Source organism: Variovorax sp. dw_308 (assembly GCF_019207085.1).
GTDB lineage: Bacteria > Pseudomonadota > Gammaproteobacteria > Burkholderiales > Burkholderiaceae_C > Variovorax.
Genome location: NZ_JAATOM010000015.1, coordinates 1 through 57,671, shown reverse-complemented (window position 1 = coordinate 57,671; position 57,671 = coordinate 1). Strand labels below are relative to the sequence as shown.

At 67.0% G+C, this 57,671-nt stretch carries 49 protein-coding genes (1 of these 49 running past the window's edge); 28 read left to right on the top strand and 21 right to left on the bottom strand.

The features are described 5' to 3' along the window. Positions 1–1,590 carry the 5' portion of a serine/threonine-protein kinase gene (locus HCU76_RS24595; protein ID WP_213958581.1) on the bottom strand. The gene continues 636 nt to the left of window position 1, outside the view, so only the first 1,590 of its 2,226 coding nucleotides appear in the window; its start codon is at positions 1,588–1,590; its stop codon lies off the left edge, out of view. A 230-nt stretch (positions 1,591–1,820) separates the two neighbouring features. Here HCU76_RS24595 and HCU76_RS24590 point away from each other — a divergent pair, with 230 nt between their 5' ends. After that, positions 1,821–2,690 (top strand): hypothetical protein, encoded by an 870-nt coding sequence (locus tag HCU76_RS24590; RefSeq protein WP_256354415.1) that lies wholly within the window; start codon positions 1,821–1,823, stop codon positions 2,688–2,690. Positions 2,691–2,991: 301 nt separating this feature from the next. Here the strand turns inward: HCU76_RS24590 and HCU76_RS24585 are convergent, their stop codons facing one another. Next, on the bottom strand, positions 2,992–3,192 hold the full coding sequence (locus tag HCU76_RS24585; RefSeq protein ID WP_218510873.1) for a hypothetical protein: 201 nt from the start codon (positions 3,190–3,192) through the stop codon (positions 2,992–2,994). A 131-nt stretch (positions 3,193–3,323) separates the two neighbouring features. On the opposite strand from HCU76_RS24585, the gene HCU76_RS24580 reads away from it, so the two are divergent. The 6 genes from HCU76_RS24580 (at position 3,324) to HCU76_RS24555 (ending at position 9,885) form a co-directional block, all read left to right on the top strand. Next, positions 3,324–4,091: a hypothetical protein gene (locus HCU76_RS24580; RefSeq protein WP_256354414.1), complete on the top strand. Its 768-nt coding sequence runs from the start codon at positions 3,324–3,326 to the stop codon at positions 4,089–4,091. Between the two features lie 143 nt (positions 4,092–4,234). Further along, positions 4,235–6,313: an ATP-dependent helicase gene (locus HCU76_RS24575; protein ID WP_218510872.1), complete on the top strand. Its 2,079-nt coding sequence runs from the start codon at positions 4,235–4,237 to the stop codon at positions 6,311–6,313. Next, positions 6,310–6,801 (top strand): hypothetical protein, encoded by a 492-nt coding sequence (locus HCU76_RS24570; RefSeq protein ID WP_218510871.1) that lies wholly within the window; start codon positions 6,310–6,312, stop codon positions 6,799–6,801. The genes HCU76_RS24575 and HCU76_RS24570 overlap by 4 nt, the downstream gene beginning before the upstream one ends. Then, positions 6,798–7,952, top strand: coding sequence for a phospholipase A (locus tag HCU76_RS24565; protein ID WP_213958584.1), 1,155 nt, complete (start codon positions 6,798–6,800; stop codon positions 7,950–7,952). The genes HCU76_RS24570 and HCU76_RS24565 overlap by 4 nt, the downstream gene beginning before the upstream one ends. Positions 7,953–8,084: 132 nt before the next feature. Continuing rightward, positions 8,085–8,354, top strand: coding sequence for a DUF4242 domain-containing protein (locus HCU76_RS24560; protein WP_213958585.1), 270 nt, complete (start codon positions 8,085–8,087; stop codon positions 8,352–8,354). Positions 8,355–8,481: 127 nt separating this feature from the next. Further along, positions 8,482–9,885: an FAD-binding oxidoreductase gene (locus HCU76_RS24555; RefSeq protein ID WP_218510870.1), complete on the top strand. Its 1,404-nt coding sequence runs from the start codon at positions 8,482–8,484 to the stop codon at positions 9,883–9,885. On the opposite strand, the gene HCU76_RS24550 is transcribed toward HCU76_RS24555, so the two are convergent. Then, complete coding sequence (locus HCU76_RS24550) at positions 9,875–13,423, bottom strand: AAA family ATPase (RefSeq protein ID WP_218510869.1); 3,549 nt, start codon at positions 13,421–13,423, stop codon at positions 9,875–9,877. The genes HCU76_RS24555 and HCU76_RS24550 overlap by 11 nt on opposite strands. A gap of 136 nt (positions 13,424–13,559) precedes the next feature. Here HCU76_RS24550 and HCU76_RS24545 point away from each other — a divergent pair, with 136 nt between their 5' ends. Next, positions 13,560–14,282 carry a Crp/Fnr family transcriptional regulator gene (locus tag HCU76_RS24545; RefSeq protein ID WP_213958588.1) on the top strand — a complete coding sequence of 241 codons (723 nt, stop codon included), beginning with the start codon at positions 13,560–13,562 and terminating at the stop codon, positions 14,280–14,282. A gap of 6 nt (positions 14,283–14,288) precedes the next feature. On the opposite strand, the gene HCU76_RS24540 is transcribed toward HCU76_RS24545, so the two are convergent. Continuing rightward, entirely contained in the window at positions 14,289–14,942 is a 654-nt protein-coding gene (locus HCU76_RS24540; RefSeq protein WP_218510868.1) for a redoxin domain-containing protein, read from the bottom strand. Between the two features lie 33 nt (positions 14,943–14,975). Further along, the gene (locus HCU76_RS24535; RefSeq protein WP_218510867.1) at positions 14,976–18,317 is read right to left on the bottom strand and encodes an adenylate/guanylate cyclase domain-containing protein; all 3,342 of its coding nucleotides are present in this window, start codon (positions 18,315–18,317) and stop codon (positions 14,976–14,978) included. Between the two features lie 126 nt (positions 18,318–18,443). On the opposite strand from HCU76_RS24535, the gene HCU76_RS24530 reads away from it, so the two are divergent. The 3 genes from HCU76_RS24530 to HCU76_RS24520 are packed head-to-tail and all read left to right on the top strand — an operon-like array spanning position 18,444 to position 25,792. Further along, positions 18,444–22,556, top strand: coding sequence for an AAA family ATPase (locus HCU76_RS24530; protein WP_218510866.1), 4,113 nt, complete (start codon positions 18,444–18,446; stop codon positions 22,554–22,556). After that, entirely contained in the window at positions 22,553–24,826 is a 2,274-nt protein-coding gene (locus HCU76_RS24525) for an FAD-dependent oxidoreductase (protein ID WP_218510865.1), read from the top strand. The genes HCU76_RS24530 and HCU76_RS24525 overlap by 4 nt, the downstream gene beginning before the upstream one ends. Positions 24,827–24,832: 6 nt before the next feature. Next, complete coding sequence (locus tag HCU76_RS24520; protein ID WP_218510864.1) at positions 24,833–25,792, top strand: acetoacetate decarboxylase family protein; 960 nt, start codon at positions 24,833–24,835, stop codon at positions 25,790–25,792. A gap of 66 nt (positions 25,793–25,858) precedes the next feature. On the opposite strand, the gene HCU76_RS24515 is transcribed toward HCU76_RS24520, so the two are convergent. Then, positions 25,859–27,880 carry an FAD-dependent oxidoreductase gene (locus tag HCU76_RS24515; RefSeq protein ID WP_218510863.1) on the bottom strand — a complete coding sequence of 674 codons (2,022 nt, stop codon included), beginning with the start codon at positions 27,878–27,880 and terminating at the stop codon, positions 25,859–25,861. 79 nt (positions 27,881–27,959) lie between these two features. Further along, a complete protein-coding gene (locus tag HCU76_RS24510; protein WP_213958595.1) occupies positions 27,960–28,604 on the bottom strand; it encodes a Crp/Fnr family transcriptional regulator in 645 nt (214 codons plus the stop codon). Between the two features lie 211 nt (positions 28,605–28,815). Here HCU76_RS24510 and HCU76_RS24505 point away from each other — a divergent pair, with 211 nt between their 5' ends. Further along, a complete protein-coding gene (locus tag HCU76_RS24505; RefSeq protein ID WP_218510862.1) occupies positions 28,816–30,411 on the top strand; it encodes a phosphatidylserine/phosphatidylglycerophosphate/cardiolipin synthase family protein in 1,596 nt (531 codons plus the stop codon). 354 nt (positions 30,412–30,765) lie between these two features. Here the strand turns inward: HCU76_RS24505 and paaZ are convergent, their stop codons facing one another. The 13 genes from paaZ to HCU76_RS24440 form a co-directional block, all read right to left on the bottom strand. Next, positions 30,766–32,811: a phenylacetic acid degradation bifunctional protein PaaZ gene (paaZ, locus tag HCU76_RS24500; protein ID WP_218510861.1), complete on the bottom strand. Its 2,046-nt coding sequence runs from the start codon at positions 32,809–32,811 to the stop codon at positions 30,766–30,768. Next, entirely contained in the window at positions 32,808–33,602 is a 795-nt protein-coding gene (locus tag HCU76_RS24495; protein ID WP_218510860.1) for an ABC transporter ATP-binding protein, read from the bottom strand. The genes paaZ and HCU76_RS24495 overlap by 4 nt, the downstream gene beginning before the upstream one ends. Further along, positions 33,599–35,458, bottom strand: a complete 1,860-nt coding sequence (locus tag HCU76_RS24490) for an ATP-binding cassette domain-containing protein (RefSeq protein ID WP_218510859.1) — start codon at positions 35,456–35,458, stop codon at positions 33,599–33,601. The genes HCU76_RS24495 and HCU76_RS24490 overlap by 4 nt, the downstream gene beginning before the upstream one ends. Positions 35,459–35,639: 181 nt before the next feature. Beyond that, the gene (locus HCU76_RS24485) at positions 35,640–36,668 is read right to left on the bottom strand and encodes a branched-chain amino acid ABC transporter permease (RefSeq protein WP_213958600.1); all 1,029 of its coding nucleotides are present in this window, start codon (positions 36,666–36,668) and stop codon (positions 35,640–35,642) included. Between the two features lie 193 nt (positions 36,669–36,861). Next, positions 36,862–38,007 (bottom strand): ABC transporter substrate-binding protein, encoded by a 1,146-nt coding sequence (locus HCU76_RS24480; protein ID WP_213958601.1) that lies wholly within the window; start codon positions 38,005–38,007, stop codon positions 36,862–36,864. 125 nt (positions 38,008–38,132) lie between these two features. Beyond that, positions 38,133–39,218 (bottom strand): 1,2-phenylacetyl-CoA epoxidase subunit PaaE, encoded by a 1,086-nt coding sequence (paaE, locus tag HCU76_RS24475; RefSeq protein WP_218510858.1) that lies wholly within the window; start codon positions 39,216–39,218, stop codon positions 38,133–38,135. A gap of 11 nt (positions 39,219–39,229) precedes the next feature. Beyond that, positions 39,230–39,766 (bottom strand): 1,2-phenylacetyl-CoA epoxidase subunit PaaD, encoded by a 537-nt coding sequence (paaD, locus tag HCU76_RS24470; RefSeq protein ID WP_371319896.1) that lies wholly within the window; start codon positions 39,764–39,766, stop codon positions 39,230–39,232. Continuing rightward, positions 39,763–40,536, bottom strand: a complete 774-nt coding sequence (gene paaC / locus HCU76_RS24465; RefSeq protein ID WP_218510857.1) for a 1,2-phenylacetyl-CoA epoxidase subunit PaaC — start codon at positions 40,534–40,536, stop codon at positions 39,763–39,765. The genes paaD and paaC overlap by 4 nt, the downstream gene beginning before the upstream one ends. A gap of 12 nt (positions 40,537–40,548) precedes the next feature. Next, the gene (gene paaB / locus HCU76_RS24460; protein WP_213958604.1) at positions 40,549–40,839 is read right to left on the bottom strand and encodes a 1,2-phenylacetyl-CoA epoxidase subunit PaaB; all 291 of its coding nucleotides are present in this window, start codon (positions 40,837–40,839) and stop codon (positions 40,549–40,551) included. Continuing rightward, entirely contained in the window at positions 40,836–41,846 is a 1,011-nt protein-coding gene (paaA, locus tag HCU76_RS24455) for a 1,2-phenylacetyl-CoA epoxidase subunit PaaA (RefSeq protein WP_218510856.1), read from the bottom strand. The genes paaB and paaA overlap by 4 nt, the downstream gene beginning before the upstream one ends. Before the next feature lie 16 nt (positions 41,847–41,862). Further along, on the bottom strand, positions 41,863–43,176 hold the full coding sequence (gene paaK, locus HCU76_RS24450) for a phenylacetate--CoA ligase PaaK (RefSeq protein ID WP_218510855.1): 1,314 nt from the start codon (positions 43,174–43,176) through the stop codon (positions 41,863–41,865). 68 nt (positions 43,177–43,244) lie between these two features. After that, positions 43,245–43,688, bottom strand: a complete 444-nt coding sequence (gene paaI, locus HCU76_RS24445) for a hydroxyphenylacetyl-CoA thioesterase PaaI (protein ID WP_213958607.1) — start codon at positions 43,686–43,688, stop codon at positions 43,245–43,247. A gap of 25 nt (positions 43,689–43,713) precedes the next feature. Then, positions 43,714–44,496, bottom strand: coding sequence for an enoyl-CoA hydratase-related protein (locus tag HCU76_RS24440; RefSeq protein ID WP_213958608.1), 783 nt, complete (start codon positions 44,494–44,496; stop codon positions 43,714–43,716). A 121-nt stretch (positions 44,497–44,617) separates the two neighbouring features. Between HCU76_RS24440 and HCU76_RS24435 the strand changes: the two genes are divergently transcribed. Together HCU76_RS24435 and HCU76_RS24430 are read left to right on the top strand one after the other, a co-directional pair. Then, a complete protein-coding gene (locus tag HCU76_RS24435) occupies positions 44,618–45,226 on the top strand; it encodes a phenylacetic acid degradation protein PaaY (RefSeq protein ID WP_213958609.1) in 609 nt (202 codons plus the stop codon). A gap of 17 nt (positions 45,227–45,243) precedes the next feature. Further along, positions 45,244–45,891, top strand: coding sequence for a TetR/AcrR family transcriptional regulator (locus HCU76_RS24430; protein WP_218510854.1), 648 nt, complete (start codon positions 45,244–45,246; stop codon positions 45,889–45,891). A gap of 86 nt (positions 45,892–45,977) precedes the next feature. Here the strand turns inward: HCU76_RS24430 and HCU76_RS36785 are convergent, their stop codons facing one another. Next, entirely contained in the window at positions 45,978–46,106 is a 129-nt protein-coding gene (locus HCU76_RS36785) for a hypothetical protein (protein ID WP_256354412.1), read from the bottom strand. Between the two features lie 253 nt (positions 46,107–46,359). On the opposite strand from HCU76_RS36785, the gene HCU76_RS24425 reads away from it, so the two are divergent. The 14 genes from HCU76_RS24425 to HCU76_RS24360 all read left to right on the top strand — a co-directional run. Further along, the gene (locus HCU76_RS24425; protein ID WP_218510853.1) at positions 46,360–47,616 is read left to right on the top strand and encodes an integrase arm-type DNA-binding domain-containing protein; all 1,257 of its coding nucleotides are present in this window, start codon (positions 46,360–46,362) and stop codon (positions 47,614–47,616) included. 64 nt (positions 47,617–47,680) lie between these two features. Next, positions 47,681–48,331 (top strand): hypothetical protein, encoded by a 651-nt coding sequence (locus tag HCU76_RS24420; protein WP_218510852.1) that lies wholly within the window; start codon positions 47,681–47,683, stop codon positions 48,329–48,331. 308 nt (positions 48,332–48,639) lie between these two features. Then, positions 48,640–48,843, top strand: coding sequence for an AlpA family transcriptional regulator (locus HCU76_RS24415; protein WP_218510851.1), 204 nt, complete (start codon positions 48,640–48,642; stop codon positions 48,841–48,843). A gap of 13 nt (positions 48,844–48,856) precedes the next feature. Continuing rightward, a complete protein-coding gene (locus tag HCU76_RS24410) occupies positions 48,857–49,087 on the top strand; it encodes a hypothetical protein (RefSeq protein WP_218510850.1) in 231 nt (76 codons plus the stop codon). Further along, positions 49,084–49,914 carry a toprim domain-containing protein gene (locus tag HCU76_RS24405; RefSeq protein ID WP_218510849.1) on the top strand — a complete coding sequence of 277 codons (831 nt, stop codon included), beginning with the start codon at positions 49,084–49,086 and terminating at the stop codon, positions 49,912–49,914. Before HCU76_RS24410 ends, HCU76_RS24405 begins: the two co-directional genes overlap by 4 nt. After that, entirely contained in the window at positions 49,911–51,476 is a 1,566-nt protein-coding gene (locus HCU76_RS24400; protein WP_371319895.1) for a DUF3987 domain-containing protein, read from the top strand. The genes HCU76_RS24405 and HCU76_RS24400 overlap by 4 nt, the downstream gene beginning before the upstream one ends. Then, positions 51,473–51,892, top strand: a complete 420-nt coding sequence (locus tag HCU76_RS24395; protein ID WP_218510848.1) for a hypothetical protein — start codon at positions 51,473–51,475, stop codon at positions 51,890–51,892. The genes HCU76_RS24400 and HCU76_RS24395 overlap by 4 nt, the downstream gene beginning before the upstream one ends. Further along, on the top strand, positions 51,889–52,161 hold the full coding sequence (locus tag HCU76_RS24390; RefSeq protein ID WP_218510847.1) for a hypothetical protein: 273 nt from the start codon (positions 51,889–51,891) through the stop codon (positions 52,159–52,161). Before HCU76_RS24395 ends, HCU76_RS24390 begins: the two co-directional genes overlap by 4 nt. Then, positions 52,158–52,532, top strand: a complete 375-nt coding sequence (locus HCU76_RS24385; RefSeq protein WP_218510846.1) for an HNH endonuclease signature motif containing protein — start codon at positions 52,158–52,160, stop codon at positions 52,530–52,532. Before HCU76_RS24390 ends, HCU76_RS24385 begins: the two co-directional genes overlap by 4 nt. Before the next feature lie 235 nt (positions 52,533–52,767). Next, positions 52,768–53,421: a hypothetical protein gene (locus HCU76_RS24380; protein WP_218510845.1), complete on the top strand. Its 654-nt coding sequence runs from the start codon at positions 52,768–52,770 to the stop codon at positions 53,419–53,421. Positions 53,422–53,475: 54 nt separating this feature from the next. Beyond that, complete coding sequence (locus tag HCU76_RS24375; RefSeq protein ID WP_218510844.1) at positions 53,476–53,760, top strand: hypothetical protein; 285 nt, start codon at positions 53,476–53,478, stop codon at positions 53,758–53,760. Positions 53,761–54,001: 241 nt separating this feature from the next. Beyond that, positions 54,002–54,685 (top strand): hypothetical protein, encoded by a 684-nt coding sequence (locus tag HCU76_RS24370; protein WP_218510843.1) that lies wholly within the window; start codon positions 54,002–54,004, stop codon positions 54,683–54,685. A 285-nt stretch (positions 54,686–54,970) separates the two neighbouring features. After that, positions 54,971–55,243, top strand: coding sequence for a hypothetical protein (locus HCU76_RS24365; protein WP_218510842.1), 273 nt, complete (start codon positions 54,971–54,973; stop codon positions 55,241–55,243). A gap of 48 nt (positions 55,244–55,291) precedes the next feature. Further along, positions 55,292–57,671, top strand: a 2,380-nt coding sequence (locus HCU76_RS24360) for a phage tail length tape measure family protein (protein ID WP_218510841.1), incomplete at its 3' end; no start/stop codon positions are given.

Genomic DNA, 57,671 nt, shown 5'->3' with positions numbered 1-57,671 from the left:
GCCCAGCAGCACGTACAACGGCGTCCTCCAGCGGCGCGGCTTCTCGCGTGCCCAGCTCGGCAGCGCTTCGGCGGCGGCGCCAGTGTCCACGGCGACGATGGCGCCGACAGGCGCTGCCGCGGGCGGCGGCTCGGTTGGAGGCGCCGCACCGGCTTCCACTTCGAACTCCGATTCCGACTTGGACTCCACAGCCGAAGCCCCGATCGGGGTCGATGTCGATGTCGAGGCCCGGTACGGCTTCGACGCCGGGACCGATGCCGATGCCGATGCCGACACCGATGCCGCGGACTCCCTTGCGATCGTCGGCGCGGCGGCGTGTGCCAGGGCGGGCGCTGGCGCCGGCTTCACAACGCCAGCGCCGAGGAGCGGCGTCACTTGCAATGGCAATGGCGCATCCGCGAACTCGAAGGTCGGCGTGAACTCCGCGTCCAGCAGTGCTGGGTCCACCGGCGATTCCAGGGATTGCGGTACTGCCAAGTCGAAGGCCGGCTCCCTCCGTCCATCCTGCGACAGCGCCATCTGGAAGCGGGCCTCGCGCGGCGCGTCCACAGCCCCCGGGCCGGCCGCCTCGCCATCCAGCCGGGCCAGGAACCCGGCCACATTCTTGGGCCGGTCGGCCGGTCGAACGGCAAGCGCGCCGTCGATGGCGGCAAGCAGTGCAGGACTGAACCGGCCCCTGGCCACCTCGGAGAGCGGCTTCAGGCGATCGTCCTTGAGGCGGTCTACCGAGGGCTGCGGCGGCTTGCCGGTCACGGCGGCATAGGCCACGGCGGCCAATGCATACAGGTCGGTCCAGGGACCCTGCTTCAGCGATGGGTCTTCCGCGTACTGCTCGATGGGGGAGAAGCCCGGCTTGACCACCGCGCTCAGGTCGTTGGTGAGGTTGCCGATCACGCGTCGCGCAGCGCCGAAATCGAGCAGCATGGGGCCGTCATCGGTCAGCAGGATGTTGTCGGGCGCCACGTCGCGGTGAAAGCAGTTGACCGCGTGCATCGCGGCCAGCCCGTCGAGCAACGGGCGCAGCAGTCGCCGCAGTTCGTCTTCGTCAGGCGAACGGCCCAGCGCCGCCAACTCGTCCGCCAGCGTCGGTCCCTGGCAGTAGGGCATGGCCATGTAGGCCGTCCCGTTGGCTTCCCAGAAGCGCAGGACCTTGACCAGCGACGGATGGTTGAAGCGCGCGAGCAATCGTGCTTCGTTGATGAAGCTGCGCAGGCCCGCGCCGAACGCCTCGCGGCTGCGATGCGACCGGGGCGTGACATAGGGCGACAGCGGCGCGCGGACGCCCAGGCTCGCCGGCAGGTATTCCTTGATGGCGATGTGCCGCTCGAGCAGGTTGTCGAAGGCGAGGTAGACGATGCCGAAGCCGCCGCGCCCGATCACGTCGATGATTTCGTAGCCGGCGAGCCGCGTGCCCTCGCGCAGCGCGGCATCATCGGCCGGCGCCTCGGCGGGGGCGCCGGCACCCGCTGTGCCATCGACCCCATCGACGCCACCGGCAAGCTCGCCGACGCCCGCCCGGCCGAGATCCTCGTCCCTGGCCAGCGTGTCGATGGGCACGGTGTGCTGATGCATCAGGTTCGGCGTCTTCATGACCCCGCCCGTCGATGACGCTTGCGCACCCTGCTCTTCCGAGCGAACTTCCGCCGCTTGCATGTAGCTCCCTGTTGATCGAGGGCACTCTAGCAGTGAGCGCTAACCAAAGTACTCGCTGTTTGTCACGCTTGGACGCTGAATCTGATGCAGGGACCCGCCGTTCGGCCGATGCGTGAACTTTGTCTGTCCTACAGACGCCGGCCTTGCAGAAGAAGAAGATGCGACCCATGCCTGCTCAATTCCGCCGGATGGTCTTGCTGTTGTGCCTTGCGTTGCTGCCGTGGGCGACCCATGCGCAGGATGCGGCCTCCCTGCAGCGCAAGCACGGTTCGATTGGCGCGCAACTCGCCAACAACCCGTTCAAACGCCCGCTGGCGCTGGAGTCGTCGGAAAGCTCGAGCCGCCTCGCCGGTGACATCTACGCGGTGATCGATCATCCGTTCGCCGAGGTGAGCCAGACCCTGCAATTGCCATCTACATGGTGCGACGTGCTGATGCTGCACCTGAACACCAAGTACTGCGCCGTTGCCAAGGCGGGCGCCGACACGTCGTTGTCGGTCGCGCTGGGGCGCAAGTTCGACCAGCCGCTGGCCGATGCGCAGCGCGTGAAGTTCGTGTGGCAGCCGGTGGTGTCCAGCGACGACTACCTGAACGTCGGCCTGGCGGCGGCCGAGGGTCCGCTGTCGACGCGGGACTACAAGATCGTGCTCGAGTCCGTGCCGCTCGATGGCGGCAAGAGCTTCATCCACCTGTCGTATTCGTATGCCTACGGCACCGCTGCTCGACTGGCGATGCAGGCTTACCTGAGCACCATCGGCAGCGACAAGGCGGGCTTCACCGTCACCGGAAAGGACGACAAGGGCGCGCCCAAGTACATCGGGGGCGTGCGCGGTGTCGTGGAGCGCAACACGATGCGCTACTACCTGGCGATCGACGCGTTCCTCGATGCGCCCGCTTCGACGCAGCTCGATTCGCGCCTGGGCGCATGGTTCGATGCGACGGAGCGCTATGCGCTCCAACTGCACGAGACCGAGCGCAACGATTACCTTGCCATGAAACGCAATGAGTACCAGCGCATGAAGAGTGGGGGATCCTGACTGGAGGCAGGGAATGCGTGCGCGGTGAAGGGCTTGGGGCCTTTACTCATTCGCTGTGCTCATCCAGGCCTGGGGCCCGTACTCGTTCGCTTTGCTCGTTCAGTGGAAGCCCAAGCGGGCTTCCTGAAGGGGTGAAGATTTCGTAGCGAGGGCCCCGAGGTCGGGTCGAGGAGCGGAACCGCACTCTCGTGCGGTGACAACGAAGTTGCGGCATAGGCTGACAACTGCGCGAAGCGCTTGTCACGCCGGAGCCAACACCGCAGGCCCGAGATCGGGGCCCGCAGTAGAAAGATTCACCCCTTCAGCAGGGTTCCTTGGTCATGTGCACGTACTGAAGAAGATGGTCGCCCCGCCGACGACGCGACGATGGCCATGCCAAAAGTACTATGACAGGAACGGCCAGCGCCAATGCCCAGCCGGCCCGCAGTGCGCCTTCGTGCCAAAGCAAGCCTGCGGCAGCAACCCAGGCAAGGCCGAAGAACCAACGAAGAAGCGTAGCCATATGTTTCTCCAAGGAGCATTCAATCCATTCTGACAGTCCGCCTGTGAACTTAGGTACTCGCCAAATGGACGATGTTGGACTATTGCAGCAGGTGGTGCGCGCCGCGTGTAGGAAATTTTCTGAAACATCGATTGACGCCGGCCTACCGCTCAGCAAGCTGTCAGTATGCACGTATCTCATTGGTTCAAAATCCGGCGGAAATGCACTTGAAATTGCCGAAACTCATCGTCTTCGCCCTCGCTGTCGGGGCAATGAGCGTTGCCGCGCTGGCGGCGGAGATCGAAGTCGAGGGCACCCGCATGGTCGTGTCGGGGATGCTGGACGGCAGCGCCTTGCCGGAATTTGTCGAGCATGCCAGCAACGGACGCGTGCGCACCGTGATGTTCGAGAACTCGACCGGCGGCAGCGCTGAAGTGGCGGAGGCCTACGCGCAGGTGATTCGCAGCAAGGGGCTGATGACCGAGGCACGCGGCCAGTGCCAGGCCGCCTGCGCCTACGCCTTCCTTGCCGGCAAGGAGCATCGTTTCGGGCGCGGCGGACAGGTCAATGCGCTCCTGATCCCGCTGCCGCGCCGGCCGACTGCTGCCGAGCTGGCCGCTGGCGGCTGGCGCAGCGACGAGGCGCGGGCCGCGGTGCCACCGGCGCCCGCGGCGGGGCCAGTGAACGTCGCGTCGGCTGCGTCCCCGAGCGCCCCCGCCGATGCACCGGCCTCGGATGCCGGCCCCGGGGCAAAGGATGCCTGGCTGCCGGGCAAAGGCATGCTGTTCACCTCGACGCCGACCTTCTTCGGACGGGTCTACAACACCTACTACTGCGACGGCAACCAGGGCTCCGACCTGTCGCGCTGCGATCGGGTGTCGGATGCCGATCCCTACAAACTCGGTGTCTTGACGCAATAGTCGGGCCGCGGCCCGCAGCGATACATTGCTTGCAACCGGCAACGCGGCCGGCAGCGCCCTGCGCAATCATTGCCAAATGTAACCAGACTGCGAGGGGCCGGCCGGTATCATTGCGCGCTTTCCGTCTGGTCCCCCCTCCCCCCATGTCTTCCGGTCTCAATCTTGCCCAGCAGGAAGCCGTCAACTATGTGAGCGGTCCCTGCCTCGTCCTCGCGGGCGCGGGGTCCGGCAAGACGCGCGTGATCACGATGAAGATCGGCCGGCTGATCCAGATCGGGCTGGAGCCCAAGCGCATCGCCGCCATCACCTTCACCAACAAGGCCGCCGCCGAGATGCGCGAGCGGGCCAAGCACCTGATCGGGCGCGACGCGAAGCATGTGATGGTCTGCACCTTCCACGCGCTGGGCGTGCGCATGATGCGCGAGGACGGCGCCGTGCTCGGCCTGAAGCCGGCCTTCAGCATCCTGGACAGCGACGACGTCACCAAGATCCTGAAGGACGCCGGCGGCACCACCGATGCGGCCACGGCCCGCATCTGGCAGTGGACCATCAGCAAGTGGAAGAACATGGGCCTGAACTCGGCGCAGGCCGAGGCGCAGGCCGCCGACGACAACGAGCGCGTGATCGCGCGGATCATGGCCCGCTACGAGGAGCGGCTGGTGGCCTACCAGAGCGTCGACTTCGACGACCTCATCGGCATGCCGCTGAAGTTGCTGAAGGACCACGACGACGTGCGCGCCAAGTGGCAGGCCGCGCTGGGCCACGTGCTGGTCGACGAATACCAGGACACCAACGCCACGCAGTACGAGGTGCTGAAGGCGCTGGTCGGCGAGCGCGGCCGCTTCACCGCCGTGGGCGACGACGACCAGTCGATCTACGGCTGGCGCGGCGCGACACTCGACAACCTGAAGAAGCTGCCGGTCGACTTCCCCAACCTGAAGGTCATCAAGCTCGAGCAGAACTACCGCAGCACCAGCGCCATCCTGCGCGCGGCCAACAACGTGATCGGGCCGAACCCGAAGCTGTTCCCCAAGACGCTGTTCAGTGAACTCGGCGAAGGCGAGCCGGTGCGCATCGTCGATGCCGACAGCGAGGCGCACGAGGCCGAGCGCGCCGTGGCCCGCATCCAGGGCCTGCGCGAGACTTCGCAGCACAAGGAGTTCCGCGACTTCGCGATCCTCTACCGCGCCAACCACCAGGCCCGCGTATTCGAGCAGGCGCTGCGCAAGGCGCAGATTCCGTACAAGGTGTCGGGCGGGCAGAGCTTCTTCGACCGCGCCGAGATCAAGGACCTGTGCGGCTGGTTCCGCCTGTGGGTGAACCAGGACGACGACCCGGCCTTCCTGCGCGCCGTGACCACGCCCAAGCGCGGCATCGGCCACCAGACGCTGCAGGCGCTGGGCGGGTTCGCCTCGCAATACAAGATCAGCCTGTTCGAGGCGCTGTTCAGCTCCTCGCTGCCGAGCGTGATGGCCAAGCGTGCGCTCGAAGGCCTGCACGAATTCGGCCGCTACATCAACGAGCTCGAATACAAGGCGCGCCACACGCACGGCGCCGAGGACTCCCGCGCCTTCATGATGGAGTGGCTCAAGGAAATCGACTACGAGAAGCACCTCTACGACGGCGAGGACAGCGAGCAGGCCGCGGCCGCGCGCTGGACCAACGTGCTGGAGTTCGTCGATTGGATGACGCAGCGTGCCGGCGGCACCATCGACGACACCAGCGGCGCCAATGTCGTGAGCGAGCGCAAGAGCCTGCTGGAAGTGGCGCAGACGATCTCGCTGCTGTCCACCATCAGCGAGCGCGAGCAGGACCAGAACGTGGTCACGCTCTCCACGCTGCATGCGTCCAAGGGCCTCGAATGGCCGCACGTGATGCTGATCGGCGTGACCGAAGGGCTGCTGCCCTTCAAGCTCGACGACGACAACGGTCGCCAGGAGAAGATCAGCGACGACACGTTGACACGGCTTCAGGAAGAACGCCGCCTCATGTACGTGGGCATCACGCGCGCACAGCGCACGCTGGCCGTAAGCTGGACCAAGAAGCGCAAGAAGGGCCGCGAGATGGTGCAGGCCATCCCGAGCCGCTTCATCGCCGAGATGGCGCTCGACAAGACCACCGCCAAGGAAGACCCGCGGGAAAAGCTCAAGGCCCTGCGCGCCGAATTCGCCAAGCGCGCGGCGGATGGCGCCGCAGCGTCGGCTGCCGCCGCCGCGCCATGACCGGCGTGCGTTGGTTGGCGATCCTCGCGATCGCCTGCGCTGGATGGACGGGCGCGGCGGCACAGGTCGATGCGCCGATGCCGTCGGCACCCATTCCCCCCATGTGTCCCCCGGACACGCAATCACTGCCGCTCGAAGCCCTGTTCGGCCGCTGGGAACTGCAAATCGACGGCCAGCTTGGCACAGCCATCGTCGAGATGGCGCGGCACCCGGACTATGCCGGCGTGCGCGGAACCGTCACGCGCGAAGGCTCGCAGGCGCCCTCGCAGATTGCCGGCGACATCGACGACGAGGGCCTGCTGAGCATCGATCAGTCGGACGATGGCCATGCCATAAACGCGGTCTGGTCCGGCAGCATGCAGCCGGGGTCGTGTGGGAGAGTCTTCGAAGGAACGTGGCGCAAGTCCGCCGACGAGAGCAGCACGCATTTCGTGCTGCGCAAGCTTTCATCCGCGCGTGGCAACACGTCGCCTTCGACTCAACAATGACCAAGCCTTCAATGGCCCTGCCCGCGTTCTTCGCGGTGCTGGGCCTCAGCTCTATTTCATCGCAGGCCGCAGAGCAACCGCCCAGCCCCCTGTCTGAATCGCAATTGACCTGGCAGGCCTGCCAGCGCCTGGCCAACAACAACGACGCGCGCCTGGCCTGCTTCGACCGCTGGGCCCAGCAGCAGACGCTGCCGGCCGCGGCCGTGCCCGCCGCGCCACCGGTGCTCGAGGCCACGCAGCCCGCGCCGGTCGATGCCAGCGTGCCGGCCACCCGCGTGGTCAGCGTGTCCTCCGAGGAAGGCTGTCGCGACCGGCAGTACTCGACCTTGTCGCGCTTCTGGGAACTGGAGAAGGGCTCGGATTGCGGCACCTTCACCTTTCGCGGCTACCGCCCGCTCGATGTGTCCTTGGCCATCGCCGACGGCAAGCCCAAGATTCCCACGTCGCCGGCCGAGGGCCACACCGGCACCTTCGTCCCCTACCAGGCGCAGGAAATGCGCATCGGCCTGTCGATGCGGACCAAGCTGGCGCAGGGCCTGCTCACCGGCAACGATCCCGAGAAGAAGGACTCGCTGTGGTTCGCCTACTCGCAGCAGTCGACCTGGCAGGTGTTCAATGCCGACATCTCGCGCCCCTTCCGCACCACCGACCACGAGCCCGAGATGATGTACGTCTATCCCACCGACGTGGCCTTGCCCGGCGGCTGGCGCTGGCGCTATGCGGGGCTGGGCCTCGCGCACAACTCGAACGGCCAGAGCCTGCCCCTGTCGCGCAGCTGGAACCGCTACTACCTGATGGCGGGCGTGGAGCTGGACCAACGCTTCACCCTCACCGGCCGCATCTGGAAGCGCATCAACGAAAGCGTCGCCACTGACGACAACCCTGACATCGAGGACTACATCGGCCGCGCCGAGCTCACTGGCAGCTGGAACATCAACCGCGACAACCTGGTGTCGGCCACGCTGCGCAACAACCTGCGCAGCGACGGCAAGGGCTCGATCCGGCTCGAATGGTTCAAGGTGATCGGCGACCCGGCCAAGAGCAACCTGCGCTTCCATACGCAACTGTTCCACGGCTATGGCGACACGCTGGTGGACTACAACCGCAAGCGCACGGTGTTGAGCGTGGGGTTGAGCCTGGTGGATTTCTAGGTGTAGGGGGCTCGCCTTTCGGTCTACCCTCCGCAGGGGACGCTACGCTTTTCGGCAAATTGCCAAGTGCCGGGGGGCCCGCTAACGTGGCGTCGCCAGACGAGGGAGGCCAACCCGGTCCCGGAGGGTCCCATGCCCCTGTTTCTCATCGAGCGCAACTTCGCCGAGCAGCTCGAACTCGACGTCGATGGCGTCACCGCGATCACCAAGATCAATGGCGAGGAAGGCGTGAACTGGCTGTTCTCGTTCCTGAGCGCGGACAAGCGCAAGTCCTATTGCCTGTACGAGGCCACCAGTCCGGAAGCGATCCGTGATGCGGCGCGGCGCGCGAACGTGCCCGCCGACGTGATCATCGAGGTCTCGCAATTCCATCCGGAGCGGATGCTCGCGGCAGCGGCCTGAGCAGCCCGATAGTTCGCTCGACCGCCCCCGGTGGTCAGAACTGACTATTCCGGCGCTGCGGCGTGATGCGTACAACGGGAGCGTGGTCCAGCGTTCAGACGAACGCGCCATCTACCGGAGAAACATCATGCTCAACCCCGAGTCCATCGCCCAGTTTTCCGCCACGCTGCGCGGACGCGTCGTGCAGGCCGGCGACGCCGACTATGACGAATCGCGCAAGGTCTACAACGCGATGATCGATCGCACCCCGCGCCTGATCGTGCAATGCCGCGATGTGGCGGATGTCATCCACAGCGTCAACTTCGCGCGCGACCATGCGCTGCTGCTGGCGGTGCGCGGCGGCGCGCACAACGGCGGCGGGCTCGGCACCTGCGACGACGGGCTGGTCATCGACCTGGCGGGGCTCAAGGGCATCCGCGTCGATCCGCAGGCGCGCACCGTGCGCGTCGAAGGCGGCTGCACCTGGGGCGACGTGGACCATGCGACGCACGCCTTCGGCATGGCCACGCCCTGCGGGATCATCAGCACGACCGGCGTCGGCGGGCTTACGCTGGGCGGCGGCATCGGGCACCTGTCGCGCAAGTGCGGGCTCACCATCGACAACCTGCTCGAGGCCGACGTGGTGCTGGCCGACGGCTCGCTGGTCACGGCCAACGCCGAATCGCATCCCGACCTGTACTGGGCGCTGCGCGGCGGCGGCGGCAACTTCGGCGTGGTGACCTCCTTCGTGTTCCGGCTGCATCCGGTGTCGATGGTGGTCGCGGGGCCGACCTTCTGGGACCTGGACAAGTCCGCCGAAGTGCTGCGCTGGTATCGGGACTTCATCACCTCGGCGCCGGAAGACCTCAACGGCTTCTTCGCCTTCACCTCGGTGCCGCCGGTCCCGCCATTCCCCGAGGCGCTGCACGGGCGGCCGGTGTGCGGCGTGATCTGGTGCTACACCGGTCCGCTTGAACAGGCCGACGCGGTGTTCAAGCCGGTGGCCGAGTTCAATTCCCCCTTGTTGCACGGCGTGCAGCCGATGCCCTTCCCCGCATTGAACGGCGCCTTCGACGGGCTCTATCCGCCAGGCCACCAGTGGTACTGGCGCGCCGACTTCGTCAACGAGCTGTCGGACGCGGCCATTGCCGAGCACGCGTGTTGGGGCGCGCAGATGCCCACGGGGCAGTCGACCATGCACCTCTACCCGATCGACGGCGCGGCGCACCGTGCAAAGTCGTCCGACACGCCCTTCGCCTACCGCCATGCCAACTGGGCCGAGGTGGTTGTCGGCGTCAGCCCCGACCCGCAGGACGCGCCGAAGATCACCGCCTGGACCAAGAACTACTTCGACGCGTTGCATCCCTACTCGGCCGGCGGCGCCTACGTGAACATGATGATGGACGAGGGCGACGAGCGCATCCGCGCGGCCTACCGCGACAACTATCCGCGGCTGGCGCAGATCAAGCGCCGCTATGACCCGGAGAACCTGTTCCGGGTGAACCAGAACATCCATCCCGCCGAGGAGGCCGTGGCCGAGGCTACTCATTGAGCAAGCCCTCCCGACGCGCGAACGCAGCCGCCTCCGTCCGGTTGGCCGTATAGGTCTTCTCGAGGATGCTGCGCACATGGTTGGCCACGGTGTTCGGGCTGATCTGCAGCACCTGGCCGATCTCGCGGTTGTTGCGGCCCATGGCGATCAGCCGCAGCACGCCGAGCTCGCGTTCGGTCAGGCCGCAGGGCAGGACGGGCGGCGGCGCGGCGAAGGTGTCGGCCAATGCCGCAATGCGCTGTTTCAGCGCCTGCATGCCGAGCGCGGTGGCCTCCATCTGTGCCTCGGCCAGCAGCGTTCGGGCGCGGTCGGTGTCGCCGGCCAGCGCCCGCCGGTGCAGCATGACCGCATACGCAAAGCGGCTGTGCGCGAGCCAGGTGCGCGAGCCGGTCTGGCTGTCCATCGCCAGCGCGGCCTCGAAGTGGCGCTGCGCCACCACCCATTGCCGCATCACCATGGCCAGCCCGCCGAGCAGGCGGTCGGCCGAGCCGAGGCAGGGCCCGCCCGAGTCGGCCACCAGGTTGGCGCCGGCATAGCCCTTCAACACCGGGTACAGCACCGCGGCGCGCGCGGCGTCGCCGAGGTAGACGCACACCTCGGCCGCGAACATCATCACCGTCATCGTGCTGGCATCGATCGCACTCGTCAGCGCGCGGTCCCATGGCAGGCTTTCGAACTGCGCCTCGCATTCGGCGCGCATGTCGAGCTCGGCATACAGCACGGCCAGGCCGGGCACCCAGGTCTGCGCCTGGGGCGTGGTGCGCACGAAGTGCTGCAACAGCGGCAAGGTCTCGCGCAGGCGGCCTTGCTCGCGGCGCAGGCAGAACATCTGCATCCCGTAGACGCCGACTGCCAGTGCCTCGTTGGCGCGGCGGCCGATCGCCAGCGCCTTGCCGGCCCAGGCTTCGGCATCGGCAAAGCGCCCTTCGCTGATGGCGATCACGCCTTCGACGTAGTTGCAGATCGCCTGCTCGTGCAGCGCCCCCGTTGCCTGCGCCCTGCGCAGGCCATGCGCCCGCACGCGGGCCAGCGTTGCCACGTCGCCGATGCGGATGAGGTCCATCAGGAAGTACGGCAGCAGGCGCAGCAGGTGGCGCGGCAGGTTCAGGCTGTCGGCGATGCCCCAGGCCTCGCTGGCAGCGGCCAGGTGTTCGCGCAACTGGTCGGGCCAATAGACGCCCGCGGCGATCGAGGTCAGGGCCAGGCACAGGCCCTGCCGGTCGCCGATCTGCCGCGCGAGCGCCACGGCGCGGCGGTGCGCGTCCTTGGCCTCGTCGGCGAGGTTGCAGTAGACGTAGGCGCGGCAGAGGTGCGCCAGCAGTTCGACGCGCAGCGGGTCGTCGGCACGGTGCAGCGCGAGCGCCTCCAGCAGCAGCGCCACCGACAGTTCGCCCGATCGCGCGGACTCGACGTTGCTGAGCTCGAAACCCATGGCCGCCTGCGCGAACAGCGTGGCCAGGCCATGGCCGCGCGCCAGGCCGGCGGCCTCCAGGCAGGCGGCACGCGCGGGCTCGCCGGCGCCGAGCAGCATCTCGACCTCCGCCAGCTTCAGCAACAGGCCGCAACGCTCGGCCGCGTCCTTGCCGAAGTGCTGCTGTTGCAGGTGAAGGGCCAGCCGGTAGAGGCGAGCGGCTTCCTCGAAAGCGAGCAGCTGCGCCGCATGTTCGGCCGACTGCCGGGCATAGGCGAGCGCCTTTGCGGCGGCGCCCGGTCCGGCTTCGCTGAAGTGGTAGGCCAGTTGCGGCAGCACCGCCGGGCGGTCGGCGCCGTCCCGCGCTTCCAGGATCTCCGCGATGCGCAGGTGGAGCCGCGCACGGCGCAGGCCGAGCATCTCGTCGTAGATGCATTCGCGGATCAGGGCATGGCTGAAGCGGAACCGCCGGGAGTGCGGCACCGGCTCGATGAGGTGCACGGCCAGGGCCTCTTCCAGCGCCACGAGCACCTCGTCCTCGGACTTGTCGGTGTCGAGTCCGGCCAGCAGGTCGAGCTCGAAGACGCGGCCGATGCAGGCGGCGATGGAGAGCAGCCTGGACGCCGGCACGCTGAGGCGGTTCAGGCGCTTGCCGATCACTTCCCGCACGCCGGTGGGAATCTTCTGCAGCAGCTCGGCCATCGACCCGGGGGCATTCGGCGTGCGCGTCTCGGTCATGAAGCGCATCGTCTCTTCGAGGAACAGCGGATGCCCCTCGGTGCGTGCGTGGATGGCGTCCGCCAGCTGCGCGCCGGCCAGGCCGCCGCTCGCCGCCGCGATGAACTCCTGCGTCTCGCGCTCGCTCAGGCCGGCCAGCTCGATGCGGCGCAGCACCGGCGAGCGCGCGAGTTCCCCGAGCGTGTCGAACAGCGGATGCTGGCGCGACAGCTCGGTGTCGCGGTAGGTGCCGATCAGCAGCAGCGCGCTGTCCTCCAGTTCCGTCGCGAGGAAGGCGAACAGGCGCAGCGAGGTCGCATCGGCCCAGTGCAGGTCCTCGAAGATCAGCACCTGCGGCATGCGCCGGGCCGCGCGCCGCCAGAAGCCGGCCACGGCGTCGAACAGCTGGAAGCGCGACTGCGCGGTGTCGAGCGCCTCGGCATGGGCCGCGGCGGGCCGCAGCGGCACGGACTCGGCCACTTCCGGCACGATGCTGACGATGTCGGGCAGGCCGGCGCCGAGCGTCTCGGCCGGGCGCGGATCGCCGCCGGCGCGCAGGTAGCCACGGATCAACTGGCGCCAGGGCCAGTACGGCGGCGCGCCGGGCTCCTCGAGGCAGCGCCCCCACAGCACCGACACGCCCTGCGCTTCCGCGCGCGCGGCCATCTCCTGCGCCAGGCGCGTCTTACCCATGCCGCCGGAGCCGGCCAGCAGCACCACCTGCCCCTGTCCGCGGCGCGCGCTGTCGAGCGCCTTGGCAAGCTGCGCGATTTCCTGGCTGCGGCCCACGAACAGGGCGGCGGCGCGGGGCGGCGGGCGCTGCGCAAGCGGTGGCGCTTCCCTGGCTGCAACCCGGGCCGGGTCCGCAGCGGCATCGACCGTTCCCAGCGCGACGGCATACGCATGGACCGGCATGGCGATGTTCTTGAGCTGCTGCTCCCCCCGGTCCCTGAAGCGCGCATCGACCCGACCCAGCACCACCCCACGCACGGCCTCCGACACCGTGATGCCGCCAGGGTCCGCCAGCGCCTGCAGCCGCGCGGCGACGTTGACGCCGTCGCCATAGACCGTTCCGTCCGCCTTCTCGACCACGTCGCCCAGGTGCACGCCGATGCGAAAGCGCATGCGCCGGTCTTCCGCCACAGGCTGCGTCGCCAGCGCCAGCGCCTGCTGCACGGCCAGCGCGGCATCGACCGCGGCGGTGGCCGCATCGAACACCGCGAGCACCGAGTCGCCCGCCATGTCGACGACGCGCCCATGGTGCGCGCCGACGTGCTGCCGGAACAGCGCGCGTGCCGCATCGAGTGCCGCGACGGTGGCGCCCTCGTCCATCGCCATCAGGCGCGAGAACCCCACGGCGTCGGCCGCGAGGATGGCTGTGAGCCTGTGCTTGACGGGGGGATCGGTCATGGCATCGGCGGCGACTCCGCATTGGCATGGCCATGGGATAGGTCCGGGTGCGGGCGCAGGGCCAGTATCAGCATCCACACCCTCACGGTCAAACGTCCGCCTGTGGCACATTTGAAGTGCTCAACGAGGAACTCGCATGGCCATGCCTGACCTGTACGCGCTTGCCACCAATAGCCTGGAGACCGCGCTCGCTACGACCTCGGGCACCATCGCGCTCTTCGCGGCGGGCATCGCCGGGCTGCTGGTGGTGGTCAGCTCCTTCGTGAAAACCATGATCCCGCTGCGCTACCTGGCCGTGGCGGGCAATGTCGGCTTCCTGGTCTACGGGGCGCTGCACCCGGCCTTCATCATGATCCTGCTGCACGGCGCGTTGCTGCCGATCAACATCTGGCGCCTCGCTGAAATGGCGCGGCTCACGCGGCAGGTGACGAAGGCGGCCGAGCAGAGCGACCTCTCTGGCGTCTGGCTGCGGCCCTACATGCGCAAGCAGCGCCTGCGCGCGGGACAGGTGCTGTTCCGCAAGGGCGACGAGGCCTCGCACCTGTACTTTCTGGCCGACGGCCGCATGGAGTTCGTCGAGATCCGTCAGGAGATGGAGCCCGGCCGGCTGTTCGGCGAGATCGCCTTCTTCGCACCCGACAAGCGCCGCACGCTGACGGCGCGCTGCGTCACCAAGTGCACGGTGCTGCGCATCGACGAGCACACCTTCCGGGAGCTGTATTTCCAGAACCCGGCCTTCGGCTTCCAGGTCGTGTCGCTGGTGGCCGGCCGCCTGATCGCCGACCGGCAGCGGCTGGAAGCGATGGTCGCGGCCAGCACCCGGCCGGCGGGGCTGGCGGCGGAAGGCAGCGTGCAGTGAGCGAGCTCAGTGCAGCAGCGTGCGTGCCGCCTCGATGATGGACTCTTCCGACGACAGCTTGCCGATGCCGGCCAGCCCTTCGTCCTGGCACTCGATGCAGGCCCAGCGCACGATGCCCTCGCGGTCGATCATGAACAGCGCCTTCAGTTGCGGCCATTGCCGATCGACATCGCCCTGGTCGCTCGGCGTGGGGACGTAGCCGTCGATCCGGTCCATCGCCTTGGCGGCAGCCACGATGGGCATCGGCTCGGGCAGGTCGCCAAAGGGATTGACGATGATCTGCTCCAGCGCTTCCAGCATCTCCGGGCTCGGCTCGGGCTTGGGCACGCCGAAGGCGCGGTGCGTCGACAGGAAGGGGTCGGACGCGAGGCGCAGCCTGGTGGGCCGGAACTTGAAGTACATGCGCGCGTTTTCGGGGTCGGTGGCGACGACGGCCAGGCTTTCGACGCCCAGCGCCTTCAGCTTGCCTTCGTAGCCGCTGATCTGGGCCAGTTGCCGTCGGCAGAAGGGGCACCACAGGCCGACCATGAGCGCGAGGAACACGGGGCTGCGCCCACGGTAGTCGGCCAGTGAAATGGTGTCGGAGCCGGCCACCGCCGGGAGCGAGAAATCGGGCGCCGGCTGGCCCGGCCCCACGGGTTGCGTCATTGCAGCAGTCATGTCGACTCCTTTCGCAAATTCGGCAGAGGAACGTCAGCAGAGGAACGGAAGCACCATCAGCGCATCGGGCTCCAGGCCGGCGCGTTCGCAGACCGCCTGGGCCTTCTGGAACCAGCCCTCGGCCTGGGCCGGGCGTCCCGCGTCGAGGTACAGGGTAGCCAATCCATCGTAGCAAGGGAAGAGCAATTGCGGCTCGTCGATCTGCTCGGCCAATTGCAACGCTTCCGTATAAGACGTGAAAGCCTTCGCCGAGTCGCCGTGGCACTGGTAGATCTGGCCCAGCACGATCAGCGGCACGGCCAGGTGGTCGAGCAGGCCGAGGCGGCGGTCCAGGCTGGCGGCGGCGCGCGCGGCCTCGATGCCCTCGTCCTCGCAGCGGTTGGTCAGCGCGCAATAGGCGACGGCCAAGTTGGCATACAGGCGCGACTGGAAGCCGAGGTCGCCGACCTTCTTCGCGGTCGCGAGGCCGCGCAGGCAGGTGTCGATGCTGCGCTGCGGGTCCAGCGTCGCATAGAGCACGCCGAGGTTGGTGTAGCCGCGGCAGGCGGCCTGCAGCAGGTTGTGGGCCTCCGCCTGCGCGACGCTGAGCTCGATCTGTTGCACGGCTTCCGCCTGCCGACCGAGCCGCGCGAGCGTGACGCCCAGCGTATTGCAGGCCGCGGCACGGACCACGATCGCTTCGCGCGTGCGGCCCGCGCCGTCGGTGTCGGCGTCGGCGGGAACCTCGGCCAGCGCGCGTTGCGCGAGCGTGAGGGCGGTGGCGTTGTCGCCGGCGCGGAAGGCGAGGCGGCCCATCTCCTGGAACAGGTGAGCGCGCTCGATGGGGTCGCCGCCCTCGCCCAGGCGCGCCAGGCCGGCGCTGAAACAGGCGCCGGCGCGTTCGCGTTCGCCGGCCTCCCAGTGCAGGCCGCCGATCTTGCGCAGGACGCGCGCGCTGCGCACGGGTTCATCGCGTGCCTCGATGGCCTGCCTGACCGCGTCGTAGTGCGCCAGCGCTTCGCTGCGCCGGCCCTGCAGGCCGAACAGGTCGCCCAGGCGTTCGCGCGCATCGAGCCGGGCGGCGTCAATCTGCGCGATGGCCTGCGGCGTTTCCGGCAGCGCATCGGCGAGGGTGGACAAGGCGCGCTCGTAGTGGCGCAGCGCATCGTCGTTGGCATACACGCCGCGCGCCCAGTCGCCCGCCGCCAGCAGGTAGTGCGCGCCGCGGGCCTTGTCCGGCGACAGGCTCCAGTGATGGCCGAGCGCCTCCAGTTCGGCGAGCCGGCGCGGGCTGCTGCTGCGTGCTTCATCAGGCGCGCCCGCCGTGGCATCGGCGTCTTGTTCCGCCGCGATGCGGGTCACGGCTTCGAGCGCGCGGCCGGCGCGGTGATGCAGTTCGGTGCGCCGCGTGAGCAAGAGGTTCTGATAGGCCACGTCATGCAGCAGCGCGTGAGTGAAGCGCCAGTCCGCGGCCTCCGTCGCGCCGGCGCGGACCAGGTCGGCGGCGGCGAGCCGGGCCAGCGCCGCATCGATGAACACCGGTTCGCTGGCGATGCGCCGCAACAGCGCGGGGCTGAAGCGGGCGCCCAGCACTGCGGCCTCCTGCAAGGCGCGGCGATCTTCCGCGCCGAGCCGGTCGATGCGCGACAGCAGCAGGCCGTAGAGCGTCTGCGGCACGTCAAGCGCATCGTGCGCCGCCTCGCAGACCCACCGGTCGCCCTGGCGCGCCAGCACACCGGCACCGGCCAGGCTGCGGACGATCTCCTCGACGAACAGCGGATTGCCACCGGCGCGCGCCGCGACCAGGTCGCGCACCGCCGCGAGGTCGTCGCCCTCTGGCGCGCCGAGCAGATGGTTCACCAGTTCGCGGGCCTCGTCGTCGCGCAGCGGACCGAGTGCGACCGCTGATGGCTCGGCCCGCGCGACAAGCAGCGCTCGTGCGTCGGGGCGCTGCGCGACCAGCAGCATCAGCGGCCGGTCGGCGAAGTGGTCCACGACTTCGCGCAGCAGGCCGAACGATGCGGCATCGGCCCATTGCAGGTCGTCGATCACGAGCAGGAGCGGCTGCGCCGACAGCCGCCGTTCGATCAAGGCGCGCGCGGCCAGCGAGATCTGGCGCTGCAACTGCTCGGGCTCGATATCGGGCGGGCGGCCTTCCTGGATGCCGAGCAGGTAATGGATGACCTGCGCGACCGCTGCGGCCTCGTCGGCATCGGCGCCGAGGGCCAGCAAGCCTTCCTGCAGCTTGCGCCGGGCCACGTCCAGCGAATCGCCGGCCTCCACGCGGTAGGCATCGCGGAACAATGCGCCAAAGGCGCCGTAGGTCGGTTCGCCCAGTGGCGAGCAGGTGGTTCGGCGCACACCTGTGGCGGCCAGGCGCGGGTCATCCGCGAGCCGCGCGAACAGTTCGGCGAGCAGTCGAGACTTGCCGGCCCCCGCCTCACCGGTGAGCGTCACCAGTTGCGCCCGGCCCTGCTGCATGCGGTCGAACGCGGCCAGCAGGCCTTCGATGGCATCGCCGCGCCCGACCATCGGCGCGGCCAGGCCCAGGTCGGCCAGGCCGCGTGCGGAGGCCTCGTCCTTGCGCAGGCCGACCAGTCGATACACCCGCATCGGCTGCGCCTTGCCGCGCAGCGCCAGTTCGGCGGGCGCGTCGAAGTCGAAGCGGTGCCGCACCATGGCCTGCGTCGCCTCCGACACCAGCACCGTACCGGGCTCCGCGGCCGTGAGCAGGCGCGATGCGGTGTTGACCGTGTCGCCGGTCACGGCATAGGTGCCGCCCGCACCGCTGCCCAGGCTGCCGGCGACCACGGCGCCGGTGTGCACGCCGATGTGCAGCGTCACGCCACGGCCCAGTCGCGCGGCCCAGCGCTGGCTCAGGCGCTCCACCCCCTGCAGCATTTCCTGCGCGGCCTCGATGGCGCGCAGCGGGTCGTCCTCGTGCGCGCGCGGCGCGCCGAACACGGCCATCACCGCATCGCCGACGAACTTCTCGACGAAGCCGTCGTAGTGGGCGATGGCCTGGGCCATCGTCTCGAACAAGGCGTTCTGGAAGCTGCGCACGGTCTCGGGGTCGAGCCGCTCGGCCAGGGAGGTGAAGCCGGTGAGGTCGGCAAAGAGGATGGTGACCTGGCGGCGGTCGGCCTCGTGGTCGGCGGTCTCGGTCGCTGGCGCTGCTGCGGGCGTTGTCGTAATTGCTGCTGGCGATGGCGGTGGTGCGACCAGCGGCGCGGCGTTGGACTCGCGTCGCGCACCGCAGCGCGGACAGAACGCGAAGTCCGGGTCGCATGCGCAACCGCACGCCGGGCACAGACTCGCCAGCCGACGGCCGCAGCGCGGGCAGAAGGAAGCGTCAGGCGGCGCCTGGGCACCGCAGCCGGTACAGGTCTGGGTCATCGTGCGTTCGTGCCCCGATGCTGCGCCGTTTCCGCCAGCCGCGCCATGGGGCCGGCCGCCAGCCAACAGACGCCAACGCCGCGCGCAAGGGGTTCCGCTGCGCCGGTGCGCGGTTTACATTCGGTCATGCAGCCCGGCGCCTACCTCTCCCAATTGCTGAAGACGCAATTGCAAGCAGGGGCAGCGGAACAGACCTCCTGGCGCGAAGCATTCCCCGCCGTGGTCCTGCTGGTCGACATCGCCGGGTCGTCGCCGCTGACCGAGCGCTTCGAGGCGGAGGGCCCGCATGGCGCCGAGCGCCTCAACACCGTGCTCGATCGCTACTTCGGTGAGGTCTTCGACATCGTGGCCGCGTACGGCGGCGACGTGGTGCAGGTCGAAGGCGATGCGGTGCTGGCCGTCTGGCGCGATGACCCAGTGTCGGACGACCCTGCGAGCCGGGCGGCCCGCGCGGCGATCGCGCTACGGGACGCGTTCGACGGACGGCCGCTCATGTTCGATGTGGTGCTGCGTCACCGCATCGCGCTGGCGACGGGGCCGATCACGGCCATCGGCTTCCAGAACCAGGGCGAGCGCGGCTTCCTCCTGGTCACCGGCGCGCCGATCCACGAGCTCGCGACGCTCGCGCATGCCGGCGACCCCGGCGAAATCGTCATGACCGAGGGCTTTGCCGAGCGCGTCGGCCCGATCGCGAGCACCGAAAGGAAGGGGAATACGTTCCGGCGTCTCGTCTCGTTGCGAAACGCCGTGGCGACGATTGGCATGCCGTCCGCCGGTTGCGACGAGCCGGTGGACGCACGCGCCCACCGCTACGTGCCGCGCGTCGTCATGGAGCGCGCCGCCGCTTCCGAAGCAGGCTGGATGGCGGAGTTCCGCATGCTCAGCATCGTCTATACGCATCTGAGCGACCTGGACCTGGGCGCCGAAGACTTCGCCGACCGCATTCGCCAGGCGATCGACGCGATGCAGTCCGCCATCGACCCGCTGCGGGCCGGGGTGTTCGAGCTGGCCGTCGGCGACAAGGGCGTGATCGTGCTGGTCGCCTGCGGATTGCCCGGGCAGGCACGCGAGAACGATGCCGCACGTGCGCTCGAAGTCGCGCGCCGCATCCACGACGGCCTGCACGCGCAGGGCCACGCATCATCGATCGGCGTTTCCACGGGGCGCGCCTTCTGCGGCGACGTGGGCAGCCGCACGCGGCGGCACTTCCTGGTCAACGGACCCTTGATGTATCGCGGCGCGCGGCTCATGCAGGGCGCCCAGGGCGGCATCCTGGTCGACGACGCGACCGTGCGTGCGGCCGCCTCCGCCTCGCACTTCCGCTTCGCCACGCCGCTGCCCGTCGTCATCAAGGGCATGCGCGAACCACTGATGGCGCACCGTTTCAACCCAGGCCCCGATGCGGGCGCACCGCAAGCGCGCGGACCGAAGTGGCTGCATGGCCGCGACAGCGAGGTCCATGCCTTCGACCGGGCGCTCGATGGCCTGGGGCAAGGCCAGGGCGCGGTGGTCGCGATCGAGGCGGAGTCCGGCGGCGGCAAGTCGCACCTCCTGCGACAGGTCGAGATGGCTGCGCGCGCGCGCGGCTTCAACGTCATCCTCGCCACCGCCTCGGCGTTCCAGACGCTGGAGGCGTATGCGGCGTGCCGCGGCCTGGTGAGACGCCTTCTATGGAAGCCGGGCGACCCACCCGATGCGCCGCCTGTGCTGCTGCAGGAGCGGCTGGCCGAGGCGCTGCGCGGCGACCCCTCGGAAGCCAGAGTCGCGCTGATGGAAGACATCCTGCCGCTGCATTTCGAGGACGACGGACTGGCGGCCCATATCAGCGGCCAGGCCCGGCTCGCCGGCCTGGAGGACCTGCTCGCCGCGCTCCTGCTCCGCGCAGCGGCCGACGCCCCGCTCGTGCTGGCCGTCGATGACCTGCACTGGATCGACCAGCCCTCGGCGCAATTGATGCTCGGCTTGTGCAAGCGCTTGCCCCAACTGCTGTGGGTCCTGGCATCGCGTCCGCTGGATGGCAGCGCCGCACCGCACGGCGTGCAACTGTTCGAGCTCGCGCGCCCGCGGCTTTCGCTCGCGCGACTGCCGATGGATTCGATCCAGGCCATCGTCGCCGACCTGCTCGGCGTGCCCGTGGTCGCGAAGCGGCTCGTCGAGTTCATCCACCGGCGTTGCGAGGGCCTGCCTTTCCACGCGGTGCAGCTGACGCTGGCCTTGCTGGAGCGCGGCGTGCTGGCGGTCAGGGACGGCAAGATCCGGATCGTGGAGTCGGACCTCGAATCGGGCATCGTTCCGACGAACGTGCGGGACCTGGTCGTCAGCCGGCTCGACGGCCTGGCCCCCTCCCACCTGATGACGGCCAAGGTCGCCAGCGTGATCGGCCGCTCGGTGTCGGTCGAGGTGGTGCGGGCGATCTATCCGCTTCCGGTAGAGGACGCCGGGATCGACGCCATGCTGAAGGACCTGGTGACGGCCGCCATCCTCGAACCCGACGCGCAGTCCGTCGGCGCCTATGTCTTCCACCACGCCATCATCCAGGAGGTCACCTACGACCTGCTGACCCTGCGGCAACGCCAGCCGCTGCACCGGCAACTGGCCGAGTTCATCGAGCAACGCCATGCCGGCGAACTCCCACCGCATTTCGCCGAACTGGCCCACCACTGGGAGCACGCCACCCAGTTCGACACGGCCATCCGCTACCGCCAGCTGGCGGCCACCTTCGCTATCGAGCGCAGCGCCAACCATGATGCGTTGAACCACGTCGGCCACCTGCAGCGCGTGGCCGCGCAGGCCCGCATCGTCCTGCCGACGCAGCAGGAGGCCGAGCTCGCGCGACTGCAGGGCGACGCCTGCCACGAACTCTCGCGCTTCGAGGAGGCCCACAGCTGGTTCGGCGTGTGCGCCACGCTCAACGAGATCCACGTTCCTGCCAGTCGCGCGGCCGTCACCGCCAGCCTGGCCGTGGAAGCCACGCGCCAGTTGCTCCATCGCTCGGGCCTGATGCGGCGACACAAGGACGAGGAGGCCCGCGCACGAGACCGGCTGAGCGCGCACATCTTCACCCGTCGCGCCGAACGCGCCTACTTCCGGGGCGATGCGATCGGCCTGCTGCACGACACCCTGACATCGCTGAACCGTGCCGAGCGAGCGGCATCGGTCGGCGAGATGGTCGAGGGATTCGGCGGACTGGCCATCGGCTTCGGCACCGCCGGGTTCCACCGCGTCGCCGGCTTCTACGGGCGGAGGTCCATCGCACTCGCGGAACAGGCCGGGTCGCTGCACGACCAGGGCTTCGCGCACCTGCTGTCCGCGGTCTATACCTTCCAGGCCGGGCATTGGGCAGAGATGGATCGTCACTGCGACGCGGGTGCGTCGATCTACCAGCGCATCGGCGACCGCTTCCGCTTCCAGTCGTGCCGCGTCATCCAGGCGTACAGCGATCTGCTGAGAGGCGACTATGCCAAGGCCGAGGCGACCCTGCGCGCCTTCGGCGATGAGGCCGAACAGGTCGAGAACGTGCCGGTGCGCGCCTGGGTGCTGTGCGGAGTGGCATTGATCGACATGCTGTCCGGAAGCGATCCGGCCCAGGCCCTGCGCCGCATCGCGCTGGTGCGCAACGAAGCCCTGCATCGCGCCGAGCGACTGCTGTGCGACGGCATCGAGGCAGCAGCGCACCTGCAGGCCGGCAACGCCGTGCAGGCCCTGCGCGCCGCCACGACGGCGCTTGACAACATGCTGGAAAGCGCGCCGACGATGGGCATCGCCCTGCTCAGCGTGGCGGCCGTGGCCGAGGTCCACCTGGCATTGGCCCAGGGCCCGGCGCAAGCCCACGTTGCCTTGAACACGCGCATGGACCCGGCACGCATCGCCTGCCGCGCGGCTTCTCGCTTCGCCAGCAAGATCGTGATCTTCAAGCCCCGCGAAAGGCTGCTGCGGGGCCGCCTGGCGCTCGCGTCGGGGCAGCCGGACGAGGCGGCCGCGCACTGGCACAAGGGCATCCGCGAGGCCGTCGATTTCTCGCTGCCGCTGGAGGAAGCGCTGTGCCACCTGGCGCTGGCCGGCGTGGAGAAATCGCCGACGCAGCAGCGCGAACACCAGCAACGCGGCGGGGCGATCCTGGACAGGCTGGGCGCCAACCCCTGGACGCTCGGGCCGCTGCTGCCCGCGTCGAACGACGGCAAGACCACCGCGCACCGCGGCGCACTCGAATCGCAAACTCAACCACAAGGGCATGCATGACGACCCCGAAGAAGATTGCCATCCTCGGAGGCGGCATGGCCGGCCTCAGCGCCGCGTGGGAACTCACGCGCACGCCCGAATTGCGTGCTCTCCACGAGGTCACGCTGTACCAGATGGGCTGGCGACTCGGCGGCAAGGCGGCCAGCGGGCGCGACGCGCTCGGCCGCAATCTCGAGCACGGCCTGCATGTCTGGTTCGGCTGCTATGCCAACGTCTTCCACATGGTCCAGGAGATCTACGCGAACCGCACGCCGCCGCCGGGATGCCCGCTGCAGCATTGGACCGACGTGGCAAAGCCTCAGATCTACACGCCGATCGGCGTCAGGACCGCGAGCGGCTTCAGCTACTTTCCGCTGACCTGGCCGACCAACCAGGGCACGCCGGGCCAGGGCGGTGTCGACATGACGCCGGCCGAAGCCTGGACCACGATGTGGAACCTGTTCGTGCTGGTCGTGAAGAATGTGATCCACGGCCTCGGGGCTGCGCCTGTCGCCGCAGCGCCTGTTGCCGCAGCGCCCGCCACCGCAGCGCCTGCAGGGCCGGCCGCGCAGACACTGCCGAGCGGCTTTGCCGCATCGACGCTCGCGCAACTGGCCGGAACCGAACTGGAACGCGCGAAGGAACTGTTCTTCGGCTCGCATGCGGCGGGGATGGCGCTGCACGAACTCGTCGATGCCGGCAACCTGTGGATGAAAGCGCTGCTCGCCGAGCCGGCGCTGGTCGATGCACGGCAGGTCGCGGACCTGCTGGACCTGCACCGCCAGATGCAGGCAAGCTTCCACGACGCCGTCGTGCGCGCCGGCCCCGCCGTGGCTGGCAGCGCGTCGGCGATCGAATGGCAGGTGGTCGAGGAACTGATCGACATCGCGATTGCCGCTGCGGCCGGGTACTTCATCGACCTGGTGCTGCCCGATCGGCCCTTCGAATCCCTCGACGAAGTCGACTTCCGTGCCTGGCTCATCCAGCATGGCGCCAACCCGGGCATCGTGGCGACTTCGACGGTCACCCGTATCGTCTACGACACCCTGTTCCAGTACGCCGATGGCGACGTGCAGCGCCCGTCCTATGCGGCCGGCACGGCCCTCGGCGTCTGCGCCCGGCTCATCGGCACCTTCAAGGGCTCGATGATGTGGGACATCCAGACCGGCATGGGCGAGGCAGTCGTGGCGCCGCTCTACGAGGCCCTGGTGGCGGCCGGCGTCAAGGTTGAGTTCTTCCACAAGGTGACCAAGCTCGAACTCTCGGCCGATGGCCAGCAGATCGAGACGGTGCGCATGGCCCGCCAGGCGGACATCGCCCAAGGCGACTACCGCCCGACCTTCGTGCTCGAGAACCTGGTCTGCTGGCCCAGCGAGCCGGACTGGGACCAACTCGTCGACGGCGCGAAGATGAAGGCCGCCGGTGTCGACTTCGAAAGCCACTGGTGCAACTGGCCGCCCGTGGGCCAGGAAGTCGTGCTCAACCGTGGCAGCGAATTCGATACCGTCGTGCTCGCGATCTCGATGGGCGCCTACAAGCCGCTCAACGACGAGCCGACCATGTGCAATGCACTGCTCCAGCGGGGCGGCCGGTTCGCGGACTTCGTCAACAACATCGGCATCGTCCCGACCCAGGGCTTGCAGCTCTGGTCCAACCAGACGCTCGATGAACTCGGCTGGACCAGCGGCAAGCCGGCCACCGTGTCGGGGCCCGAGTACCTGAACATCTGGGCCGACATGACGCAGGTGCTTGCGGTCGAGCCTGCCGTCGGCTTCCCGAAGCCGAAGTCGCTGCACTACTTGTGCGGCACCTGGTCGACGACGCTGTACCGGCAGCCGTCGACCCAGGCCGGCGTCCCGGCGCAGGCGTGGAACGAACTGCGCTCGCAGGCAGTGGACTGGCTCAACGACGCCTCGGCCTGCATCTGGCCCGCGGCCCGCACGCCCGAGGGCAAGTTCCGCTTCGAGGTCCTCTCCGATTTCAGCGGCGCGACCGGCGGCCCACCCAGCGGCACGCCGCGCTTCGACCAGCAGTTCCTTCGCGCCAACATCGACCCGACCGAATGCTGCGTGCTCTCCGCTGCGGGCACCACGAAGTACCGCTTGCACCCGGCCGAAAGCGGCTTTGCCAACCTGATCCTCGCCGGCGAGGCCACGCGCCACGGCTTCAACACGACAGCGATCGAAGGCGCGGTGATGTCCGGCATGGCCGCGTCGCGCGCCATCTGCGGCCAGCCAGCGACGATCGTCGGCTACGACTTCCTGCAACGCAAGCCTTCGCAAAAAAGCTGAACCACCATGGCCACCCTTCCTCCCTTCATCTCCTGGATCGGGCACGGAGCGGCAAGCCTCGCGCAGCCGGCAGTGTTCACCGGCGCCAGGAGCTTTGCGTTCGGCTTCAAGACCCAGGTCGCCGCGACCCAGCAACTGGTCGATGCCTTGTTGAACCCGGTGGGCGGCAGCCGCGTGCACTACCGGGTGTTGGCCGGGCTCTCGATGATCAGCTTCATGACGGTCGATCGCTGCACCTCGCAGGTCGATGCGATCGGCTGGGAACCGGGGCGCGAGTGCGCGCTCTGGGTGCCGCTGCTCGAAACCAACCATGAGCGCGGCACGCTGCGCATCGTCCTGTGGACGCCCTACATCTTCATCAACTACACGATCGGCCTGCTGACCGGGCGCGACGTCTGGGGTTGGCCCAAGGTGTGGGCGCGCATCGCGGTGCCGGCGGATTCACCGCACGGGGCCGGCGCTTTCACCTGCTCGACGACGGTGTTCGATACCCTCGGTGCCAATACCGAGGCGCAGCTCCGTCCGCTGTTGACGGTGACGAGCCGATCGGCACTGCCGGCCGCCGGCGCGACCGTGCAATGGACCGATGGCCACGATGCGGCCCGGGCGATCGCCCAAAGCCTGCTGGGGGGCTTCGCCGGCGAGCACCTCGAAGCACTCATCGCCGGCCCCACGATACCGACCGTGCAGATGAAGCAGTTGCGCGATTCGCTCGACCCGGGCCTCGCCTGCTTCCAGGCCATCGTCGATTCACCGGCGCAGCTGACCGGCTTCCATGGGGGCGGGCTGTTGCATGCGTCCGACTTTGCGCTCGAGATCGCGACTTGCGAGAGCCACCAGGTCGTGCGCGACCTGTTGGGCACCGCACCGACGCCCGGGCAGACGACGCTCCCCATCGAGTTCGCCGCGTGGCTGGCATTCGACTTCACGGCGCAGCCGGGCGCGGTCGTGGTGTCGACGACTTGACGACTTTGCAATCAAACGCATGACTGCGTTGGACCGCCTTGTTCTGCGCTTGATTGCAAAGTCGTATCAGGGGTTCTGCGCGGCGATCGCGGCCGCGGCCAGCGACCCCGACTCGATGGCCGATTCGAAGCAGCCGCCGCTGAACCGAGTCAGCGTCCAGTCGCCCGCGAGATAGAGGTTGCCGAACTGCGCGGGCCCCGCTGGCAGCCGGTACTGCACGCTGCCCGCCGGCGTCTGCACATAGCGCTCGAAGCCCTCCCAGTTGGCGCGGCAGTAGCGCGACATTTCCGTGCCGGGCTTCATCGGGCCGCCTGGCACGGCGACCGAGGGCCACAGGCCTGCGATCGACGCATCGAGCCAGGCCTGCGCGTCCTGGCAGGGGTCCGCGGGCGGGGCATCCTCGGGCATGCAGCCGCAGAAATACTCGATCGCCTGTGGTGCACCGGCTGCCGGCCAGTCCTCGAGTGGCAACTGTTGCGACATGTCGGCCCACGAGTCGAAGCGCTCCGCATAGGCCGACACGATCGTCGCATCCGATGTCCATCCGAGCTTGTCCAGACCCGGCGCAAGCCAGAGCTGAAAGGCCTCGGTGGCCACCGAGACGCTTTGCGCGACCATGCTCGACCAGCGTGCATTCGCGGCCGCAAGCTGCGGCGCGACAGCCTCGATCACATCGGGTGGCACGGCCAGCACGACCATGTCGAAATCCGTGCCGAGCAACAGCTCGACCTGCCCCGCCGATGTCGTATCGCTGCTCGATTCGAAATTGACACCGTCCGCGCGCAGTCGAGCGCCGTTCACGAGCTGCTCCCACAGCGGCTGGTCCGGCCAGCAGTCGAGGCCTTTCACGACCACGAAGGGCTGATAGCTGCCGCCGACGACTTCGGCCTGCTGGTCGATCTGGATGGCGCCGATGCGCGACTTGTCGGCGCTCAGCTCGATGCCGGTCACGCGATGGAAGAAATCGATCTTCACGCCGCGCGCTGCAAGGACCTCGTAGAGCGGCGTGAACAGCGCGTCGCCTGTGCCGGCGTTCATCTTCCAGAACGGCGCGTGGCGATAGCCCAAGGCCAGGTCCATCACGAAGCGAAAGGTCACTCCGGCGGCCATCGAGCCGTTGGCGAGCGTCGTGGCGTCTCCGTTGCGATAGGCGAAGGTCAGGTCGTAGAGCGCACGGATGGGCGCCGAGTCCAGCGCTGCCTGCGTCGCGCCGTGGCCGCCCAGCCAGCCGCGGAAGTCCTGCGCGTTCAACGTGTCGTAGGCAGAAGGCCCGCGCCCGCACAGGTCGAAAAGCCAGCCGAGCCCGACTGACATCGCCAGGTCGGCCAGGATCAGGACGTGGGTCACCAGCACGGGAAGGCTCGCCGCCGTCGCAGCCGACGTGGCGCGGTCGCTCCTGTCGGGGCAGCCCGCAAGCTGCGCGCGGACGCGTTCAGCCGCCTCCTGCAGTTCGACGCGGGTGGCATCGATGCCCGCGGTGGGGCCGTCCTGCAAGACCGGGGAGGACGCGAGCCGGCGCAGCAGGGCCAGCGCCGGTCCGTAGTTCAACTGTGCGGCCAAGGCCGGATCGAGGTTCTCATCGAGCAGCGCCTGCACCGATTCGGCCATGACGCCCACCAGGGCCTCGGTAGCGGCCGGGGAGACGGGGTCCCCGGGCAGACCGGCGCGCTCGGGCAGCGTAAAGGTCCAGGGTGCCCACAACGGCGGCGTAACGCCGGTCGCCTGCTCCTCGGCCGCTGCCTTCCACTGCGGGGTCACGGCGTCGGTCCAGGCCTTGAAGGGACTGGACGCGCGTGGCGTCCACTCGGCATAGCATGCGCGAATCGTCTGGAACGCTGTCTGATAGCAACCCATGAGGATGTGCAGGCCATGCTCCTCGATGCGCCCGTGGACAGCCATGTTGCGCCCGCTCGCGCACTTGCCACCGAGTCGCCAGCCCAGCGTATGCACGGTGACCTCATAGCGCGCCCGCAGTGCGGGCGTCGCACTCAGCCAGAACGCCGCCGAGATGCCGCCGGGGCCGCCGCCAAGAACCGCGACCTTGATCCTTGCGCCAGACGCGGTGTCCTGCGCTGCCGATTGCTGCATGGGAAGTCCCTCCTCATGGCAGCGTACAGCAGCGGGGTGTTTGCGACGAAGAGAAATTGCGTCGCTGCGCCGGCAAGCCCTACCAGGCCGACGGCAGCTTGCGCAAGATCACCAGCCGCCCGTTGCGCTGCGTCACGTAGCCGCCCGCCGTGAGCTCCTTCATCACGCGATTCACCATCTCGCGCGACGCGCCGACGCGGTCGGCGATGTCCTGCTGCGTGAGCTTCTGCCGCAGCACGCGCTCGTGCCCGATCTGCTCTGACAGTTCATTGAGCACGCGCACCATGCGGCCATAGACGTCCTCCGTCGCGATGCTGCGCACCTGCTCGGTCAGGCGCCGCACCATGCGGATCAGCTTGCGCGTGAGGTGCATCGCGAAGTCGGGATAGTCGATCAGCAACTGGCGCATCTCCGAGCCCTGCACGACGCGGCAGGTGCAGGGCTCCATGGCCTTGATCGACGCGGAACGCTTGGCGCCGTCGAGCGAGAGTTCGCCGAAGTACTCGCCCGGTCCGTATTCGGTGAGCACCACGTCCCGCCCCTCGTCGGAGCTGGCATAGACCTTCACGCGCCCGCTCAGCATGATGTAGAGCGAATCCGTGGCGTCGCCTTCGTTGATCAGGATGGTCTGCGCCGGGAATGCGCGCGTGGCGCCGCGCAGCGCGATGGCTTGCAGCAAGGCTGGCGGCAGTTGATCGCTCACTCCCTCGTCGTCGGGACTCATCGGGCACTCCGTTTTTTTCTGGCATGGCGCGCAACCCGGGGCCACGCGCGACGTTCGTGCGTGGCCCTTGTTGCCGTGCAGCAAATTATCTGGTCTTGTCTGGCTGTGATCAATGTCACATCCGCGATGCGCATTGGGCACTCGTGCGTGGGCGCCCGACTGTCTAGAGTAGCGCGAACCTCCCACAACCGCACCCTTTTGGAGCCTCTCGATGTCCGCGTTGCCGAAGCAGCTGGTCCGCCTGATCGCCCTTTGCCTCGGCATCGTGCTGTCCGCGCTGATGACCGGGTGCGCCAGCCTGCCGGGCGACGTGACGCGCCTGCCTTCGCAGAGCCTGGATGGCGCGACGCCGCTGACGGCGGTCGCGAGTGCCTCGCTGCCCGCGAACGAGGACGTCTCCGGTCTTCGCCTGCTGCCCGACGGCGGCCAGGCACTGGAAGCGCGCATGGCGCTGGCCCACGCCGCCGCGCGCACCATCGACGCGCAGTACTACCAGATCGCCAACGACGCCTCCGGCCGCGAGTTCCTGCATGCGCTGGCCCGCGCGGCCGATCGCGGCGTGCGTGTCCGCCTGCTGATCGACGACCTGCACGCTGGCGGCGAGGATGAACTCTTGGCCGGCCTGGCCGCCGGGCCCAACGTCGAGGTGCGCATGTTCAACCCGCTGGCGGTGCGCGGCGGCGCCGTGCCCTCGCGCGTGCTGCGCTCGCTCAACGAATTTGCGCGGGTCAACCGGCGCATGCACAACAAGCTCTTCATCGTCGACAACGCTTTCGCGATCAGCGGCGGGCGCAACATCGGCGACGCGTACTTCGGCCGCAGCCAGCCGGCCAACTTCATCGACATGGACGTGCTGGCCGCAGGCAAGGTGGTGCGGGAGCAATCGGCGGTGTTCGATGCCTACTGGAACAGCGAGCACGCCTATCCGATCCAGAGCCTGGTGGCGACGGAGCGCTTGCCCCAGGTCGCCCGCGCGCAGTTCGATGCATGGGCACAGGGTGGCTCCGACGCCGGTGCGCAGGCGCTGGCCGGGCAGGACCTGCTCGGGCAAGGTCCGGTCGGCGCGGAGCTGGCCAGCGGCCGGGTCGAACTGCACCTGGCCACGGTTCGCGTGATGGCCGATGCGCCGGTGAAGGCGACGCACGAGCAGAGCCTGGCCGATGGCGCGGTCATGAGCGGCAACCTGGAACTGCTGCAATCGGCCCGCTTCGACGTGCTGGTGACATCGCCCTACTTCATTCCGGACACGCGCATGCTGGACATCCTGCAGGCCTCGACCGCGAGGAAGGTGCGCGTGGCGGTGCTGACCAATTCGCTCGCCACCACCGACGAGCCGCTGGTGCACGTCGGCTACTCACGCTACCGCGACGAGTTGCTCGACATGGGCGTGGCGCTCTACGAGATGATGCCCGGCGTGGATGCGCCGCAAGCCGCCGCATCCCTCTCGCAGGGTTCGCACGGCTCGGTGGGCCGCCTGCATGCCAAGCTTGCTGTGGTCGACCATCGCTGGCTGTCCATCGGCTCGATGAACATGGACCGCCGCTCGGCGCACTCCAACACCGAGATGGGCCTGGTCATCGACAGCCCCGAGCTGGCGATGCAGGTCGCGACGCTGCTGCAGCGCGAGCAGTTGCCGCGCAGCTACCAGTTGCGGATGCAGCCCGGGACCGGGCGGCCACGGCTGCAATGGGTCGCGCCGTCGGACACCACGCAGCCGCTGGTGTTCAGCGCGGAGCCGAGCCGCAACTGGCGGCGGCAGCTGGGGATGTCGTTCACTTCGTTCTTTGTGAGTGAACAGTTGCTGTGAGGGCATCGCGTCGGCCCACCGCGTGAGATGCGACTGGGATGCGTGCCGAGGACACCGGGTATTCCCCTCCGCGAATGTCCCCCGCCTTCGGCTCCTCCTTTATTTCGCTGCGGGGAACACCCGATGCCCTCGGCACGTGGAAGGGTCCGTTGTGTTCCGAAGAGCGTCGAGCAACGACGGCGCGTCATGATCACGTCGATGGTGTGCTCTGCGCAGCGAAATGAAGGAGGAGGCCGAAGGCCGGGGGACATTCGCGGAGCAGAGTACGCCGTCGGCGTGATCCCGCCCCGGATACGGACCCGCGATCTCGCAATCTCGCGATCGTCAGCGGAGGTCGTGCCTGGAGACCGGACGCTACGCCCGCTTCGACACCAGCGTCAGGATGTCATAGCTCGCCACCACCTCGTCAAGCTGGTTGGTGACCTCCACATCCCACGCGACCACGCCCTGGCCGACGCCGTTGGCGTCCTTCTTGTTGCGGTCGATCTTGCGCTTGGCGGTGAGGCGCGCGCGGATCGTGTCGCCGATGCCCACGGGCTTGACGAAGCGCAGCGTGTCCAGGCCGTAGTTGGCCAGCACCGGTCCGGGCGCGGGCGACACGAACAGTCCGGCCGCGGCCGACAGCACGAAGTAGCCGTGCGCGATGCGCTTGCCGAAGGGAGATTCCTTGGCCGCCACCTCGTCGAAGTGCATGTAGAAGTAGTCGCCGGAGATGCCGCCGAAGGCCACGATGTCGGCCTCGCCCACCGTGCGCCGATGGGTCAGCAGCGAGTCGCCGATCTGCAGGTCCTCGAAGTGCTTGCGGAAGGGATGCGATTCGCTCTCCTGCCGCGCGGCGCCGCGCATGTATTCACCGGTGATCGCCGCGATCATCGTTGGCGAGCCCTGCACTGCCGTGCGTTGCAGGTAGTGCTTCACGGCGCGGATGCCGCCGAGTTCCTCGCCACCGCCAGCGCGGCCCGGGCCGCCGTGCTTGAGTTGGGGCAGCGGCGAACCATGGCCGGTCGATTCGGCGGCGGCCTCGCGGTCGAGCACGAGGAAACGGCCATGCAAGGCGGCCACCGCGGGAATGACGCGCGCCGCGATCTTCGGGTCGCGCGTGACCAGCGTGCCGACCAGGCTGCCGCGTCCGCGTGCGGCCAGCGCCATCGCTTCGTCGATGCCGTCGTAGGCCATCAAGGTGCTGACCGGGCCGAAGGCTTCGATGTCATGCACCGCGTCGTGCTGCAGCGGCTTGCGGCTCAGGAGCAGCGTCGGCGAGAAGAACGCGCCGTTGGCCACGCCCTCGCCCACGGGCGCGAAACCGTCGCGCTCGCCGTAGACCAGCTCGGCGCCTTGCATCAAGGTCGCGACGCGTTCCGACACGTCGTCGAACTGCGCGCGCGAGGCCAGCGCGCCCATGCGCACGTCCTCGCGCGACGGGTCGCCGATGACGGTCTTCGCAAGCCTTGCACGCAGCTTCTCCGCCACCGCATCGACATGCTGGCGCGGCACGATGGCGCGACGGATGGCCGTGCATTTCTGGCCGGCCTTGGTGGTCATCTCGCGCGCCACCTCCTTCACGAACAGGTCGAACTCCTCGTCGTCGGGCGTCACGTCGGGCGCGAGGATCGCGCAGTTCAGCGAGTCGGCCTCGGCGTTGAACGGGATCGAGTTGCGCACGACGTTCGGATGCACGCGCAGCTTGGCCGCGGTGTCGGCCGAGCCGGTGAAGGTGACGAAGTCGGAGCCATCGAGCCGGTCGAGCAAGTCGCCCGTGCCGCCGATGACGAGTTGCAGCGCGCCTTCCGGCAGCAGGCCTGATTCGTTGACGAGGCGCACCAGCGCCTCGGTCAGGTAGCTGGTGGCGGTGGCGGGCTTGCCGATGCAGGGCATGCCGGCCAGGAAGCTGGGCGCGAACTTCTCCAGCAGGCCCCACACCGGGAAGTTGAAGGCATTGATGTGCACGGCCACGCCGTGGCGCGGCACCAGGATGTGCGTGCCGGCGAAGCCGCCCTTCCTGCCGAGCGGCATCGCGGGGCCTTCGTGCACCAGGTTGCCCGAGGGCAATTCATTGCTGCCCATGCTGGCATAGGCCATCAAGGTGCCCGCGCCGCCTTCGATGTCGATCCAGCCGTCGGCACGCGTCGCGCCGGTGTGGGCCGAGATGGCGTAGAGCTTTTCCTTGTGCTGCGCCAGGTACTTGCCCAGCGCCTTGAGGCGCTCGGCGCGCTGCTGGAAGTCCATGGCCAGCAAGGCGGGCAAGCCGACTTTGCGCGCATGCGCGACGGCCTCGCCGAAATCGAGCGCCTCGGCATGCGTGCTGGCCACTGGCTGGCCGTTGATGGCGCTGTTCAGTGTCTGCGCAGCCTGGCTCCCGACCCAGCGGCCGGCGATGTAACTCTGGAGAACGGTGGTCACGTGCAATGTCCCTTTGTGTGTTGGGTTGAAGATGAGGCGTGGGCTGGCGCCGCGTCGCTACGCTGCGCGTTGCCGATGCCCAGGTAGGTATCGATGATTCGCCGGTCGTGCAGCAGCTCGCTTGCCGCGCCGGAGAGCGCGACCGCGCCCGTCTCCAGCACGTAGCCACGGTCGGCCACTTGAAGCGCCGCGCGTGCGTTCTGCTCGACCAGCAGCACCGACACGCCGTGGCTGCGCAGCGAGGAAACCACCTGCAAGACTTCGCGCACGATCAGCGGCGCGAGGCCGAGCGAGGGTTCGTCGAGCATCAGCAGGCGCGGACGCGCCATCAACGCGCGGCCGATGGCCAGCATCTGGCGCTCGCCGCCGGAGAGCGTGGACGACATCTGCTCGCGCCGCTCGCGCATGCGCGGGAAGATCTGGAAGACCTCCTCCATGCGCGCCTTCTGGTCGCGCTGGCCCTTGCGCCAGCGGTAGAAGCCGCCGAGCAGCAGGTTGTCTTCCACCGACATCTCGCCGAACAGCTCGCGCTTCTCAGGCACCAGCGCGACGCCGCGCGCCACCATGGCTTCCACCGTCGGTCGCGCGATGCGCTCGCCGGCCAGCGTGAGTGAGCCGCTCGACGGCAGCAAGCCCATCGCCGCGCAGAGCAGCGTGGTCTTGCCGGCGCCGTTGGGGCCGATGACCGTGACGATCTCGCCTTCGTTGACGTCGAGCTGCACGCCGTGCAAAGCCTCGACACTGCCGTAGGCGACGCTGAAGGCGTCGAGTGCGAGTAGCTTGTTCATCATTCCGCCCCACCCAAATAGGCATCGAGCACACGCGGGTTGGCCTGCACTTCCGCCGGCGTGCCCTCGGCGATGACGGTGCCGAACTCCAGCACCGTGATGCGGTCGGCCAGGTTCATGACGAACTCCATGTCGTGTTCGACCACGAGGATGCCCAGGCCTTCGGCGCGAAGTTGCGAGAGCAGTTCGGCCAGTGCGCGTTTCTCCAGATGGCGCAGACCGGCCGCCGGCTCGTCGAGCAACAGCACGGCCGGCTGGCTGGCCAGCGCGCGCGCGATCTCGACCACGCGTTGCTGCCCCAATGCCAGCGAGGCAGCCGGCGTGTCCGCATGCGCGCCCAGTCCGCAACGTTCGATCTGGTGCCGCGCTTCTGCCAGCAATGCTGCCTCTTCGCCGCGGTCCAGCCGCAACATCGATGCGACCCAGCCGCGCTTGGCGCGCAGGTGCGCGCCCAGCGCCACGTTCTCGATCACGCTGCGCTGCCCCAGCAGGCGCACGTGCTGGAAGGTGCGGCTCAGACCCAGCGAGGCGAAGTCACGCGCGGGCAGTTCGTGCATGGGCTTGTCCATCAGGCGAACCTCGCCTTCGGTCGGGTCGTCCACGCCGGAGATCATGTTGAAGAAGGTGCTCTTGCCCGCGCCGTTCGGTCCGATCAGCGCATGGATCTCGCCGGCCTTGACGTTCATCGTCACGTCGTTGTTGGCGACCAGTCCGCCGAAGCGCTTGGTCACGCTGGACGACTGCAGCAGCACCGTGCCGCGCGCCGGCAACACGCGCCGCGCCAGCGTCGCCATGCCGCGTGGTGCGCGTGCCGCTTCGGCGCGCAGGAAGCGCTGCCCCAGGCGCTCCAGCGCCGGCCACAAGCCTTCCGCGAAGCGCTGCAGCACCAGCAGCATCAGCAAGCCGAACACGATCACCTCGAAGTTGCCGCTGGTCCCCAGCAGCCCCGGCAGGATGTCCTGCAGCTTCTCCTTCAACAAGGTGATCAGCGCCGCGCCCAGCACCGCGCCCCACAGGTGTCCCGCACCGCCGACCACCGCCATGAACAGGTATTCGATGCCGATGTTGAGATTGAAGGGCGTCGGGTTCACGAAGCGCTGCATGTGCGCGTAGAGCCAGCCGGAAATCGCCGCCAGCAACGCGGCCAGCACGAACAGCTTGATGCGGTAGCGGGCCGTGTCCACGCCCATCGACTCGGCCATGAGCCGGCCGTTCTTGAGCGCACGCACCGCGCGGCCTTCGCGCGAATCGAGCAGGTTGTGCAGCAGCCACAAGCCGATCAGCAGCACAGCCCAGATCACCACGCCGAGCGCGCGCGGCGATGCCAGCGACCAGCCCGCGATGACCAGCGCCGGCACGCCGGTGATGCCGGTCTGCCCGCCGAGGAACTCCATGTTGCCGAACAGATAGTAAAGGCTCAGGCCCCACGCAATGGTGCACAGCGGCAGGTAGTGGCCCTGCAGCTTGACCGTGACTGCGCCCAGCATCCAGGCCAGCGCGAAGGTCAGCACCAGGCCGAGCACCAGTCCGACCCAGGGCAGCAAGCCGGTGCCCACCACCGCGCCGATCGTCGAGGCGGCCGTCGGCGAGGTACAGGTCCACGCCGTCGCATAGGCGCCCATGCCGACGAACGCAGCCTGCCCGAAGGAGGTCATCCCGCCGACCCCGGTCAGCATGGCCAGGCCCACCGCGACGATCGCGTAAAGGCCGATGTAGCTCATCACCACGACGGTGAATTCAGGGAGCCAGTTCCAGACCACTGCGAGCACCACGATCGCGGCGAGCGTGAGATGGCGCCGCGTGAGAAAGCCGCCAGAGCTTGGCGCTGGCATCGGCGTGTTGTTTGTCGATGCGCTCATACGTTTGCCTCGATGCAAATGTGGAAGCCGAACGCAGAAGTCGCAGAGGTTTCGCAGAGGTCGCAAAAGAAAACCATCAAAGAATTCGTTGGATTCTTCTGCGACTTCTGCGTACCTTTTGTATTCCTTCTGCGTTCTGCACCCGAACCCGTTCCCGCTCCCGATCCCGTATTCATGCGCTTCATTCCTCTTCCTCCACGTGATGGCTGCGCAAGGAGCGCCACCACAGCACCGGGATGATCAGCGTGAACACCAGCACCTCCTTGAAGGCGCTGGCCCAGAAGGAAGAGAACGATTCGAGTTGACCCACCAGCAGCGCGCCGAGCAGCGCGGCAGGATAGCTCGCCAGCCCGCCGACGATGGCGGCCACGAAGCCCTTGAGACCGATGAGAAAACCCGTGTCGTAGTAGACCGTGGTCAGCGGTGCGATCAGCAGCCCTGACACGGCGCCGATGAGCGCGGCCAACGCAAAGCTCACGTCGCCTGCCAACTCGGTCGGGATGCCCATCAGCCGCGCGCCGACGCGGTTCATCGCGGTGGCGCGCAGCGCCTTGCCGACCATCGAACGGCCGAAGAACTGGAACATCAGCACGACGAGCACGAAGGTCACGCCGATGACGACGAGCGACTGCCCGCTCACCTGCAAGCCGCCCACTTCGTAGCGCGCTTCCGAGAACGCCGGCGTGCGCGATCCCTCCGCGCCGAAGAACAGCAGGCCGAGCCCGACCAGCACGCCATGCAGCGCGACCGAGACGATCAGGAGGGTCAGCACCGTGGCATTGACCATCGGCCTGAACGCGAGCCGATAGAGCAACGGCCCGAGCGGCATGACCAGCACCAGCGTGGTGAAGGCCTGCGCCGCGACGCCCGTGGGCCGCCATGCCAGTGCGAGCGCGCAGGCAAGCACCGGGAACGCGACGCACCAGAGCAAGGCCGATGTCCACTCCACGGTCGCGCCGCGCTTCCAGCGCCATGCTTCGACGATCAGCGCCGCCGCCGCCAGCACCAGCAGCAACCACAGCGTCGGAGGCACGCGGCCGGCCTGCATCATGGCCATCGACAACGCGCCAAAGGCGACGAACTCGCCCTGCGGGATGAAGATGACGCGCGTGACCGAAAACACCAGCACCAGGGCCAGCGCCATCAGTCCGTACACCGCGCCATTGACGAGGCCGTCCTGCGCAAGCAGCAGGGCGATCTGTGCGTCCATAAATAGGTTCCTGTAGGGAGAAGGTCAGAAGATTTCGCAGCGAGCACCGAGCTCGGGCCGAAGTGCAGCGCCGTATTCAAGGACGGCGTCATTGCCGTTGGGCGCAGGCCGACAAGTGCGCGGAGCGCTTGCCATGCCGCACTCGACATCGAAGGCCCGGGATCGCTGCGCGCAGCAGAAGATCCCTAGCTTCTCAAGGCTGGTATTTCCAGGCGCCGCCTTCGATCTTGACCATCACGCGTGCGCGCTGGTCCAGGCCCAGGTGGTCGGTCGGCGACATCGTGAAGATGCCGTGCGCGCCCGGCACTTCCTTGATCTGCTCCAGCGCATCTCGCAACGCGGCACGGAACTCCGGCGTGCCGGGTTGCGCCTTCTTCAGCGCCACCGGAACGGCGGTCGCCATCAGCAGGCCCGCATCCCATGCATGGCCGCCGAACGTCGAGACGCTGCCCTTGCCGTTCGCCGCTTCATAGGCCGCGATATAGGCCATCGCGCTCTTCTTCACCGGGTTGGCGGCGGGCAACTGGTCGGCGACGAGCACCGGGCCCGAGGGCAGGAAAGTGCCTTCCACATCCTTGCCGCCCACGCGAAGGAAGTCGCCGTTCGCCACGCCGTGGGTCTGGTACATCTTGCCCGCATAGCCGCGTTCCTTCAGCGTCTTCTGCGGCAGCGCGGCGGGCGTGCCCGAGCCGGCGACCAGCACCGCGTCGGGCTTGGCCGACATGATCTTCAGTGCCTGGCCGGTGACCGAGGTGTCGCTGCGGCTGAAGCGCTCGTTGGCGACGATGGTCAGGCCCTTGAGGCCCGCGGCCTTGCCGAACTCCTGGAACCAGCCCTCGCCGTACGCGTCGGAGAAACCGATGAAGCCCACCGTCTTCACGCCCGCCTTCTGCATGTGCTCGGCAATGGCGAGCGACATCATGATGTCGTTCTGCGGCGTCTTGAAGACCCACTTGCGCTTGTCGTCCATCGGCTCCACGATGCGCGCCGAAGCGGCCATCGAGATCATCGGCGTCTTGGCTTCGGAGATCACGTCGATCATCGCCAGCGATGCCGGCGTCACGGTCGAGCCCAGCACCACGTCGACCTTGCTTTCCGTGATGAGCTTGCGCGTGTTGGCCACCGCCGCGGTCGTGTCGGACGCATCGTCGAGCACGATGTAGTTGACCTTCTGCCCGCCGATGGTCTTGGGCATCAGCGCGATGGTGTTCTTCTCCGGAATGCCGAGCGACGCCGCCGGGCCAGTGGCCGACAGCGTGACGCCGACGTTGATGTCGGCCTGTGCGGCCAGCGCTGCGCCGAGCAGGGCGATCAGCAGCAGGGGTTTGAACGATTTCATGGTCTTCTCCGGAGTGGATGTGGGAAAGGAATATGCGAAAAAATTGCGGCAAGACGCCGGGCGTTAGTGGACGGTGTCCAGAGGCTCACCGTCATCGGGATGTACCCGCGCGCCCGGATGCGCCACTAGCGTTCGTCGAAGGAGAGGACAACCCGCTCGGTCAGCGGATGCGCCTGGCAGGTCAGGATGAAGCCGCTGGCCACTTCCTTCTTGTCCAGCGCGAAGTTGCGCTCCATGCGCACCTCGCCTTCCATGAGCTTGGCGCGGCAGGTGCCGCACACGCCCGACGTGCAGGAGTACGGCACTTCGAGGCCCGCGGCCGATGCGGCGTCGAGGATGCTCGGCTGGTTCTTGGTGAACGAGATCTCGCGCTGCAGGCCGTCGCGGATGATGACGATGCGCGCCGTCTCGGCGTCGCCGGGCTTGGCCTCGTGCACCACCGCGCCGACCGGGCCGGTCGATGGCAATGCGACGCCGAATCGCTCGATGTGGATGCGCTCCTCGGGGACGCCCGCGTCCAGCAGCGCGGCCTCGGCCTCGTCGTTCATCTGGAACGGGCCGCAGACATACACATGGTCGATGCCGCCCGCAGGCACCACGCTCTTGAGGAACTCGCCGATCTTCACGCGGTCCATCACGCCGTGGTTGAGCGGTGCGTCGGTGTGCTCGTCGGAGAACACATGCTGCAGCGACAGCCGCGTCATGTAGCGGTTCTTGAGGTCCTCGATCTCTTCCTTGAACATCGTCGACTGCAGCAGCCGGTTGCCGTAGATCAGCGTGAAGCGGCTCTTCGGCTCGCGCGCCAGCACCGTCTTCATGATCGACAGGATCGGCGTGATGCCGCTGCCGCCGGCAATGCCGACGTGATGGCGGTGCGATGCCGGATCGAGCGGCACGAAAAAGCGGCCTTGCGGCGCCATGACCTGCACGGTGTGGCCCGGCTGCAGGTGCTCGTTGATCCAGTTGGAGAACACGCCGCCGCGCACCTTGCGCACGCCCACGCGCAGTTCGCCGTCGTCGACACCGGCGCAGATCGAGTACGAGCGGCGCAGGTCCTGCCCGTCGATGTCGGTGCGCAGCGTGAGGTACTGGCCCTGCGTGAAGCCGAACACTTCGCGCAGGTCGGGCGGCACGTCGAAGGAGACGATGACGGCTTCTTGCGTATCGGGCTCGATGGCGCGCACACGCAGTGGATGGAACATGACGGACATGGTGTTCTCGGTCAGATCGGCTTGAAGTGCTCGAAGGGTTCCTTGCAGGCCAGGCAACGGTAGATCGCCTTGCACGCGGTGGAACCGAAGGCTGCGAGCCGCTCGGTGTGGAAGCTGCCGCAACGCGGGCAGGCGAGTTTCTGCGCCTCGCTGTGGCGGCCGAAGAAACGGATGGGCACGGCCTCGTTCGATGTCGCCGGGCCGGGTGGCGCGATGCCGTATTCGGTGAGCTTGCGACGGCCTTCGGCGCTGATCCAGTCGGTGGTCCAGGCGGGCGCGCGGCGCAGGCTCACGCGGGCCGGCCCCAGCCCTGAGGCATCGATGGCCGCAAGGACGTCGTGCTCGATCACCTCGGTCGCCGGGCAGCCGGAGTAGGTCGGCGTCAGCACGATCTCGAGGCCGTCGTCGTGCTCGATCACGTCGCGCACGATGCCGAGGTCACGCACCGACACGGCGGGCACCTCGGGGTCGAGCACCGTCGCGAGCACGTCCCAGGCCGCGCGTGTGCGCTCGCTGCGTGCTTCGGCGACGCACAGTTCCAGCGTCACCACACGCCTCCGGGAAAGCTGCGCTGCAGGTACTGCATGTCGGTCAGGATGAAGCCCATGTGCTCGCTGTGCAGGCCGCGCTTGCCTTCGCTGCGGAAGGCGGAATCGGCGGGCAGCGCGAAGCCGGCTTCCTCGAGGATGGCTTGGATCTCCGCCGTCCACGGTGCCTTCAGCTCGGACCACAGCGGGCCCATGCCGGCGGCGTGCGCCTGCTCGTCGATGGCATCGGTGTCGAACAGCTCCGCGGCATAGCGCCACAGGTGTTCCAGCGCGGCCTTCATGCGGTTGCGCGACTCGTCGGTGCCGTCGCCCAGGCGCACCACCCAGTCGCCCGAATGCTGCTGGTGGTACCGCGCTTCCTTCAACGCCTTGCCGGCGATGGCCTGGACCTCCGCGTCGCTCGAATTCGCGAGCCGCTCCCACAGCAACTTGAGCCAGGTCGAGACCATGGTATTGCGCAGCACGCTGACCGCGAAGTCGCCGCGCGGCAGCTCGACCATCGTCAGGTTGAAGTAATCGCGCTCCTTGCGCAGGAAGGCCAGCTGGTCTTCGTCGTGCTGCCGGCCTTCGATCTCGCCGGCGCGCGTCAGCAAGGCCCGCGCCTGGCCGATGAGGTCGAGCGCGATGTTCGACATGGCGATGTCTTCCTCGAGGATGGGGGCGTGACCGCACCATTCGCCGAGGCGCTGGGCCAGGATCAGGCAGGTATCGCCGATGCGCAGCAGGTACTGCGCGGAGGGCGTCAGATCGAGTTCGATGGAGGCTTGCATGTCAGAACCCGGTCACATGTGGTCCACGGCTTTTGGAAGCTCGTAGAAGGTGGGGTGGCGATAGACCTTGTCCTCGGCCGGATCGAAGTACATGTCCTTCTCGCCGGGGTCGCTGGCGACGATCTGCTCGGAGCGCACCACCCACACGCTGCAGCCTTCCTGGCGGCGCGTGTAGACGTCACGCGCCATCTGGATCGCCATCTTCGAGTCGGCGGCATGCAGGCTGCCGCAATGCTTGTGGTCCAGGCCCGCCTTGGAGCGGACGAACACTTCCCACAATGGCCATTCGTTTTCCGTGCTCATGCTGCTTCCTTCAATTTGGTTTGCTTGCGGGCATGCGCCAGTGCGGCTTCGCGCACCCATGCCCCGTCTTCCCATGCCTTGACGCGCGTCGCAAGGCGTTCGCGATTGCACGGCCCGTCCCCGGCGATCACGCGCCAGAACTCGCTCCAGTCGATCGTGCCGTGGTCATGCGCTTGCCGCTCCTCGTTCCACTTGAGGTCCGGGTCGGGCAAGGTCACGCCGAGGATGCGCGCCTGCTCCACCGCCGCGTCGATGAACTTCTGGCGCAGGTCGTCGTTGCTGAAGCGCTTGATGCCCCAGCGCATCGACTGCGCGCTGTTGGGCGACTGGTCGTCCGGCGGGCCGAACATCATGATCGACGGCCACCACCAGCGATTGACCGCGTCCTGCACCATCGCCTTCTGCGCATCGGTGCCCTTGGTCATCATCGTCAGCAAGGCTTCGTAGCCCTGGCGCTGGTGGAAGCTTTCTTCGCGGCAGATGCGGATCATCGCGCGCGCATAGGGCGCATAGGAGCAGCGGCAGATCGGCACCTGGTTCATGATCGCCGCGCCATCCACCAGCCAGCCGATGGTGCCGATGTCGGCCCAGGTCAGCGTCGGGTAATTGAAGATCGAGCTGTACTTGGCCTTGCCGCTGTGCAGCGCGTCGAACATCTGGTCGCGCGAGGTGCCGAGCGTTTCGGCAGCGGCGTAGAGGTAGAGGCCGTGGCCGCCTTCGTCCTGCACCTTGGCCAGCAGGATGGCCTTGCGCTTCAACGTGGGTGCGCGCGAGATCCAGTTGCCCTCGGGCAGCATGCCGACGATCTCCGAATGCGCATGCTGGCTGATCTGCCGCACCAGCGTCTTGCGGTAGTGATCGGGCATCCAGTCCTTCGCCTCGATGAAGTCGCCGGCATCGATGTGCGCGTCGAAGTTCTCTTCGAGACGCATCTCGTCGGCGGAGCGCACGGCCTTCTTGCCGTCGCCGGGCTCCTTGCCCATCGTGTCCATGGCTTGCGTGTACATGAGGTGTTCTCCTTGTTCAGCGGGGACGTTTGTCGACCACGCGGCGGGCCTTGCCGGTCTGCGTGCGCTCGATCGTGTTCGGGTCGAACACGCGGACTTCGGTCGAAATGCCGACCAGCGTCTTGATGCGATGCTGCACCCATTTCGCCACCGCGCCGCGATCGCTTTCTGAAATGACGCTGCCGGGCTGCAGCTCGCAATGCACCTCGACCTGGTCGAGCAGCCCTTCGCGGCTGATGTGCATCTGGTAGAGGCCGGTGAGCGCCTCGTGCGCGAGCACGATCTCCTCGACCTGCGTGGGGAACACGTTGACGCCGCGGATGATCATCATGTCGTCGCTGCGGCCGACGATCTTGCCCATGCGGCGGAACGAGCGTGAGGTCGGCGGCAGCAGTCGCGTGAGGTCGCGCGTGCGGTAGCGGACGACCGGCATGGCTTCCTTGGTCAACGAGGTGAAGACCAGCTCGCCCTCCTCGCCGTCGGGCATGAGCTCGCCGGTGTCGGGATCGATGATCTCGGGATAGAAATGATCCTCCCAGATCACCGGGCCGTCCTTGCTCTCGATGCATTCGCTGGCCACGCCCGGGCCCATCACTTCGGAAAGGCCGTAGATGTCGACCGCATCGATGCCGGCCTTGTGCTCGATGTCGTGGCGCATCGCCTCGGTCCAGGGCTCGGCGCCGAAGATGCCGAGCTTCAGCGAGCTTTCGCGTGCATCGATGCCCTGCCGCGCAAACTCCTCGATCACCACCTGCATGTAGCTGGGCGTGACCATGATGATGGAGGGCTGGAAGTCCTGGATCAGCTGCACCTGCTTCTCGGTCTGCCCGCCACCCATCGGCACCACGGTGCAGCCGGCGCGTTCGGCGCCGTAGTGCGCGCCGAGGCCCCCGGTGAACAGGCCGTAGCCATAGGCGATGTGGATCAGGTCGCCCGGGCGTCCGCCTGCGGCGCGTATCGATCGCGCGACGAGATCGGCCCAGGTGTCGATGTCCTTTTTCGTGTAGCCGACCACGGTCGGCTTGCCGGTCGTGCCCGACGATGCATGCACGCGCGAGAGCTGTTCGCGCGGCACCGCGAACAGGCCGAAGGGGTAGTTGTCGCGCAAGTCGGACTTCACCAGGAACGGGAACTTCGACAGGTCGCTCAACTGCTTCAGGTCGCCCGGCTTCACGCCCTTCGCATCGAAGGACTTGCGGTAGTGCGACACGTTGTCGTAGGCGCGCTGCAGCGTCTCCTTCATGCGCGCCAGTTGCAGCGCGGCGATCTCGTCGCGGCTGGCCGTCTCGATGGCCGACAGGTCGCCGGGGGCGGGTTGTTTCACGGGCATGTTCTTGTCTCCTCTGGGGTCTCGCAGGGTTCAGGCGGGCGTATGGGCGTCACGCAGGCGTACAGGCGTCACGCAAGCGTGACGGCCGGCTTGCCCCTGGCGGTGTACGAGCGGCCGCGGAACACCGCCAGGCGCTCGCCCCGCTGGTTGGTGACTTCCGTGTCGTAGACACCGGTACGCCCGGCCTTCGAAACCTCTTCGCAACGCGCATTGAGCACATCCCCGAGCTTCGCCGGCGCAATGAAGTCGATGCCGAACCCTGAAGCGACGGTGAGTTCGTTGTACGAGTTGCACGCGAAGGCGAAGGCCGAATCAGCCAGCGTGGCGATGAAGCCGCCGTGGCACGTGTCGTGGCCGTTGAGCATGTCTTCGCGCACCTGCATGCAGAGCGTTGCGCTGCCGGGCGCGATCTCGAGCACGCGCATGCCGAGCGCGCGCGTCGCGCGGTCGTTGCGCAGCATGCCTTCGCGGACGTATTCGGCGGTTTGTTGTGGAGATGAGAGTTCGGTCATGTGGATTGGCGCGGGCTGCAAGTGCTCAGCGATCGGTGAAGGTCGGCGCGCGCTTGTTGCGGAACGCATCGACGCCTTCGAGATAGTCGTGCGCGCTGCCGAGTTCGGATTGGAGCGCGGCCTCCTGCTGCAGGGCCTGGCGCATGTCCATACCCTGCGCCGAGGTCAGTGCCTGCCGCGTGGCCACCAGCGCGCGCGTCGGCATGCCGGCCAGCCGAGTGGCCAGGGCGTTGGCGGTATCGAGCAGCGCGGCGTCGTCGACGCACTGCCAGATCATTCCCATCTGCGCCGCGTCGGCCGCAGGCACCTTGTCGCCCAGCATCGCCAGCCCGAGGGCGCGCGCCGAACCCACCAGCCGCGGCAGCAGCCACGTGCCACCTGTGTCGACCACCAGTCCGATCTTCGAGAAGGCCTGGATGAAGGAGGCGGACCGCGCGGCGATCACCAGGTCGCAGCACAGCGCGAGATTGGCGCCTGCGCCCGCGGCCACGCCGTTGACGGCCGCGATCACAGGCACCGGCATCGAGCGCACGCGCTCGACCAGCGGCGCGTAGTTGGCCTCGATCAGCTTGCCCAGGTCCTGCCCCGGCGCGGCAGCCGGATCGCTCAAGTCCTGGCCCGCGCAGAAGCCGCGTCCGGCGCCCGTGATGATCACGCAGCGCACCGATGCATCGGCCGCGGCGCCGTTCAGCGCGGCCAGCAACTCCGCATGCATCGCGCTGGTGAAGCTGTTCATCGCCGTGGGGCGGTTGAGCGTGAGCGTGGTGACGCTACCCGTCTGCGCAACCGAAATCGTGGGTTCTGACATTGTTCTTGTCTCTCAAAACATTATTGACCGACCGTTCGGTAGAGTTTATTATTTCCCGACTTCGCCGCGCAAGATGTTTGGCCTAGTGCAAACCCTTAGTCAAAAGAAAAGAGGACGAGACATGCCCTGCTACTCCATCGAAGGCGTCGTGCCGGTGGTCGACCCGAGCGCCTACGTGCATCCCACCGCCGTACTTATCGGCGACGTGATCGTCGGCCCCGACTGCTACATCGGTCCCAACGCCAGCCTGCGCGGCGACTTCGGCCGCATCGTGCTCCACGCCGGCGCCAATGTGCAAGACACCTGTGTGATGCATGGCTTTCCGCTGCAGGACACGCTCATCGAGGAGAACGGCCACGTCGGCCACGGCGCGGTGCTGCACGGCTGCATCGTGCGGCGCGATGCCCTGGTCGGCATGAACGCAGTGGTAATGGACGAGGCAGAGATCGGCGCGAGTTCCTTCGTCGCGGCCTGCGCCTTCGTGCCGGCCGGCATGAAGGTGCCGCCGCGCAGCCTCGCCGCGGGCATGCCTGCCAAGGTCAAGCGCGAACTCAGCGACCAGGAGATCGCCTGGAAGCTCGACGGCACCCTCACCTACCAGGAGCTCACGCGGCGCTGCCTTGCCAGCCTGGTCGAGGTCGCGCCGCTCGCGGCCGTCGAGGCAGACCGGCCGCGCGTGCAGCATTCGCCGGTGCGCACGCTGATCGCCACCAAGCGCGACGACGAATAAGGCAGGAACAGTTCGACATGCCGCGCGGACGAGCTGCCACCTACGAAGACCAGCGGGAGATGATCCTGTCCCGCGCCGCGGCGCTGTTCGCCAGGCGGGGCTATGCATCGGCGTCGATGAACCAGGTGGCGGAGGCCTGCGGGCTGTCGAAGGCCTCCCTCTATCACTACTACAAGGACAAGTACAGCCTGCTCGTCAGCATCGCCGAGGGTCATGTGTCGCGCTTGCAGGCCTTGATCGACGACGAGGCTTCCGCTCACTTGCAGGGCGAGGCCAGGCTGCGCCACCTGATCCATCGCATCGTTGCCGAGTACGCCGACGCACAGGACGCGCACCGCGTGCTGACGGAAGACGTCAAGTTCCTCGAGCCCGACGATCGCGAGCGCGTGCTCGACAAGGAGCGTCACGTCGTCGCCGGCTTTGCCCGCGCGGTATCGGAAATGCGCGAAGGCCAGCCCAGCGCCCACCTGTCCAAGCCGCTGACCATGCTGCTGTTCGGCATGATCAACTGGATGTTCACCTGGATGAAGCCCGACGGCGAACTTGACTACGACGCCATGGCGCCGATCGTCGCGGACCTGTTCCTGGGCGGCATTGCGAAGGTGCGGTTGCCGGAAAGCGCGGACGCGCCGACCGTGCACAACGACACGTCGGCGGCGCGCTGATCCAGGCGCCAGGCACCGCGGCCTCGGCGTCGCCCGGGACGCACCGGCCCTTGGCGCTGGCATCAGCTTGCGCATGACTGCCCCCGTCACTCCGCGAGCACCTGGTTCAAACTGAAGCTCGCGGTCCTCTGCCTCGGCGGGAAGTCCTTGAAGGTCGACGAGGAACTCACCGACGCTGCCTGCGCCGGTGGCTGCAGGTAGATGTCGCGGAACATCCAGTCGCAAAGGGCGTACGACGTGATCTGCGCGCGCTCGTACGAGTCCGATCCGGAGGTTGAAGATGCGGGGCACGCCCAGCACCAGACGTCAAAAAGCCCCTGATTTCGCAAAGAATCAGGGGCTTGGAAGACTGGTGGCTGGGGCTCTACCGAAAGAACTGCCGCAGGCCGCATGAAATCTACATGCAGCCCAATCAATCAACCTCTTTACCCCGTACATTTACCCCCATTCCAACTTGGCGGGGGGCGAATGGCACTTACTGAACTGAAGCTGCGGGCGCTCAAGGCGAAGCCAGCGCCCGGCAAGCATACCGATGGTGATGGCTTGTACTTGCGCATCACGCCGGCGGGCGGCATGTATTGGCAGTGGCGCATCCGCACGTCCAATGGCGAAACCGTGGTGAGCTACGGCAGCTATCCAGAGGTGACCCTGGCCGAAGCTCGGGAGAAGCACATGGACGCCCGTCGACAAAAGCGCTCCGGCATCAATCCGAACGAGGCCAAGAAAGCCGCAAAGCTGGCCGCCATGGTGAGCGGCGCCAGCAACTTCGAGGCCGTCACCAGGGAGTGGTTTGCCACCCGCAAAGATGAATGGGCGCCGAGTTACGGCGACAAGATCATGCGGCGGATGGAAGTAGACCTGTTCCCCTATCTCGGCCGCCTGCCGATCGCCGACATCGATGCGCCCACCCTTCTGGCCGTCCTGCGCAAGATCGAGTCACGCGGCGCCATTGAGACGGCCCATCGAGCGCTGGAGAACTGCGGGCAGGTGTTCCGCTACGGTATCGCCACCGGCCGCTTGCGTGCCGATCCGTCGCGTGACCTCAAGGGCGCACTGCGCAAGCCGGTGGTGAAGCACATGGCCGCAGTTACCGATCTAGACGACCTGGCGGCGCTCCTGCGCGCGCTGCACGGCTATTCCGGCACGCCGGTCGTGCGTGCGGCTCTCCAACTCGCACCGATGCTGATGCTGCGCCCTGGTGAGCTTCGCTTTGCTCGCTGGGAAGAAATGAATCTGGACGTGGCCACATGGACGATTCCGCCCGGGCGCATGAAGCGCCAGCGCGCCGGCAAGCTCCACGGCGATCCGCACATCGTTCCCCTGCCGAGCCAGGCAGTCGATCTACTGCGAGATCTGCAGCCTCTGACCGGGTCCACCGGCCTCGGTCTGGTGTTTCGCGGCGAGCGCGACCACGAGCGAGCCATGAGCGAGAACACCGTGAACGCGGCCTTGCGCCGGCTTGGCTACGACACACAAAAGGAAGTCACCGGCCACGGATTTCGCGCGACGGCGCGGACCATCCTGGATGAGCATCTGGGGTTCGACCGGGCGGTCATCGAAGCCCAGCTTGCGCACAGCGTGGCCGACAGCCTCGGGCGCGCCTACAACCGCACCGAGTTCCTCAAGCAGCGCCGGGAAATGCTTCAAGCGTGGGCGGACTACCTCGATAGGCTTCGTTCGGCAAAAAACTCTCGGCCGACTGTGCAGATGGCCAGGGACGCATGAACTGTTCTTCCGCGCTAGGCGCCACCTGCCGAGGCGGCCACAACCGGCGCAATACCTGCACCAGATGCAGATGCTCAACATCCACGGAGGCTTCGACGACATGGACGACGACATCCCGTTCGGCCCCCAAATGAAGCACAAGAAATATTTCACTGGTGGATGGATTGACGAGACGGTGCCGGACCTCGGATCGCTACTCGCACCGCACGGGATCGACATCGCCGAGTTCAGTGCGTGGCTGGGAAGGGAACTGGGGAACTACCGACTCAATGACGAATACGCCCGCTCCATGCCCACACGAACCGAGGAAATCCAGTACCTGGAGAACCTCAAGCGGAGAGTGCGTGCCGTGCGCACAGCGCTAGGCCCGGCGGCTGTTCCCCCGCAAGTTGGCGCGTACTTGGCGACCCATGCGCTGCGACTCGAGATGAACTTTCACGAGATCGAGAAGACCGTAACTGAAGGTCTACTGATGGTGGAGTTCTTGGCATCGCAGGTGGCGTCCGGCCTCAAGAAAACCTCATCCAAGGCCGGCCGCAAGAGCACCCGGCCGAGAGACATCTTGCTTGCCGAGATCATCAAGAAGCTTCGCGCTGCAGGGACCAAAGCGGCTTTGGCTCCAAAACTCGCAAACGAGATCCTTGTCATGTGCAAGCTTCCGAGCGCCGGCTCACCGGAATCGGCAGAGAAGGCGGCCCGCAGGGGGAAGAAATAGCCCGTGCCTGACCATGTATTTCTTACCACCCCTAGATGTGCTCGCGTGGAGTGGACATCTTTTCGCTCCCATATCATTACCCCGCGCTCTGGACAAATAGATCGACAAATAGTCGACTGATGGTCCAGAAAGCAGAAAGCCCCGGGAGCCTAGGAACTCAAGGGGCCTTCTTGGACACCAGGCCGAAACCCAGAGCCCACTCTTGGACGAGAGGACTCAAAGTTTAAGGCGGAAATCAAGTATTGCTAGATGCTTGACCCTATGCCCGGCGCTGGTGGCTTTTTTGTATTGCAAAAACAAGGCAAGCAATGGCCACTGAAGTTATCGCCACATCGGCACCCTCCACCGACGCGCTCCTGCGTCTGCCCCAAGTCTTGCAACGCGTTCCCGTGTCTCGCGCGACTTGGTGGAACGGCATCAAGGACGGTCGTTTCCCGCCTGGCATCAAGCTCGGCCCGAAGACGACCTGTTGGCGCAAGTCCGACATCGACAAGCTGATCGCGGCCCTTTAACCGGGAAAGCGTCATGCACAAGATCGCTCAACAAGACGCGGTCGGTTCGACCGCACCTGACGCGTCGACTGTCAATGTCGACAAGGGTCTCGCCACGCTGAAAGCCGAGTTGGCTCTACGCGGCTTCTCGGTCCATGACACCGTGACCGACGGCTGGCTGGTGGCCCGCTGGAACCTCTCGCATTTCTGCACCCGCATCGAAGACCTTGAGGCGTTTCTGCGTCGCGTGGGAGGTGCCGAATGATCATTTGGACCGATCTCCCCATCGGCGACCATCGCACCATCTGCCCCGCATGCGGTCGTAAGCCCAACGACAAGACGATGGGCGTAACGATTGCCGCCGACGATCACGGTGTCGCCCATTGCTTTCGCTGCGGCTACGTCGAGACCCGCCATCACCAGCGCGAACTGACACCGGCCGAGCGCAAGGCATTTGCCCGCCGCATGGACGCGTTGCGCCGTCAGCACGACGCCGAGCAGCTCCAGCGCCACGTGGACGCTGCCGCCGCCGCTGCGATCCGCTGGGCGGCTGCCGAGCCTGCTGCCGAGCATCCCTACCTCACTGCCAAGAGCGTCCGTGCTCACGGCATCCGCATTGAGGCCGGCCACACCTTGTTGATCCCGCTGCGCGACGCCGTGGGCCACCTCCACGGCCTGCAGAGCATCGCGCCGGACGGTTCCAAGCGCTTCATGCCCGGCGCGCGCGTGAAGGGCTGCTACCACGCCATCGGCAGGCCCAGCGGCCGCCTGGTGATCTGCGAAGGCTATGCAACGGGCGCCACGATCCACGAGGACAGCGGCGACGCGGTCGCGATCGCCTTCAACGCCGGAAACCTGCAGCCGGTGGCCAAGGCGCTGCGCACGAAATTCCCGTGCATCACCCTGGTGGTCGCGGCCGACGACGACTGGAAGACCGACGGCAATCCAGGCATGACGGCAGCGACCGAAGCCGCGCGTGCTGTGGGCGGCCTGCTGGCGGTCCCCGACTTCACTGATCTGCCGCGCGGCGACGACGATACAGATTTCAACGATCTGCATCGCCTCGACGCCACGAGGGAGGTGCAACCGTGAACGCCGTCGTGAAGAACCTCGACATGGCTCAGCCGGTGGAAGACGATTCGATCGACGACCACCGCAACGCTCCCCAGCCATCGCCGGATTGCCTCTACGGGCTCGTCGGCGAGATTGCCAAGGCGGGCAGCGAGACCACCGAAGCCAACCCCTACGCGATCGCCGCGAACGCCATGGCCTACCTGAGCTGTGCTGTTGGCCGCGGCCCGTACATGCCCATCGGCAACACCTGGCACCACACGCGCCTGTTCACCCAACACATCGGCCGCTCCGGCGAAGGCCGCAAGGGCGATGCCGTCGCCCTGGTGAAGCGCATCGCTCACCGCGTCGAAGAAATGGACGAGAACGCTGCTCCGCAGATCCATGCGGGCGGGCTGTCATCGCGCGAAGGTCTGGCCTTCATGATCCATGACGGTTATCGCGAGGGCAAGGAGGAAGTCCCGGCCATCGAAGACAAGCGCCTGCTGGTGATCGAGAGCGAGTTTGTGAACATTCTTCAGCAGGGCAAGCGTGACGGCAACACACTGTCTTCCGCCTTGCGCGACTGTTGGGATGGCGGCTCGCTGCGCCCCGCGACGAAGAGCAACCGTCTGTGGGCCAGCAATCCGCATGTCTGCCTGTCGGTCGCCATCACGCCGAGCGAGTTGATCTCGAGCATCGCGTCCAAGGACCTGACCAACGGTTTCATGAATCGCTTCCTGCCCTTCTGGGCCGAGCGCACGAAGATGCTGCCCTTCCCAAAGGCGACATCCAAGGAGGAAGTGGATCGCCTCGCCGGCAAGGTGCTCGAAGTCCTGAACTTCTGCCAGGCCGCGCGGTGGGTCGAGCGCGACACACTGCGCGTTGAGCTGTCATCGGATGCCGCCAAGCGTTGGCGCACCCTGTACATGGGCGAACTGAACGACCGCCGCCACGGGGAGCGGATCAACGCCCTCATTGAGCGGCGAGCACCGATGCTCCTGCGCATGGCGATGCTGTTCGCCCTGTGCGACCTCAGCACCACGGTCGAAGTGCCGCACTTGGATGCGGCGGTGGCCTGGATCCGGTATTCGGTCGAGTCGGTCAAATTCGTCTTCGCCAGCGCCGCCGACGAGGTGGAGGTCGCGGAGACCAACGAGACGGCCGCGAAGATCGTGGAGTTCCTTGAGGCGAAGGGTCGCGTCACCCGCTGGCAGATCACCAGCGATTGCTTCAAGGGCCACGCCAACAAGACCCGCATCGATGCCGCTCTCGACGAGCTGCTGACCACCACGCCACCGCGCATCGTCGTCGAGGAAGAGCGCACCGGCCACGGTCGCCCAACCAAGTTCTATGAACTGGCCGCGAAGAAAGCTAAGAAAGCGAAGAATGAGCAACCACGCGGGAATGCACGTGATTCTGACCCTCGCGAAGTAGGCGAACAAAGCGAAGTAAGCCCGGCGCCGGTGCCCCCCAATACTTCGCAACTTCGCAAACTTCGCGAGCATCAGAATCAGGCGGAAAGCCCCGCCATTGCTTGTTCTTCGCTTACTTCGCTTACTTCGCAGGGTGATGAGGAAATGGATGCGGAGGCCCGGCTGTGAGCCCCGCAGAGGTCTGCCGCGCAATCTACGCGGCCGGCATGACGGTCAGGGCTGATGGCGTCGACTTGGTGCTCAAGCCCGCCGATCGTCTGACGCCTGCGCTGCGCGAGCTGCTACTGGCCCACAAGCCCGAACTGGTCGAGTTCCTGCACGATGCCGCTGACACCGCGGCCGATCTGCTCGAGGCGGCCATGCGCGTGTGCGATCTGCACGGTGACGGCGATGAAGCCCGCGAGGAGATGCGGCGCGACTGCCTGGCGCTTCCTCCGCACTTGCAGGCCGATCTTCTCGGCCATTGGCGCGGAAAGCGGGCCGGTATTGGCCAAGAAAAGCAGGCGAAAGCCGGTATTTCCGCCCCCTCGCACCCGCGTGCGCGGGAGGACGCAGGAACCCAGCCGAGGGAGGACGCCCGATGAGTACAAAGAAACCGCACCGCGTGCCCGGCTGGGACCGCGTCATCGAGCACGCGCAGTACCACACCCATGACGTCGTGAACGGCAAGGTCGGGGAGCGCGTCAAGTACGGCGTCGACTATCCGGATGGCAAGTCAAACTGCCGTGACTGCGGCGTCGAGTTCGGCCAGTACCACGTCTACACATGTTGCGTGGAGCGCTGCGCCTTCTGCAAGGTTGGCCAGGCGATTGGCTGCAGTTGCTGGGAAGCAGCGGAGGTGCCGACGCAATGAAGCCGCCGCGCCTCAAGACCCTCAAGCCTCGCCTTGCGACGGCGAACCTCAATCAATTGAAGTCGATCGACTCCGATTCCTGGCGTGCAGGCAAGACGACAACGGAGCGCCTCTATGGATACGCCTGGCAACGGGCGCGCCTCCGCCATCTCTCCAGCAGCCCCCTGTGTGTGTTGTGCGAGGCTGCGGGCTTCGTGAAGCTCGCCACGGTGGTCGATCACAAGACCCCGCACCGCGGTGACGAGACGCTGTTCTGGGATGAGTCGAACTGGCAGAGCCTCTGCGCCACTCACCACTCGAGCGACAAGCAGCGTGAGGAGAGGTCGGGCCGCAAGCGCAAGGCTATCGGGCCTGATGGGTGGCCGGTGTGAGGGGGGCTTCAATCTCCAGCGGTTCGCCAGCCTCGACCGCTCGGTTCCCCTTCTTCACGCATCTGCAATTCATAGGACGACCCTGTTCTGCGGTGGTCAGTCCACCCCACCGGGGGCCGATCAGTTCCCTGCGCGAGCCATCCTCTAGACCGCTCGGTTCGCCTTCCTTCGCTAAACGTGGACAGAAAGTGTCAATTGGGTGCGTGCGCACGCCCGCAAGGGGTGGGGCTCTGCAATGACCTGGCGGCCGGAGTCCAACAAGAGCGCGCGCCCCGCGCACGCAAATCCTGCCGCGCGTGTCACTGTCGCGTTCGACCCCTGGGCCTCGTCCGCAGAGGACGCTTTGCGGGCGCGTGCTCAGATCGCAGCGGGCGCGCCCGACCCTCTCACCCAGCAGGAAGCCGCGCGAACCATCACCGCATTGCGCGACGCTTTCGACGGAGATGCCGGAGGGTGCTCAGTGCTCGAAGCCGTCAAGCTCTGCCTGCTCCACCAACTCGCGGCGCCTCAATGGCTCACCGACGCCTTCGCCAGTCGTTACGCGAGTGTGACCGAGGCGGCAGTCAGAAGTTGGAGCGACCCCCAAGCATTCGGGGAGTACTGGCCGGCTGGCACGCACCTGGCTGCCGAGCGCAAACGCCGGCGCCAACAGCGGGCGATCTACGCAGAAGTCTGGCGCCTGGTGACCACTGACCCGGAGCGGAAGGTCAATCACGATCTATTCGAGGAAGTCGGCGAACAGCGCGCCATCAGCTGTAGCGGCTCTCAGGCCGATCGCCTGTACTACGCGTACCTGGCAGAGGGGATGCCGAACCCGCTCGACGCCCGCGGCTGCTTGATGGGAGAGGCCGCTGCACCCAGTGCGCTCGCCGAGTCCCCAATCCTATGAAAAACCCAAAAAGTCTATGACGCCAATTCGCCGTCTCTCTCCGAACATGAACACATGGCGCAACCACCTTCGTCGATCAACAGCCCGGCTCTTGGCCTGGCCCAGCGTGAGCGCGACCGCATCGCTTCTTCGGTAGGACGCATCGCCAGCCGTATGGCGGAGATCGAAGCGCTATGGCGCGCTGGCCAGCATCACCCGATCTTCTGCATGGCCATGGATCTGCACGCCGAGCACGAGGCACTCGGGTTTCAACGCGCCGCCCTCGAAGTCGCATTGCACAAGCGCAATCAGCATCTCCGCCACCTGGCATCAACCACCTCTGTGAAGGAATCTCAATGAACTACCGTCGTCATATCGAAAACATGGAGTTGCGTGCGCGCGCCCTCGGCTGCGTGCCCACTCGCAGTGTCCCGCCTGCGCACGTCGCTGGCATGCTTCGGCATCGCAGCCGTGCGGCCAATTTCGCGCGACATCCTGTGTTGCTCAATCCCAAGGCATTGAGCGGCCAGATCTGGGGCCTCTCTACGCCACTTGTGCACGGCCACGCACTGCTCCGCCTCGCCGGAAAGGTCATCGCATGATGGCCGACTTCGCCACGCAAGACCGCCAGGCGCTCAACGCTCTGCTGAGCTCGGGAGTTGTCGCCGCGGCCCGCAAGACGCTGCGCGCCGAACAGGCAGAGAAGCGCCGTGTCGCGCGCTCCAAGTTGAGCGGCGCCCGTGACCTGGACGACCCGATTGCCAACGCCCTGGCGAAGGTGGTCGCTGCCACGAAGGTGCGCGATCAGGCAGAGCTGGCGCTGACCAACGCACGCCGGGACTACAACGAGGCGTACTTCGTGCTGGCCGGCCTCGAGCAGGCGCGGGAGAACATCCAGAACTCGGTTGAGAGCGCTCTTGGCGCACTGGCCGATGAGCGGTGCCAGGCCGTCGACTTCTGGCTCGCCGGCATGCGCACGCTGGCCAACAGCGCCGTCCGTACTTGGCAGGAGCCTCGCATGCTGCCGATGACGATTCGCGGCTTCTTCGACATGCAAGTGTCCCAACTCGTCGACGTGTCCAACATCGAGGAAGTGAAGCAAGCCACCTCCGCCCTTGGTGCACTGCGGGCCGAAGTGGTTGCCTTGGTCCGCGAGTTCGAGGGTGACGATGTCGGCCCCGAGCTTCGCCGCATCAAGGCCTCTGCGCTCGCTGCGCTCAAGCCCTTGGTTGATGCCCGGCATATCCGCGAAAGCGACATCCCGGCCATCGAGATCGCCGAGTGATGGCTTGCCCCTCGCGCGTCGCGATCGCGTCACCTGCGCCCGCCTGGTGCGACGGCGGGGCATCGTGGAGCGAGACGGGGCAGGGGGCCTTCCGATCCCCGGCGGTCCTCGACTTTCTAGACCGCTCGGTTCCGCACGCGGACAAAAAATCCCCCTATGAAAACAATCAAACGGGCAATCAAACCCTTTGGCCCCGAAATCCAGCATCCATGCGGGTTTCCTGGCCGTTTTGATTTGCTGCTGATTTGCTGAATTCCTGGCCGCATCAACCTCGAAAGCCCAAGAATGACCGAAGAACAATTCGCTGAGTTTGCAAGTGCCGCCAACCAGATGGCCATGATCCACACCGGCCAACTGGCGGCGCTTCAAACGGTTGTCGATGCCCTCGTGGCAACCGTCGTCACCTCCTTGCCACCGTTGACGGAAAAGATGCAAGAGACCCTCAAGGCCTTGGCGGCGGTTCAACGCGAAGCACACAACTTGCAGCCGATCGAGGCTCAATTCTTCGATTCGCTGATCGAGGCCACTCAAGCCAATCTCGACATCCTCCGTCGATAGCGAGTTGCCGCGCCATCGCACCCCCCCTCCACATCACCAGATTCACCCATGACCACCGACAGCAGAAAAGTCCAACTTGAGGTAGGCGTAGACGCGACCGACGCCAAAACCGGCTTCCAGCAAGTTAAAGACTCTGCCAAGGACATGGCGCAGTCCGTCAAGAAGTCGGGCGATGACGCGGCAAAGGGCCTGGATGGCATTGGCGATGGGCTCAGCAAATCGACCGAGAAGTTCACGCGCGATGAGGGGCGCCTGCGTGCGGCAATCCAGCGCTCGACGTTGGAACTCCAGAACCTGGGCAAGACGGCCTCACAGAAGTTTGAAGCGAAGGTCGACTTCCTCGGCTTTGATCAAGGCAAGTTCGCGCCATACATCGCCGAAATGAAGGCCGCGGAGATGCAGGCGAAGGCAGCGGCCAATTCGCTCAACACCGCTGCTGTCCCAGCGCTACAAAAGGTCGGCGTCTCTGCCGCTCAGACCGCCGCAGCCCTTCGGGGCGTGCCGGCGCAGTTCACGGACATCGTGACTTCGCTTCAAGGCGGGCAGGCGCCCTTGACGGTGCTCCTGCAGCAAGGGGGTCAGCTCAAGGACATGTTCGGCGGCGTCGGACCCGCTGCGAAGGCGCTGGGCGGCTACATCGCCGGACTTGTGACCCCTCTGACGCTCGCGGCGGGCGCCGTGGGCGGCCTGGCGGTCGCGATGTACCAAGGCAGCAAGGAATCGGAGGCTTACGCCAAGGCTCTGATCCTGACCGGCAACAGCATCGGCAAGACGACCGACCAGCTCAAGGACACTGCGACCGCCATTTCCAAGATCACCGGCACGCAGGGAGATGCCGCCGAGGCGCTTGCGGCGATGGCGCAGAGCGGGAAGATCGCAAGCGCATCCTTCCAAGACGTTGGCGCGGCGGTCGTCTCGATGAGCCGTGTCATGGGCACGTCGATCGACGATGCGGTCGGGCAGTTTGCAAAACTCGCGGACGCGCCGGCGAAGACATCCGCAGAACTGAACGAGAAGCTCCACTACCTCAACCTGGCGACCTACGAGCGCATCCGTGCGTTGGAGGAACAAGGGCAGAAGGAGGAGGCAACCGCGCTGGCTCAAAAGACGCTTGCCGATGCCACGACCACCCGCATGGCGGCCGTGGAGGCGCAGGCTGGTGTGCTTGCGCGTGCATTCCGGTTGCTGACCCACGACGTCAAGGAAACGTGGGATGCGGTGGCTGGGCTTGGCCGGCCCGAGACGACCGGCGAGAAATTGGCCGGCCTTCAAAAGCAACTCGCAGACCGCCAGGCGCGCGGGTCACTCAATTCTCTGACCGGCACCGCGTTTGACAAGGGAAATGCGCGGCTTCAAACAGACATCGCGGCGCTGTCGCGTCAGGCTCTCCGCGAGCAAGACAACGCCTATGCCGAGGGCGAGAAGGCCCGCGCCGCCTCGGCTCAGATCGATGCATCGGATCGCCTGAAGAAACTCACCAACGAGATCCAGACCAACGCCGACAAGCGAAAGAAGGCGATCGCGGACCTGAACCGGGACTATCAAACGCTCGGCAAGGCGACGAGCGGCCCGGAGTACGACAAGCTCGTTTCCAACATCAACGAGAAGTTCAAGGACCCGAAGGGCGCAGCACCGAAGGCTTACCAGGACGACGCTGCAACCCGCATGCTGGAGAGCCTGCGCCAGCAGGAGGCATCCCTCAAGGAGCAACTGAGCACCGACGAGAAGTTGACCGCCTCCGAGAAGGAGCGCGCCAAGTTCGCGCAACTCATCGCCGATCTGAAGGGCAAGAAGCAACTCACCGTCGAGCAGCAGAGCCTGCTTGCGAATCAGGACTTGATCAAGGCCGCCTACGACACAAACGTCGCCCTTGAACAGCAGATTGTGCTCAAGGAGAAGGCGGCCAAACTCGCGGAAGTGCAACTCGGCTTCGAGAAGCAATTGCAGGGCATCACACTGTCCTACGAGTCAGCCAACGAGAGCCGCTCGGAGCAGTACGACCGCATGCTTTCTACCGTGGGCCTGGGCACGCGCGCCCGTCAAGAGGTCGAGGCGCAGAAGTCGATCCGCAAGGAGTACGACCGCTACATCCTGCAGGTCAACAGAGACGCGGCCCAAGCATCGGCGGATGCCGCAAAAAATGGGTTGCCGTTCGACGCATTCGCATCCGACGACTACAAAAAGAAGATCGTGGAACTTGATGCTGCTCGCGAGTCCGAGATCCAGAAGCAGAAGGACGCTTTCGCAGAGGACAAGAAGAACCGCGAGAACTGGGTGAACGGCGCGCGCGAGGCCTTCGCGAACTATTCGGACTATGCGAGCAACGCGGCCGCGCACACCGAAGAAGTGTTCGGCAACGCGCTGAAGGGCATCGAGGACCAGCTCACGAATCTCTTCACCGGCAAGAAGTTCGACGCCAAGAAGCTGC

Bases quoted from the DNA above. Each gene is read 5' to 3' on its own strand.
- HCU76_RS24590 (WP_256354415.1), top strand. From the start codon at position 1,821: ATGCCTGCTCAATTCCGCCGGATGGTCTTGCTGTTGTGCCTTGCGTTG.
- HCU76_RS24585 (WP_218510873.1), bottom strand. From the start codon at position 3,192: ATGGCTACGCTTCTTCGTTGGTTCTTCGGCCTTGCCTGGGTTGCTGCC.
- HCU76_RS24575 (WP_218510872.1), top strand. From the start codon at position 4,235: ATGTCTTCCGGTCTCAATCTTGCCCAGCAGGAAGCCGTCAACTATGTG.
- HCU76_RS24570 (WP_218510871.1), top strand. From the start codon at position 6,310: ATGACCGGCGTGCGTTGGTTGGCGATCCTCGCGATCGCCTGCGCTGGA.
- HCU76_RS24565 (WP_213958584.1), top strand. From the start codon at position 6,798: ATGACCAAGCCTTCAATGGCCCTGCCCGCGTTCTTCGCGGTGCTGGGC.
- HCU76_RS24560 (WP_213958585.1), top strand. From the start codon at position 8,085: ATGCCCCTGTTTCTCATCGAGCGCAACTTCGCCGAGCAGCTCGAACTC.
- HCU76_RS24555 (WP_218510870.1), top strand. From the start codon at position 8,482: ATGCTCAACCCCGAGTCCATCGCCCAGTTTTCCGCCACGCTGCGCGGA.
- HCU76_RS24550 (WP_218510869.1), bottom strand. From the start codon at position 13,423: ATGACCGATCCCCCCGTCAAGCACAGGCTCACAGCCATCCTCGCGGCC.
- HCU76_RS24545 (WP_213958588.1), top strand. From the start codon at position 13,560: ATGGCCATGCCTGACCTGTACGCGCTTGCCACCAATAGCCTGGAGACC.
- HCU76_RS24540 (WP_218510868.1), bottom strand. From the start codon at position 14,942: ATGACTGCTGCAATGACGCAACCCGTGGGGCCGGGCCAGCCGGCGCCC.
- HCU76_RS24535 (WP_218510867.1), bottom strand. From the start codon at position 18,317: ATGACCCAGACCTGTACCGGCTGCGGTGCCCAGGCGCCGCCTGACGCT.
- HCU76_RS24530 (WP_218510866.1), top strand. From the start codon at position 18,444: ATGCAGCCCGGCGCCTACCTCTCCCAATTGCTGAAGACGCAATTGCAA.
- HCU76_RS24525 (WP_218510865.1), top strand. From the start codon at position 22,553: ATGACGACCCCGAAGAAGATTGCCATCCTCGGAGGCGGCATGGCCGGC.
- HCU76_RS24520 (WP_218510864.1), top strand. From the start codon at position 24,833: ATGGCCACCCTTCCTCCCTTCATCTCCTGGATCGGGCACGGAGCGGCA.
- HCU76_RS24515 (WP_218510863.1), bottom strand. From the start codon at position 27,880: ATGCAGCAATCGGCAGCGCAGGACACCGCGTCTGGCGCAAGGATCAAG.
- HCU76_RS24510 (WP_213958595.1), bottom strand. From the start codon at position 28,604: ATGAGTCCCGACGACGAGGGAGTGAGCGATCAACTGCCGCCAGCCTTG.
- HCU76_RS24505 (WP_218510862.1), top strand. From the start codon at position 28,816: ATGTCCGCGTTGCCGAAGCAGCTGGTCCGCCTGATCGCCCTTTGCCTC.
- HCU76_RS24495 (WP_218510860.1), bottom strand. From the start codon at position 33,602: ATGATGAACAAGCTACTCGCACTCGACGCCTTCAGCGTCGCCTACGGC.
- HCU76_RS24490 (WP_218510859.1), bottom strand. From the start codon at position 35,458: ATGAGCGCATCGACAAACAACACGCCGATGCCAGCGCCAAGCTCTGGC.
- HCU76_RS24485 (WP_213958600.1), bottom strand. From the start codon at position 36,668: ATGGACGCACAGATCGCCCTGCTGCTTGCGCAGGACGGCCTCGTCAAT.
- HCU76_RS24480 (WP_213958601.1), bottom strand. From the start codon at position 38,007: ATGAAATCGTTCAAACCCCTGCTGCTGATCGCCCTGCTCGGCGCAGCG.
- paaE (WP_218510858.1), bottom strand. From the start codon at position 39,218: ATGTCCGTCATGTTCCATCCACTGCGTGTGCGCGCCATCGAGCCCGAT.
- paaC (WP_218510857.1), bottom strand. From the start codon at position 40,536: ATGCAAGCCTCCATCGAACTCGATCTGACGCCCTCCGCGCAGTACCTG.
- paaB (WP_213958604.1), bottom strand. From the start codon at position 40,839: ATGAGCACGGAAAACGAATGGCCATTGTGGGAAGTGTTCGTCCGCTCC.
- paaA (WP_218510856.1), bottom strand. From the start codon at position 41,846: ATGTACACGCAAGCCATGGACACGATGGGCAAGGAGCCCGGCGACGGC.
- paaK (WP_218510855.1), bottom strand. From the start codon at position 43,176: ATGCCCGTGAAACAACCCGCCCCCGGCGACCTGTCGGCCATCGAGACG.
- paaI (WP_213958607.1), bottom strand. From the start codon at position 43,688: ATGACCGAACTCTCATCTCCACAACAAACCGCCGAATACGTCCGCGAA.
- HCU76_RS24440 (WP_213958608.1), bottom strand. From the start codon at position 44,496: ATGTCAGAACCCACGATTTCGGTTGCGCAGACGGGTAGCGTCACCACG.
- HCU76_RS24435 (WP_213958609.1), top strand. From the start codon at position 44,618: ATGCCCTGCTACTCCATCGAAGGCGTCGTGCCGGTGGTCGACCCGAGC.
- HCU76_RS24430 (WP_218510854.1), top strand. From the start codon at position 45,244: ATGCCGCGCGGACGAGCTGCCACCTACGAAGACCAGCGGGAGATGATC.
- HCU76_RS36785 (WP_256354412.1), bottom strand. From the start codon at position 46,106: ATGTTCCGCGACATCTACCTGCAGCCACCGGCGCAGGCAGCGTCGGTG.
- HCU76_RS24425 (WP_218510853.1), top strand. From the start codon at position 46,360: ATGGCACTTACTGAACTGAAGCTGCGGGCGCTCAAGGCGAAGCCAGCG.
- HCU76_RS24420 (WP_218510852.1), top strand. From the start codon at position 47,681: ATGCAGATGCTCAACATCCACGGAGGCTTCGACGACATGGACGACGAC.
- HCU76_RS24415 (WP_218510851.1), top strand. From the start codon at position 48,640: ATGGCCACTGAAGTTATCGCCACATCGGCACCCTCCACCGACGCGCTC.
- HCU76_RS24410 (WP_218510850.1), top strand. From the start codon at position 48,857: ATGCACAAGATCGCTCAACAAGACGCGGTCGGTTCGACCGCACCTGAC.
- HCU76_RS24405 (WP_218510849.1), top strand. From the start codon at position 49,084: ATGATCATTTGGACCGATCTCCCCATCGGCGACCATCGCACCATCTGC.
- HCU76_RS24390 (WP_218510847.1), top strand. From the start codon at position 51,889: ATGAGTACAAAGAAACCGCACCGCGTGCCCGGCTGGGACCGCGTCATC.
- HCU76_RS24385 (WP_218510846.1), top strand. From the start codon at position 52,158: ATGAAGCCGCCGCGCCTCAAGACCCTCAAGCCTCGCCTTGCGACGGCG.
- HCU76_RS24380 (WP_218510845.1), top strand. From the start codon at position 52,768: ATGACCTGGCGGCCGGAGTCCAACAAGAGCGCGCGCCCCGCGCACGCA.
- HCU76_RS24375 (WP_218510844.1), top strand. From the start codon at position 53,476: ATGGCGCAACCACCTTCGTCGATCAACAGCCCGGCTCTTGGCCTGGCC.
- HCU76_RS24370 (WP_218510843.1), top strand. From the start codon at position 54,002: ATGGCCGACTTCGCCACGCAAGACCGCCAGGCGCTCAACGCTCTGCTG.
- HCU76_RS24365 (WP_218510842.1), top strand. From the start codon at position 54,971: ATGACCGAAGAACAATTCGCTGAGTTTGCAAGTGCCGCCAACCAGATG.